The sequence below is a fragment of the Rhodospirillaceae bacterium genome (genome assembly GCA_002746255.1).
Taxonomy (GTDB): Bacteria; Pseudomonadota; Alphaproteobacteria.
In genome coordinates, this window is sequence record NVWO01000004.1 from 1 (window position 1) to 55,265 (window position 55,265).

At 56.2% G+C, this 55,265-nt stretch carries 61 protein-coding genes, 4 tRNA genes and 1 pseudogene (1 of these 66 running past the window's edge); 44 read left to right on the forward strand and 22 right to left on the reverse strand.

Features of this window, described 5'->3' with window-relative positions; genetic code table 11:
• Positions 1-19: 19 nt before the first annotated feature.
• Positions 20-133 (reverse strand): annotated as a pseudogene (locus COA65_03675) (transcriptional regulator).
• Between the two features lie 199 nt (positions 134-332).
• Here COA65_03675 and COA65_03680 point away from each other — a divergent pair.
• The 5 genes from COA65_03680 to COA65_03700 all read left to right on the forward strand — a co-directional run bounded on the left by COA65_03680 (position 333) and on the right by COA65_03700 (position 2,129).
• Entirely contained in the window at positions 333-674 is a 342-nt protein-coding gene (locus COA65_03680; protein ID PCJ60339.1) for a hypothetical protein, read from the forward strand.
• Between the two features lie 9 nt (positions 675-683).
• Positions 684-977 carry a hypothetical protein gene (locus tag COA65_03685; GenBank protein PCJ60340.1) on the forward strand — a complete coding sequence of 98 codons (294 nt, stop codon included), beginning with the start codon at positions 684-686 and terminating at the stop codon, positions 975-977.
• Positions 978-1,090: 113 nt separating this feature from the next.
• Positions 1,091-1,642 carry a hypothetical protein gene (locus COA65_03690; protein ID PCJ60341.1) on the forward strand — a complete coding sequence of 184 codons (552 nt, stop codon included), beginning with the start codon at positions 1,091-1,093 and terminating at the stop codon, positions 1,640-1,642.
• Positions 1,639-1,905: a hypothetical protein gene (locus COA65_03695; protein ID PCJ60342.1), complete on the forward strand. Its 267-nt coding sequence runs from the start codon at positions 1,639-1,641 to the stop codon at positions 1,903-1,905. The genes COA65_03690 and COA65_03695 overlap by 4 nt, the downstream gene beginning before the upstream one ends.
• Complete coding sequence (locus tag COA65_03700; protein ID PCJ60343.1) at positions 1,902-2,129, forward strand: hypothetical protein; 228 nt, start codon at positions 1,902-1,904, stop codon at positions 2,127-2,129. The genes COA65_03695 and COA65_03700 overlap by 4 nt, the downstream gene beginning before the upstream one ends.
• Positions 2,130-2,641: 512 nt before the next feature.
• Here the strand turns inward: COA65_03700 and COA65_03705 are convergent.
• From COA65_03705 to COA65_03720, 4 genes are read right to left on the reverse strand one after another with little or no spacing between them, the layout of a single operon-like run.
• A complete protein-coding gene (locus COA65_03705; protein PCJ60344.1) occupies positions 2,642-2,890 on the reverse strand; it encodes a hypothetical protein in 249 nt (82 codons plus the stop codon).
• A gap of 13 nt (positions 2,891-2,903) precedes the next feature.
• A complete protein-coding gene (locus COA65_03710) occupies positions 2,904-3,506 on the reverse strand; it encodes a hypothetical protein (GenBank protein PCJ60345.1) in 603 nt (200 codons plus the stop codon).
• A gap of 3 nt (positions 3,507-3,509) precedes the next feature.
• Positions 3,510-3,716, reverse strand: a complete 207-nt coding sequence (locus tag COA65_03715) for a hypothetical protein (protein PCJ60346.1) — start codon at positions 3,714-3,716, stop codon at positions 3,510-3,512.
• A 49-nt stretch (positions 3,717-3,765) separates the two neighbouring features.
• Positions 3,766-4,242: a hypothetical protein gene (locus COA65_03720; protein PCJ60347.1), complete on the reverse strand. Its 477-nt coding sequence runs from the start codon at positions 4,240-4,242 to the stop codon at positions 3,766-3,768.
• Between the two features lie 74 nt (positions 4,243-4,316).
• On the opposite strand from COA65_03720, the gene COA65_03725 reads away from it, so the two are divergent.
• Positions 4,317-5,051, forward strand: coding sequence for a hypothetical protein (locus COA65_03725; GenBank protein ID PCJ60348.1), 735 nt, complete (start codon positions 4,317-4,319; stop codon positions 5,049-5,051).
• On the forward strand, positions 5,024-5,716 hold the full coding sequence (locus COA65_03730; GenBank protein ID PCJ60349.1) for a TetR family transcriptional regulator: 693 nt from the start codon (positions 5,024-5,026) through the stop codon (positions 5,714-5,716). The genes COA65_03725 and COA65_03730 overlap by 28 nt, the downstream gene beginning before the upstream one ends.
• Here COA65_03730 and COA65_03735 read toward each other — a convergent pair.
• Complete coding sequence (locus tag COA65_03735) at positions 5,713-7,056, reverse strand: ABC transporter ATP-binding protein (GenBank protein ID PCJ60462.1); 1,344 nt, start codon at positions 7,054-7,056, stop codon at positions 5,713-5,715. The genes COA65_03730 and COA65_03735 overlap by 4 nt on opposite strands.
• Positions 7,057-7,171: 115 nt before the next feature.
• On the opposite strand from COA65_03735, the gene COA65_03740 reads away from it, so the two are divergent.
• Together COA65_03740 and COA65_03745 are read left to right on the forward strand one after the other, a co-directional pair.
• Entirely contained in the window at positions 7,172-8,359 is a 1,188-nt protein-coding gene (locus tag COA65_03740; protein ID PCJ60350.1) for a glycosyl transferase family 2, read from the forward strand.
• 28 nt (positions 8,360-8,387) lie between these two features.
• On the forward strand, positions 8,388-8,822 hold the full coding sequence (locus tag COA65_03745) for a VOC family virulence protein (GenBank protein PCJ60463.1): 435 nt from the start codon (positions 8,388-8,390) through the stop codon (positions 8,820-8,822).
• Here the strand turns inward: COA65_03745 and COA65_03750 are convergent.
• Together COA65_03750 and COA65_03755 are read right to left on the reverse strand one after the other, a co-directional pair.
• Positions 8,807-9,406 carry a hypothetical protein gene (locus COA65_03750; GenBank protein ID PCJ60351.1) on the reverse strand — a complete coding sequence of 200 codons (600 nt, stop codon included), beginning with the start codon at positions 9,404-9,406 and terminating at the stop codon, positions 8,807-8,809. The genes COA65_03745 and COA65_03750 overlap by 16 nt on opposite strands.
• Positions 9,407-9,640: 234 nt before the next feature.
• Entirely contained in the window at positions 9,641-10,114 is a 474-nt protein-coding gene (locus COA65_03755; protein PCJ60464.1) for a hypothetical protein, read from the reverse strand.
• A gap of 277 nt (positions 10,115-10,391) precedes the next feature.
• Here COA65_03755 and COA65_03760 point away from each other — a divergent pair, with 277 nt between their 5' ends.
• Positions 10,392-10,802 carry a hypothetical protein gene (locus COA65_03760; GenBank protein PCJ60352.1) on the forward strand — a complete coding sequence of 137 codons (411 nt, stop codon included), beginning with the start codon at positions 10,392-10,394 and terminating at the stop codon, positions 10,800-10,802.
• A 14-nt stretch (positions 10,803-10,816) separates the two neighbouring features.
• Here the strand turns inward: COA65_03760 and fumC are convergent, their stop codons facing one another.
• Together fumC and COA65_03770 are read right to left on the reverse strand one after the other, a co-directional pair.
• A complete protein-coding gene (gene fumC, locus COA65_03765; GenBank protein PCJ60353.1) occupies positions 10,817-12,220 on the reverse strand; it encodes a fumarate hydratase, class II in 1,404 nt (467 codons plus the stop codon).
• A gap of 100 nt (positions 12,221-12,320) precedes the next feature.
• Positions 12,321-12,701: a hypothetical protein gene (locus COA65_03770; GenBank protein ID PCJ60354.1), complete on the reverse strand. Its 381-nt coding sequence runs from the start codon at positions 12,699-12,701 to the stop codon at positions 12,321-12,323.
• Between the two features lie 134 nt (positions 12,702-12,835).
• Between COA65_03770 and COA65_03775 the strand changes: the two genes are divergently transcribed.
• Both COA65_03775 and COA65_03780 read left to right on the forward strand, forming a co-directional pair.
• Positions 12,836-13,411 carry an NADPH-dependent FMN reductase gene (locus tag COA65_03775; GenBank protein PCJ60465.1) on the forward strand — a complete coding sequence of 192 codons (576 nt, stop codon included), beginning with the start codon at positions 12,836-12,838 and terminating at the stop codon, positions 13,409-13,411.
• Positions 13,412-13,420: 9 nt separating this feature from the next.
• Positions 13,421-15,226 carry a metal ABC transporter permease gene (locus COA65_03780; protein ID PCJ60355.1) on the forward strand — a complete coding sequence of 602 codons (1,806 nt, stop codon included), beginning with the start codon at positions 13,421-13,423 and terminating at the stop codon, positions 15,224-15,226.
• A gap of 21 nt (positions 15,227-15,247) precedes the next feature.
• On the opposite strand, the gene COA65_03785 is transcribed toward COA65_03780, so the two are convergent.
• Complete coding sequence (locus COA65_03785; GenBank protein PCJ60356.1) at positions 15,248-16,690, reverse strand: DNA helicase; 1,443 nt, start codon at positions 16,688-16,690, stop codon at positions 15,248-15,250.
• Positions 16,691-16,898: 208 nt separating this feature from the next.
• Here COA65_03785 and COA65_03790 point away from each other — a divergent pair, with 208 nt between their 5' ends.
• Together COA65_03790 and COA65_03795 are read left to right on the forward strand one after the other, a co-directional pair.
• Positions 16,899-17,459: a hydrolase gene (locus COA65_03790; protein PCJ60357.1), complete on the forward strand. Its 561-nt coding sequence runs from the start codon at positions 16,899-16,901 to the stop codon at positions 17,457-17,459.
• A gap of 28 nt (positions 17,460-17,487) precedes the next feature.
• Positions 17,488-18,192 (forward strand): alpha/beta hydrolase, encoded by a 705-nt coding sequence (locus COA65_03795; protein PCJ60358.1) that lies wholly within the window; start codon positions 17,488-17,490, stop codon positions 18,190-18,192.
• Positions 18,193-18,524: 332 nt separating this feature from the next.
• On the opposite strand, the gene parE is transcribed toward COA65_03795, so the two are convergent.
• Positions 18,525-20,516, reverse strand: coding sequence for a DNA topoisomerase IV subunit B (gene parE, locus COA65_03800; GenBank protein PCJ60359.1), 1,992 nt, complete (start codon positions 20,514-20,516; stop codon positions 18,525-18,527).
• Positions 20,517-20,663: 147 nt separating this feature from the next.
• Here parE and COA65_03805 point away from each other — a divergent pair, with 147 nt between their 5' ends.
• The gene (locus tag COA65_03805) at positions 20,664-20,999 is read left to right on the forward strand and encodes an acyl-CoA thioesterase (protein PCJ60360.1); all 336 of its coding nucleotides are present in this window, start codon (positions 20,664-20,666) and stop codon (positions 20,997-20,999) included.
• Between the two features lie 66 nt (positions 21,000-21,065).
• Here COA65_03805 and glnA read toward each other — a convergent pair whose 3' ends face one another.
• Entirely contained in the window at positions 21,066-22,475 is a 1,410-nt protein-coding gene (gene glnA / locus COA65_03810; GenBank protein PCJ60361.1) for a type I glutamate--ammonia ligase, read from the reverse strand.
• A gap of 44 nt (positions 22,476-22,519) precedes the next feature.
• Positions 22,520-22,858 (reverse strand): transcriptional regulator, encoded by a 339-nt coding sequence (locus tag COA65_03815; protein PCJ60362.1) that lies wholly within the window; start codon positions 22,856-22,858, stop codon positions 22,520-22,522.
• Positions 22,859-23,260: 402 nt separating this feature from the next.
• Between COA65_03815 and COA65_03820 the strand changes: the two genes are divergently transcribed.
• Positions 23,261-23,337 (forward strand) — tRNA-His (locus tag COA65_03820).
• On the opposite strand, the gene COA65_03825 is transcribed toward COA65_03820, so the two are convergent.
• From COA65_03825 to COA65_03855, 7 genes are read right to left on the reverse strand one after another with little or no spacing between them, the layout of a single operon-like run.
• Positions 23,326-24,318, reverse strand: a complete 993-nt coding sequence (locus tag COA65_03825) for a 6-bladed beta-propeller (GenBank protein PCJ60363.1) — start codon at positions 24,316-24,318, stop codon at positions 23,326-23,328. The genes COA65_03820 and COA65_03825 overlap by 12 nt on opposite strands.
• Positions 24,319-24,328: 10 nt before the next feature.
• Entirely contained in the window at positions 24,329-25,228 is a 900-nt protein-coding gene (locus tag COA65_03830; GenBank protein ID PCJ60364.1) for a hypothetical protein, read from the reverse strand.
• Complete coding sequence (locus COA65_03835) at positions 25,225-25,533, reverse strand: hypothetical protein (protein PCJ60466.1); 309 nt, start codon at positions 25,531-25,533, stop codon at positions 25,225-25,227. Before COA65_03835 ends, COA65_03830 begins: the two co-directional genes overlap by 4 nt.
• 34 nt (positions 25,534-25,567) lie before the next feature.
• The gene (locus tag COA65_03840) at positions 25,568-25,975 is read right to left on the reverse strand and encodes a hypothetical protein (GenBank protein PCJ60365.1); all 408 of its coding nucleotides are present in this window, start codon (positions 25,973-25,975) and stop codon (positions 25,568-25,570) included.
• Position 25,976: 1 nt separating this feature from the next.
• Positions 25,977-27,398, reverse strand: coding sequence for a mercury(II) reductase (gene merA / locus COA65_03845; GenBank protein ID PCJ60366.1), 1,422 nt, complete (start codon positions 27,396-27,398; stop codon positions 25,977-25,979).
• A complete protein-coding gene (locus COA65_03850) occupies positions 27,395-27,616 on the reverse strand; it encodes a hypothetical protein (GenBank protein ID PCJ60467.1) in 222 nt (73 codons plus the stop codon). The genes merA and COA65_03850 overlap by 4 nt, the downstream gene beginning before the upstream one ends.
• Before the next feature lie 47 nt (positions 27,617-27,663).
• Entirely contained in the window at positions 27,664-28,023 is a 360-nt protein-coding gene (locus COA65_03855; protein PCJ60367.1) for a mercury transporter MerT, read from the reverse strand.
• A gap of 98 nt (positions 28,024-28,121) precedes the next feature.
• Between COA65_03855 and COA65_03860 the strand changes: the two genes are divergently transcribed.
• Positions 28,122-28,538: a transcriptional regulator gene (locus tag COA65_03860; GenBank protein PCJ60368.1), complete on the forward strand. Its 417-nt coding sequence runs from the start codon at positions 28,122-28,124 to the stop codon at positions 28,536-28,538.
• Here COA65_03860 and COA65_03865 read toward each other — a convergent pair.
• The gene (locus COA65_03865) at positions 28,535-29,791 is read right to left on the reverse strand and encodes an amino acid dehydrogenase (GenBank protein PCJ60369.1); all 1,257 of its coding nucleotides are present in this window, start codon (positions 29,789-29,791) and stop codon (positions 28,535-28,537) included. The two genes, COA65_03860 and COA65_03865, sit on opposite strands and share 4 nt — an antisense overlap.
• A gap of 132 nt (positions 29,792-29,923) precedes the next feature.
• On the opposite strand from COA65_03865, the gene COA65_03870 reads away from it, so the two are divergent.
• The 27 genes from COA65_03870 to COA65_04000 all read left to right on the forward strand — a co-directional run.
• Positions 29,924-31,414, forward strand: coding sequence for a bifunctional ADP-dependent NAD(P)H-hydrate dehydratase/NAD(P)H-hydrate epimerase (locus COA65_03870; GenBank protein ID PCJ60468.1), 1,491 nt, complete (start codon positions 29,924-29,926; stop codon positions 31,412-31,414).
• Positions 31,415-31,563: 149 nt separating this feature from the next.
• A complete protein-coding gene (locus tag COA65_03875) occupies positions 31,564-31,818 on the forward strand; it encodes a hypothetical protein (protein PCJ60370.1) in 255 nt (84 codons plus the stop codon).
• A 194-nt stretch (positions 31,819-32,012) separates the two neighbouring features.
• Positions 32,013-32,097 (forward strand) — tRNA-Leu (locus COA65_03880).
• 63 nt (positions 32,098-32,160) lie between these two features.
• Entirely contained in the window at positions 32,161-33,708 is a 1,548-nt protein-coding gene (locus COA65_03885) for a trigger factor (GenBank protein PCJ60371.1), read from the forward strand.
• 18 nt (positions 33,709-33,726) lie between these two features.
• Entirely contained in the window at positions 33,727-34,353 is a 627-nt protein-coding gene (clpP, locus tag COA65_03890) for an ATP-dependent Clp protease proteolytic subunit (protein PCJ60372.1), read from the forward strand.
• 189 nt (positions 34,354-34,542) lie between these two features.
• Positions 34,543-35,808 carry an ATP-dependent Clp protease ATP-binding subunit ClpX gene (locus COA65_03895; protein ID PCJ60373.1) on the forward strand — a complete coding sequence of 422 codons (1,266 nt, stop codon included), beginning with the start codon at positions 34,543-34,545 and terminating at the stop codon, positions 35,806-35,808.
• Positions 35,809-35,906: 98 nt separating this feature from the next.
• Complete coding sequence (locus COA65_03900; GenBank protein ID PCJ60374.1) at positions 35,907-38,315, forward strand: endopeptidase La; 2,409 nt, start codon at positions 35,907-35,909, stop codon at positions 38,313-38,315.
• Between the two features lie 149 nt (positions 38,316-38,464).
• Positions 38,465-38,740, forward strand: coding sequence for a DNA-binding protein HU (locus COA65_03905; protein PCJ60375.1), 276 nt, complete (start codon positions 38,465-38,467; stop codon positions 38,738-38,740).
• 159 nt (positions 38,741-38,899) lie between these two features.
• Positions 38,900-38,975 (forward strand) — tRNA-Val (locus tag COA65_03910).
• A gap of 104 nt (positions 38,976-39,079) precedes the next feature.
• A tRNA-Asp gene (locus COA65_03915) sits at positions 39,080-39,157 on the forward strand.
• Positions 39,158-39,384: 227 nt separating this feature from the next.
• Positions 39,385-39,750 (forward strand): NADH-quinone oxidoreductase subunit A, encoded by a 366-nt coding sequence (locus COA65_03920; protein PCJ60376.1) that lies wholly within the window; start codon positions 39,385-39,387, stop codon positions 39,748-39,750.
• Entirely contained in the window at positions 39,741-40,298 is a 558-nt protein-coding gene (locus COA65_03925) for an NADH-quinone oxidoreductase subunit B (GenBank protein PCJ60377.1), read from the forward strand. The genes COA65_03920 and COA65_03925 overlap by 10 nt, the downstream gene beginning before the upstream one ends.
• A gap of 20 nt (positions 40,299-40,318) precedes the next feature.
• On the forward strand, positions 40,319-40,942 hold the full coding sequence (locus COA65_03930) for an NADH-quinone oxidoreductase subunit C (protein ID PCJ60378.1): 624 nt from the start codon (positions 40,319-40,321) through the stop codon (positions 40,940-40,942).
• Positions 40,942-42,120 carry an NADH-quinone oxidoreductase subunit D gene (locus COA65_03935; GenBank protein ID PCJ60379.1) on the forward strand — a complete coding sequence of 393 codons (1,179 nt, stop codon included), beginning with the start codon at positions 40,942-40,944 and terminating at the stop codon, positions 42,118-42,120. The genes COA65_03930 and COA65_03935 overlap by 1 nt, the downstream gene beginning before the upstream one ends.
• Complete coding sequence (locus tag COA65_03940; protein ID PCJ60380.1) at positions 42,117-42,755, forward strand: NADH-quinone oxidoreductase subunit NuoE; 639 nt, start codon at positions 42,117-42,119, stop codon at positions 42,753-42,755. Before COA65_03935 ends, COA65_03940 begins: the two co-directional genes overlap by 4 nt.
• Positions 42,755-44,044 (forward strand): NADH-quinone oxidoreductase subunit F, encoded by a 1,290-nt coding sequence (locus tag COA65_03945; GenBank protein PCJ60381.1) that lies wholly within the window; start codon positions 42,755-42,757, stop codon positions 44,042-44,044. The genes COA65_03940 and COA65_03945 overlap by 1 nt, the downstream gene beginning before the upstream one ends.
• 9 nt (positions 44,045-44,053) lie before the next feature.
• Complete coding sequence (locus COA65_03950) at positions 44,054-46,117, forward strand: NADH-quinone oxidoreductase subunit G (protein PCJ60382.1); 2,064 nt, start codon at positions 44,054-44,056, stop codon at positions 46,115-46,117.
• The gene (locus COA65_03955) at positions 46,110-47,120 is read left to right on the forward strand and encodes an NADH-quinone oxidoreductase subunit NuoH (GenBank protein ID PCJ60383.1); all 1,011 of its coding nucleotides are present in this window, start codon (positions 46,110-46,112) and stop codon (positions 47,118-47,120) included. The genes COA65_03950 and COA65_03955 overlap by 8 nt, the downstream gene beginning before the upstream one ends.
• A 14-nt stretch (positions 47,121-47,134) precedes the next feature.
• Entirely contained in the window at positions 47,135-47,623 is a 489-nt protein-coding gene (locus tag COA65_03960; protein ID PCJ60469.1) for an NADH-quinone oxidoreductase subunit NuoI, read from the forward strand.
• Between the two features lie 21 nt (positions 47,624-47,644).
• Positions 47,645-48,250, forward strand: a complete 606-nt coding sequence (locus COA65_03965) for an NADH:ubiquinone oxidoreductase subunit J (GenBank protein ID PCJ60384.1) — start codon at positions 47,645-47,647, stop codon at positions 48,248-48,250.
• 2 nt (positions 48,251-48,252) lie between these two features.
• Entirely contained in the window at positions 48,253-48,561 is a 309-nt protein-coding gene (locus COA65_03970) for an NADH-quinone oxidoreductase subunit NuoK (protein PCJ60470.1), read from the forward strand.
• Positions 48,562-48,568: 7 nt separating this feature from the next.
• Entirely contained in the window at positions 48,569-50,500 is a 1,932-nt protein-coding gene (locus COA65_03975; GenBank protein PCJ60385.1) for an NADH-quinone oxidoreductase subunit L, read from the forward strand.
• Positions 50,501-50,503: 3 nt separating this feature from the next.
• On the forward strand, positions 50,504-52,018 hold the full coding sequence (locus COA65_03980; protein PCJ60386.1) for an NADH-quinone oxidoreductase subunit M: 1,515 nt from the start codon (positions 50,504-50,506) through the stop codon (positions 52,016-52,018).
• 19 nt (positions 52,019-52,037) lie between these two features.
• Positions 52,038-53,495 (forward strand): NADH-quinone oxidoreductase subunit NuoN, encoded by a 1,458-nt coding sequence (locus tag COA65_03985; protein PCJ60387.1) that lies wholly within the window; start codon positions 52,038-52,040, stop codon positions 53,493-53,495.
• Positions 53,492-54,268, forward strand: coding sequence for a biotin--[acetyl-CoA-carboxylase] ligase (locus tag COA65_03990; protein ID PCJ60388.1), 777 nt, complete (start codon positions 53,492-53,494; stop codon positions 54,266-54,268). Before COA65_03985 ends, COA65_03990 begins: the two co-directional genes overlap by 4 nt.
• Positions 54,269-55,039, forward strand: a complete 771-nt coding sequence (locus tag COA65_03995) for a pantothenate kinase (GenBank protein PCJ60389.1) — start codon at positions 54,269-54,271, stop codon at positions 55,037-55,039.
• A 12-nt stretch (positions 55,040-55,051) separates the two neighbouring features.
• On the forward strand, positions 55,052-55,265 hold the beginning of the coding sequence (locus COA65_04000; GenBank protein PCJ60390.1) for an MBL fold hydrolase. The gene runs 1,466 nt beyond the window's last position; only the first 214 of its 1,680 coding nucleotides appear in the window; its start codon is at positions 55,052-55,054; the stop codon falls past the right edge of the window.

The following is a 55,265-nucleotide window of genomic DNA, read 5'->3' on the forward strand; positions in this document are numbered from 1 at the left end:
CCCTGCAGGCACTTTCGCAATAGCTGGCGGCGAGCGCGAGTTGCCGAAGATTTGTGCCGCTTTTGTGCACAACCGCGATGATGTCGGCCTTGTGCCAGTCCTGCTGGGGCTTTTTAATCGGTTTCATTTTCATGCGGCCTCTGGCCGTTTTTTAGGGCTGTAATTTTTCACTAAGGTTATAGGACCAAGATATTACCAAATAGTGCGAGGAATTCAACTCAAAAAAGGCGAAGGCACAAAACTGTGTTAAGTGATTGATGTTAAAAGATTTTAATAGCCGCCTGCGGGCTTCAATACCAGGAAGCGTCAATGCATTCGCAAAAAAATGCGGGATGGGCGAGAGCCTGATTCGGAAATATCTTGACGGCCCTACGCTGCCTGGGGTCGAAAATGCGGCCAAAATGGCCGCAGAGGCAGAGATTTCCCTAGAGTGGTTGATCACCGGCGTTGGGGAAAAACAACCATCGGGCGGCGCTGTTGCGACCAGCGGCCCAATTGACGAGGCCCTTTTGCAGGACGTTATCACCGCAATTGAAGAACTGCTTTTTGAACGCGGGSTYGAGCTGACGCCGGCGAAAAAGGCGCGCGCCATAGCCCTCGCTTTCGAACTGTTTCAGGAAGAMGGCGCGGTCGACCGGGAAACGGTYATCCAGCTCATTCRKCTGGCCGCATAGGTGCCGAGGATGAGCMGAAAGAACTTTATCAAAAGCGAATTATCGGGCGTTTTTGCGTCTGCGACGCCGGCGCATTTTTCTCAGACCACCTGGAAAGACCAGTACCGTCTACATCGTGCGCGCGCCGTCAAGACTATCGAAAAAATCGCACATAAAGCGGGCTTGATCGATACGGGAGATTTCACTGCTTATCTTCTTAATACCTACGGGACCGACCATCTGAATCATCTCAGCGACGGTGACCTAAAACGCACGACGAATTATCTGAATCGCTGCGCAGCCATCCTCCACGCGGCATCGTAATCAGCCAACGCCTCGCGCCACTTCTTGGGAATATGTACCTATATACAGATAGGCCTAATGGGCCTAATATCAAATCACTGGCCGATTGTGGCCGCCTGTAAAGGAGATCGAAAATGAACGACTTCGTTTTTTCAAAAAACACCGTCAAGGCACGCGCCGCCGAAATCGTGACCGCGCTCGAAAAAGAATTCCCGGAATTCCACATCGAAAAAGACGTGAGCAAAAGCGGTTTCGGCGAGAGCCTGTACGTCGTAATCAGCTATAGCGTTGAACATGCGCGGCGATGCATACCTCATGTTGAAATCAGAATTTCAGATCACGAGGTGGGCGACCGCCGTCATCAGCACTACAATTTGATGATTAACCCGAATGATGTCAGCTATTTGGCCACGTTTTTTAAAAAGCTCGCGACGATAAAAAAACGCGTAGATGCGTCTGTTGTTCTACCTGCCTACGAATCAGCCGACATAGCTGCCTGCCTTTTCGACATCAAAGATCGTAAAAACGGCGCGGCGAACCCGTGGCGCGCAAGCGCCTACATCTGGAATGGCGTCCGTAAAATTTTAATCCATTTCACGGCTGCGAATGAATCGGGGCTCGTTGACGCGGGCAGAGCCGCATTTTTAAAGCAGCCGCAGCACCCCACCCCAGGCGCTTCAGCATGACTGCTTTTAAAGCCGCAACCCGCGCGGAGATTGACGCCGCGCTCGCCGATCCGGACCCGGCGAACCCTATTGCCGTTGAGGTCGCCCGGCTGATCGAAACCTATACCGCCAATTTCGAGGCGCACTGCAACCGGCTGGGCCACGTACCAACCGAAATCCTGCTCGCCAAACCCCCATCGGAAATTGAACTCGTGGCGATGAAACTCACCAATCAGGCTATTTCAGATAGTCTGGGCTGGCCGCTTAAAGTTATTTGGACATGACGCCTGCTGAATTCAAATCCATTCGCCACGCGCTCGGGCTGTCAGCCAACAGGATGGCTCGGGTGCTCGGCGTTTCCGGCGGGCGAACCATCCGGAAATGGGAGGCCGGAGAAAACGATATTCCCGGCCCAGCAAAACTCGCTCTCGCCTATTTCGCGAGAGATATTCTTGGCCCGATGGCGGATGCTTTTCCCGCCATCAAACGGACTATCAAACGCCCTTAATGCAGCGCTTTTCAGTTCCGAGTTCGGCCCCAGTTCGCGTGGCCGTTTTTTTTACATAATTTCTTATATAACAGTATGTTAGAGCTAACTCGGAACTGAAAATTGAAACTCGGAAGCCAGTTCCGAGTTCGGGGCTTTATCTCGGAACAAAATTCGCGCCAGCAGCCGTTCCAGGCGTTGCCTTAATCAGCCTGTAAACGGCGCATTGAACGGGTTTTAAGGGGTATTGAAGCGTGGTGGTGGCAGCGACCGTACATTCCAGTTTCAAGTGTCACAACACCTCAAATCGCGCTTATTCCAGATTCTAATCGCCGGCGAAATTTTTCGACGACCCTCTCCAAAAAGTCCCATTACCTGCGGGCGTCCCGGTATATCCCCCCTCATCCCCCCTCATCCCGCCTCACTCCAGATTCAAGTGTCCCGTTACAATAGCTACCGAATAGCAACCACCGAAAGCGATTTCGAGGGTGTTTGAGGCCCTTTCTATGGTGCTGGAAATTTTACGCCTAGACTTAGGGAATCACATGCGGAGATTGTGGCGGTAAATCGACCGCAATGAGTAGCAGTAGGCCGGTTATCAGCGCGCAGGCTTCCCGCTTCCAATGATTGGACTCGTGTCCCTCCGGCGCAACGATCATCTCAGCGATCAGGCGCGCATCGTCCACGTCGTTGACCGTGTCCGTCCTCTCGTAAAGGCGGACTCTAGTTCTAAATGGCGGGAAAATCCGGGTGCAGGTCAGGAGTTGTGAATAACGAAACAAGGAAATGCTTATATCAAAAATCAAGTTCCTTAACAAAAATTGACGGGATGAACTCACACGCAGCAATCCATTTTTCTATATCGAAATTACCGAACATCCCCGCCGATGGCATGCCTGTCATCTCTTCTGTTACTTTTTCGACCTGCCGTAATCCCAAAATAGCTTGTTCTAGATGGCTCCTTGATGCAGACAGATATTTCCAAATGTCTCTGATATCATCCCGCCTGTCGACAGCGATTCCTGCTCCAAGGGTACACATCCAGACTTCTAGTCCTCTACTAGTGTTTTTTACGTGTTGAACACTTGCCTCTGGCAATTCTATTCCGAGCCTTCTCATATTCTTTTTAGTCTGCTCGAGTTGAATTGCATTTTTGTTGCGGATGTTCTCCAACATTTCGTAGAAGTGAACTAAGTCATCGCGGCTGTAATCAAGGGGCCGATCTAGAGCTTCGCCAAGGAGCTCGATGTCAGTAAACACTTCTTGCCTAAGAAACTGTCCAAGAGCCAAGATGGTTGCATGGTGACCTTTGTCCGTCGTTTCCAATTCCCACTTCACTTCTTTGATGCACATATAAACTTTTGAGTTTTGCATCTTCTTAGCGAACCAACCAACCATCACTCAGCCACCCTTGTTTATTACTGTGCGTGCCCGTCGCCATTTCCACGGCAACTCAAAATCCCCAGCCCATATTCCCAGCTTAGCTTCTTGGGCTTCAATCTCCTCCACTACATAATCCTTTGAGTAGCGACGATACGCCAGCGCCCAGCCCCGCCGGACCATCTCAGCGTTGAGATTAATGCTACCAGCAAAGCAGGTAGCTATCAGCCTCTTGTACCTGGCCTGCCCCCCATTAAGTGGTCCACTTGTTGGGCCACTATTGCCATCCGTGGCGGCGGCTGGAGCGTAGCGCTATCCGCCACCACGGATGGAACAGGCGCCAAGGGCAAGGCGGACGCCCAGCGCCGCGACGGTGGGCGCTTAACTCGCCCGGGTCCGATGGGTGGTTGGGGTCAAGAAGGCGGCGGACCGCCGCCTCGTCCTTTCCCAGTTTTTCCGCCAGATCGGCCACCGTCCTGCCCGTTTCCAGAAGGATTTTATGCAGCAGTGCCTTGGACGCAATCGCCGTTCCCGGCGTTGCCTTGCAGCCCAGAATGCGGGAAGGGGTGGGGATGGGTTCGGCTCTGGCGATGCGTTCGGCCAGCGCCGATTCCAGACAGGCGGTGGCGGCATCAAAGGCATCGCTGAAACGGGTGGCCGTGGCGCGGGCCTCTGGCAAATCCGGAATTGTGACGACAAACTGGCCGTCAATCTGCTCAATCGTGACGCCATAGGAAAGCTGCATCGATTCCATGGCTTCTGCGTCCCAAAATTTGAATTGTCAATTCTACAATATTCTAAGACGATAGGTCCTCCGGGCGATGCAAAATGCGGATTTCCCCCCGTCACGACGGCAGAAGGGTTTTTTCCATGACGCGACAGCACAAGATTCTCCGCGCTTTGATCGGCCTTCTGGCCCTTGCCGCCTTTGGCCTTGTCGCCCTGATCTGGTTCGACGGGCGCGGGATTGAGGGTCTGACCGAAAAGGCGAAGCAAGGGGACGCCGAGGCGCAATATGCGCTGGCCGTTGCCTTTGATACAGGCGACGGGGTGGTTGAAGACGATAGCCAAGCCGTCGAATGGTATCGCCATGCGGCCAAGCAGGGGCATATGCATGCCCAGCACAATCTGGGCGTTTCTTACGCAAATGGCGAAGGGGTTGTCCGCGACCTGACCGAAACGGTGACGTGGTATCGCCGCGCCGCCGCCCAGGGCAATTCGATTTCGCAATACAATCTTGGCCTTCTTTATGCGATCGGCCAGGGGCCGATCCGCCGCGACGACGGCGAAGCGCTGCAATGGTTTCGTCTGGCGGCCGAACAGGGCCACGCAAAGGCGCAAAGCAATCTGGGTGCCATGTACGCCCTGGGGCTGGGTGGGGAAAAGAACCTCGTTTTTGCCTATAAATGGTTTACGTTGGCGGCAAAGGCCTACCCGGAAGGCGAAGACCACGTACAGGCGTTGAAGAACCTGAAAAGCGCCGTGCAGGAAATGGCACCGGCCCAGATTGAACTGGCGGAAAAGCTGGCGAAAGAATGGAAGCCGAAGCCCTGGGAGAAGTGAGCGCGGGGATGACAGACAAAAAAGCCAAGAAAACCAAAAAAGCTAAGACAGCTAAGAAAACCGGGACGCGCGACGGACGCAAAAATCAGGACCGGGTTGTGGCCGAGGCGGCTCTGGACCTTGCGGCCGAGAGGGGCTGGCGCAATGTTTCGCTGCACGACATTGCGTTGCGAACGAACGTTTCCCTTTCCGAACTTTACAAAAACTATCTTTCCAAAGAGTCCATTCTGGATCGTTTTATGCGCGCCATCGACGAAGAGGTGTTGCGCGGTCTTGACGAAGAGGACGCGGAGGAAACGCCGCGCGACCGGCTTTTCGACATTCTTATGCGGCGCTTTGATGCGCTGGCACCCTATAAGAAAGGCATTGCGGCGGTCCTGAAGGATGTGATTTGCGACCCAACGGCTCTTGGTCTGGGCGCGTGCCGTTATTTTCTCTCGATGACGTGGATGCTGGAGGGGGCCGGTATTTCAACCGCCGGTCTGCACGGCATGCTTCGCGTGAAGGGCCTCTCCATCCTCTATTTTGCGGTGTTGCAGGTTTGGCTTGACGATAGTGCGGAAGACCAGGGGAAAACGATGGCGGCACTGGACCGCTGGTTAAAGCGGGCGGAAAAGATTGAGACACAATTTCCCTGGCCGGAAAGGGCGGCGTCCGAGTCCTAGGATTTAAGCATGCCGGCCAGGCCAAGGGCCGCGTTCTGCTGACTCGCGATTGTGTCGAGGTCCAGACCCTCGGTCAGTTCATGGAACAATTGGTACCAGTTGATCTCTGCCCGTAAATGCAAAAAGACGGAGCCAAGGCCGATGGTCGCGCGATCCATGAGGAGAAATTCGCGCGGCGGTGTCACACCGCCAAGGCGCTTTAACTCGCTGTGCACCTTCGCCGCCGTTTCCGCCCCATAGGCCATGGCGTTTGTTTCCTCGATTGGGCGCACGCAGTCTTCCATAAGGGGTGCGTAGACGAACCGGGCCCAGATGTTGAGCACCTCGATCAATTCCTTCGATAAATTCGAAAATCCCCATGTTTCATAAGCGGCAACGGCAAGGGCCTCGTCGCCATCGCGAAGGGCGTGGTAAAGGTCGATGACGCTTTTAACGAAGGCTGGCGGAAAGACCCGGATGCAGCCGAAATCCAGCAAATTGATCGAAAAATCCTCGCGCACGGAATAATTTCCGAGATGCGGATCGCCGTGGATAATTCCGCAGGTGTAAAAAGGGAGGTACCAGGCGCGGAACATGTTTTTCGCGACGCGATTGCGATGTTCAAGGTCGTGTTTCTTGAAGCGAAGCAGCGACTGTCCGTGCAGCCAGTCCATGGTGAGCAGGCGCGTTGTTGAAAGTTCCGGCACCGGTTCTGGCACATGAACGCCCGGCTCCTCTTTCAGCATATGGCCGTAAAGCGTCATATGGCGCGCCTCGCGCCGGTAGTCGAGTTCCTCGCGAAGCCGTTCGGAGATTTCCTCATAAATTTCGCCGACATCCACGGCGTTATCGAAACGGCGGTAAATCTGGAAAATTAGTTTCAGTTGCTGCAAATCCGCCTCGACGGTCGATTTCATGTCCGGGTATTGCAGCTTGCAGGCAAGCTCACGACCGTTTGTGTCGGTCGCGTAATGGACCTGGCCGAGAGAGGCTGCGGCGGCGGCTTCGCGTTCGAAATTTGAGAATTTATTACGCCAGCTTGGGCCAAGCTCGCTTGTCATACGGCGCTTTACAAATGGCCAGCCCATGGAGGGCGCGTTGGCCTGAAGTTCCGTCAATTCGCGCGCATATTCCTCGGGCAAGAGGCCGGGGACGGTGGAAAGAAGTTGGGCGACCTTCATCAGCGGCCCCTTCAGGCCGCCCAGCGCGCCACGCAATTCCGACGCATGGCGGTCAGGGTCGAGAGATTTTCCGAAAAGCTTCTTGGCACCCAGATTCGCGGCCAGGCCACCGACCGCCACGCTCACCTTGGCGTAGCGTTTCAGGCGTTTGGAAAGGCGATCCGCTTCCTGATCGTCCATGTTCTGATCGTCCATGTTCTGATCGTCCATCTCTTTTCTTGCACCCGTCATGATTTCGCCCGCACTATATAGGGAATGATGGATTTTCGCTGCAAACGATCCTGGTGAAAGCGTGATGGGGTTGCTTCCCGGCCTTGGTGCCTTGTCCTTTGCGGTCTGGCTCGTCCTGGTTTTCTTCCGGGGAGATTTCTGGCGGGCTGACCAAAGGCTGCGTCGATCCGTCCGGGATCTGGAAACCTGGCCGGAGGTCGCCGTGATTGTCCCGGCGCGGGACGAGGCGGCGGTCATTGAAGAGGCCGTGCAATCGCTGTTGGCCCAGGATTACCCAGGAAATTTTTCCATCTTCCTTGTCGATGATGGCAGCAGGGACGACACGGCAGGTCGCGCGCGGGCCGTCGCCGATGCCGGTGCCGGCGATGCCGGTGCCATGGGCGAACGGCTTGTTGTTCTAAAAGGCGAACCGCTTGTCGAAGGCTGGACGGGGAAGCTGTGGGCGATGGAGCAGGGCGTGCGTTCCGCCGCCAGCCTTGCGCCAGACGCGACCTATCTTCTTTTTACAGATGCCGACATCGCCCATGAGCCGGCCAGTCTGAAGATGCTTGTGGCAAAGGCGGAAAACGAGGGGTTGAACCTTGTCTCCCTGATGGTGCGCCTTCGTGGAACCGGGTTTTGGGAACGTCTGCTGCTACCGGCATTCGTCTTCTTTTTCCAGATGCTTTACCCCTTTCCATGGGTGAATGATCCGGCCAAAAAAATGGCGGCAGCGGCGGGGGGCTGCATGCTTGCCCGGCGGACGGCTCTTGAGAAAAGCGGTGGTCTTGCCGGCATTCGAGGCGAACTCATTGACGATTGCGCGCTTGCGCGCCAGATCAAGGCCAATGGACCGATCTGGCTTGGACTGACGGAAACGACGGCAAGCATTCGCCCCTATGAGGGGCTTGAGGGGCTTTGGCGCATGGTGACGCGCACCGCCTATACCGAACTTCGCCATTCGCCTTTTCTGCTTGCTGTGGCCCTGGCCGGCATGTTTGTCACCTATCTGCTGCCGCCTTTTTTGACCCTCGGCTATGGCCTTCACGGCAGCGGCACCGGGCTGGGTTTTGGCATCGCGGCCTGGGCGTTGATGGCGGCGAGTTACCGGCCCAGCCTGCGGCTGTATGGCGAACCGCCGTGGATCGGCATCCTGCTGCCCCTTGTCGCCCTGCTTTATTGCGTCATGACGTTTGATTCCGCGCGGCGCCATTGGCGCAACGCAGGCGGCGAATGGAAGGGACGTACGCATTCCATGAACCGGGGAAAATGAGGCAGAAAAAATGGGGCCGGAGGAACCAATGCGTTTCGATATTCTGCAGATCGACCACGTTGTTTTTCGCGTTGCAAACGCCGATCGTGCCAGCCGCTTTTATTGCGAGGTTCTTGGCTGCACCCTTGAACGGACGGTCGAGGCTTTCGGGCTTGTTCAGCTTCGGGCTGGTGCGGCGCTGATCGACCTTGTGACAATTGACGGCGCCATCGGTTGCAAAGGTGGCGCGGCACCGGGCAGGACGGGCCGGAATGTGGATCACATCGCCCTTCGGATTGCGCCCTTTGATGCCGCTGCCATTTTTGCGCATCTGGAATGTCACGGCGTGTCCCATGGCGAGGTCACAACGCGTTATGGGGCGGAGGGCTTTGGCCCGTCCATTTATATCGAGGACCCGGACGGCAACGTCATCGAACTGAAAGGTCCTGCGGAAGAAGACCTAGAAGATCAGCCGGGCGCTTGAAGGGCCTTTTCAATCTGGGCCCGTGCCGTGGGGAAAAGGTCCAGTTGCAGCGCTGCCTTTTGCGCGTCTGGTGACATTTTTTTCCAGGTCTTGCGCAGGATGCCAAGGATTTTTTCCTCCGCGTGTTTTTTTGAAAAATCCGCGAAGTCATGTTCCAGAAAAACAAGACAGATCACGTCTTCGAGGGCCTGGGCTTCGGTATCCTGCTTGAGTTTTTCCTTGCGGAGAAGGGATTGCACATGGGCAATTGTCGCCGCGTCATAGCCGGCGGCTTCAAGCAGGGTTTTGGCAATCCCGGCATGAAAATGCTTGAGCGCCGTTCGCCATTTCAAATAGCCAACCCGATCCATCGGGTAATCGCTGCGCGGAATTTCCCAGCGCCGGATGTGCTGGCTGCGGGCGGCGAGGCGGAGCGATTCCGATGCCTCCGGGCGAAAAAAACCAAGCCGTTCCGTCATGCGAATGCCGTAAAGAAGCGTCTTTGGAACGTCCCGTCCTTCGTGGCAGCACATGTTCGGGTCTTCGGCATTTGCTGCGTCAATGGCGGCAATGGCTGCTTTGAAGCGGGAAGCGTTTTTTATCATCGGCGAATTTTCACAATTGATAATTGGACGGAATTATCATCAAGCTTTGTTACGCAATGCTAGACCAATTGAAGCGGGCAAGGCATCAGGAAAAAAAGCGGCCCGGCACGAAGGTCGGGCCTAGGGGGGGAGGCATTGGTTGAATGCGTTCGGTTTAATCTAATTTCAGGACGTCACAGAGCAGCCAGTCCCTAAAAGTACGACGGCCGGCCTGTTCCGGGATTTTCCCTGGCCTTAGCTGATTTTCCAGCTGCCGTCTTCCTGGCGGCAGGCGGTGCCATAGGCATCTTGCGTGTTGCCGCCGACCGTCACGGTCTGCTGAAATTCGCGGCAATATTGGCCACCTTGTGTTTGATAGGTGCGGGTTGGCGTCACGGTGCCGGAATGGCCGCTGTCGGGGTTGACCCAGGAAGATGTCTGGCCGGTGGGGACTTGCTCGAAGGCATTTTCAGACGTGCGTGCCATGTAAAGCTGATCGGCACGGTCGAGGGATTGGCCGACCGAGTTGCCGATGCCGGCGCCGACCAGCGTGCCGAGGGCAACGGCGATAAGCTTGCCGCGGCCCTTGCCGATCTGCGAGCCGGCAAGGGCACCTATCCCGGCGCCAAGAAAGGTGCCACCCATTTGCTTGGGGCCGCTGTTTGTGCCGACGCAGGCGGAAAGGCCGATGGTCAATGCGAGGGGGATGGCAATCAGGGCCTTTTTCATGATTTTTGCCTCCAAATTGCGAGCGGGATGCTCTGTTACCGTTCGTGTAAGATTAAATATAGATGTAAAAATAATGTCAATAAAAATATTAAATTAAGAATTTAAAAATACATCTAATTGTATAATCCATTGTTATAAATGAAATATATTTTTCATGAGGCCACGCTGCCAACGGCATTTTTGAATTGTACCAAGCATATAGATGTATTATTGATTGCATTATTTGGACAAAAGGCTATTGTGCGACCTGTCTATCTGACAGGAGCGTTTAAGAAAGATGTCGATGAAATACAGCAGCGTACAGCGTCGGGAATACCTGACGATGCTGGATCGGGTGGGGGAGAGCTGGATCGGCGTTTTTGCCGATGATCGGGAATTTTACTCGACGGCCTATTGGGATTTGCTGACCGGCATGTGGCGCAGCGAGAAACCGGTTCGCAAGACGGACGCCCTTAAATTTATGCGCGCCATTCGCAGCGCCCATACGGCTGGCAAATATCTGGACGCGGCGATCACCAAGGGGATTGTTGAAGAAACGGCGAATCCGAGGGACGCGCGATCAAAGCTGGTGCAGCTGACGCCTGAGATGCGGGCCCGTCTCGATGTGTTTTTTGACACGGCAGTCGGCGAAATGCAGGAAGCCTATCAGCGCATCGGTGAAAACGCCTCTACAACCGAAGAATCCTGAATTCCGGGCAGACCTTATTTTCCCGGGCTGGTCATTTTTTCCGGCCGCACATATCGGTCGAATTCCTTTTCCGTCAACAAGCCCAGGGCAAGGGTCGCCTGTTTCAGCGTCGTCCCTTCGGCATGGGCCTTTTTGGCCACCTTCGCCGCATTGTCATACCCGATATGGGGATTGAGCGCCGTTACCAGCATGAGGGATTCGTGAAGCAATTGCGCGATGCGAGCCTCGTTCGCCTCAATGCCGATGACACAATTTTTTGTAAAGCTTGCTGAGGAATCCGCCAGAAGCCGGATCGACTGTAACAAATTATAGATCATCACCGGCTTGAAGACGTTCAGCTCAAAATGTCCGCTTGCGCCGGCAATGGATATGGCTGTGTGATTGCCCATGACCTGGACGGCAACCATCGTCAGCGCTTCGGCCTGGGTCGGGTTCACCTTGCCGGGCATGATGGACGAGCCGGGTTCGTTCGCGGGCAGGGCCAATTCGCCGATGCCGCAGCGTGGGCCAGAGCCAAGCAGCCGCACGTCGTTTGCGATCTTCATTAACGAAACGGCCAGTGTGTTCAGGGCACCAGAGGTTTCGACGATGGCGTCATGGGCGGCTAGCGCTTCGAATTTGTTGGGTGCCGTGACAAAGCGGATGCCGGTGATCTTTGCCACATTGCGTGCGAAGGCCTTGGCAAATCCCCGTTTCGTATTGAGTCCGGTGCCAACGGCTGTACCGCCTTGGGCAAGTTGCAGCAAGTGCGGCAGGGTGGCCTTCACCCGCGTTATCCCGTACGCGACCTGGGTGACGTAGCCGGAAAATTCCTGGCCGAGGGTAAGCGGGGTTGCGTCCTGAAGATGGGTGCGGCCGATTTTCGTCAGCTTTGCGAAACGTCGCGCCTTTTCATCCAATGCGTGCCGTAAGTTTTCGAGAGCCGGGAGAAGCGCCGAGTGAATTTCCTCAACAGCGGCAATGTGCATGACCGTCGGGAAGGTGTCGTTCGATGATTGGCCCATGTTCACGTGATCGTTCGGGTGGACCGGATCTTTCGATCCCATCTTGCCGCCTAATTTTTCGATGGCCCGGTTGGCGATGACCTCATTTGCGTTCATGTTCGTCTGGGTGCCGGAGCCGGTTTGCCAGACGACGAGGGGAAAATGCGCGTTCAGCTTGCCGCGCTGAACCTCATCGGCGGCGGCAACCACCGCCTTTCCGATGCGCTTCTTCAACAGCCCTAGATCCATATTGGTCTGGGCGGCCGCTTTTTTCTGGATGCCGAGGGCGCGGATAAGCGGCGTTGGCATCTTTTCACCACCGATCCGAAAATTCTGGAGCGAGCGCTGTGTCTGGGCTCCCCAATATTTATCGGCGGCAACCTTGATGCTGCCCATTGAGTCGCTTTCGGTACGGAAAGATGGCTTTTTCGCCATGGGGGATGCCTCCTTCTTCTCGATTATGGTTTTTTACCACAAGCCCGGCTTGCCGTGAAAGGAATGCTCTTTTTATGGGCTGGCGTTCTGGCTAAAAAAATCAGTCAAAACGAATGGTTGCGCCGCAAAGGGTGGTGAATTCCTCCCCCAAAAGTTCGTATAGGTCGGAATTGTCCCGGATGGAAAGCCAGCTGTTTTTTTCCTTGTCGTAATAAAAAGTCCGCCGGCCTGAAAGTGGTGAGGACAGGCCGATCGATTCGCGAATAACCATGGTGCTTAAATAATAGTGCTGGCCGTCTTCAAGTTCGATGGAAAGCGTGTCTTCCGTACGGTCGATCTCGACGGTGTCACCCAGTTCTTCTTCGAGCCTTTCCTGGATAAAACGAAACGTTTCTTCTAGGAAGTTGTCAAAAGGCGGTTTTTCGGGTGCGGTTGACATAGCCAGACTTATAACGCCTTGGACGCCTTTCTTAAATCCCATAATTTTTGTGCGGAAACGAGGGTTGAACGGTCTTGCCAAATTCTGACGGGCACCTTTTTCAGGCAGGGTTTGTTGAAAGCGTCCGGTGCCGTTATCTTGTGGGCGAATTTTCTATTAGGAAAGGTGCAACGGTGATGACACCGAAGATACTTGCCTTCTCAGGAAGCAGCCGCGACGGGTCTTACAACGCTATGTTGCTGGATGTTGCGGTGGCTGGCGCTGTTGCTGCCGGCGCCGAGGTGGACGTCCTGAATTTACGTAGTCTTGAACTGCCACTTTTTGATGCGGACCTTGAACAGGCCGAAGGGCTTCCCGAGGGCGTGCGGCAACTGAAAGCGCGGATGATGGCACATCAGGGCTTTCTCATTGCCTCGCCAGAATACAATGGCTCTATCTCGCCGGCTTTGAAGAACGCCATCGACTGGGCGTCGCGTCCCAATGGTAGCGAACCGCCGCTCGCCTGTTTTGCGGACAAGGTCGCCGCTATTTGCAGTGCCTCTCCCGGTGCCCTCGGGGGCTTGCGAGGGCTGGTGCATGTGCGCGCCATCCTAAGCAACCTCAAGGTGCTGGTCCTTCCCGACCAGGTGGCCGTCGGCGAGGCGCACCATGCCTTTCACAGGGAAGGCGGCCTGAAGGACGAAAAGCTGCGCCAGAGTGTCGAGGCCCTGGGCGCAAAAGTAGCCCATGTGATCGCAAAGCTTGCGGTCTGAGGCTGATCCATGCGTTCGTTCTCACCGACACCTGACGGCAAGGCACCTTTGAAATTTGAATGGCGGGCCTTGCGCACCCTGCTTCCCTATTTATGGCCGAAGGACAGCCGCGAGATGCGTGGGCGCGTCGCGCTGGCAATCGTTTTCCTGATCGCCGCAAAGGGCGCAAACGTCGTCGTCCCGCTTTTTTACAAGGCTGCCGTCGATGTCCTTTCCGGCGAGGTTAGCGTTGTCATCGTTCTGCCCCTGGGCCTTCTTTTTGGGTACGGGCTGCTTCGTATGCTTTCCCTTGTCTTTGGCGAGATTCGCAATGCCATCTTTGCGAAAGTAGCCCAGCGCGCCATTCGGGCTGTGGCGCTCAAGACGTTTAGCCACATCCATAGACTTTCTTTACGTTTTCATCTTGAGCGCCAGACAGGGGGCGTGAACCGTGCGATTGAGCGTGGCACGAAGGGCATCGAATTTCTCCTGACCTTCGTGATTTTTAATGTGGTGCCGACGTTTATCGAAATATTCCTCGTTTGCGGAATCCTGTGGGTGCTGTTCGACATTCGCTTTGCGGCGGTTACCTTCGTGACGATTAGCGGCTATGTGGCCTTTACCCTTTTCGTGACGGAATGGCGGACAAAATACCGTCGAATTATGAACGAGGCGGACAGCGAGGCAAACACGAAGGCGATTGATAGTCTGCTCAACTACGAGACCGTCAAATATTTTGGAAACGAAGAACACGAAGCGAAGCGGTTCGATCGCTCGCTTCAAAGCTATGAACGGGCGGCGGTTAAAAGCAAAACGTCTCTTTCCCTGCTGAACGTTGGCCAGGCGGCAATCGTTTCCATAGGTGTGACACTGGTCATGATCCTGGCCGGTCTTGGCATCGTTGATGGCAGCTTGACGATCGGGGATTTTGTCCTGGTGAATACGTATCTAATCCAGCTTTACATGCCGTTGAATTTTCTTGGTTCCGTCTATCGCGAGATCAAGCAATCTCTGACGGATATGGAATCGATGTTTGCGCTTCTTCGGGTGGCTCCCGAAGTACAGGACAAGCCGGACGCGGCGTCGCTCTGCGTGACGAAAGGCGAAATTCGTTTTGAAAACGTTGAATTCGATTACGATTCGCGGCGGAAAATTTTAAAAAACATTTCCTTTACAGTGCCGGAAGGAAAGACGGTCGCCATCGTCGGGCCAAGCGGTGCCGGGAAATCAACGCTGTCACGCCTTCTTTTTCGTTTCTACGACGTGGATCGCGGGCGTATCACAATCGACGGTCAGGACATCCGGAAGGTCAGCCAAAAAAGTTTGCGTGCGGCCATCGGCATCGTGCCTCAGGACACGGTTCTCTTTAACGATACGATTTTTTACAACATCGCTTATGGGCGGCCGGGGGCCGACCTGGCTGAGGTGGAAGAGGCGGCCTGTACAGCGCAAATTGACGGCTTTATCCGCTCGCTTCCAGACGGTTTTGAGACGCGCGTCGGCGAACGGGGGTTAAAACTTTCCGGGGGCGAGCGTCAGCGGATTGCGATTGCGCGGACGATCCTGAAAGGGCCGAAAATTCTTCTTTTTGACGAGGCGACTTCGGCGCTTGATTCCCATACGGAAAAGGAAATTCAGAAAAGCCTCCGGGCGGTTTCAAAGAATCGCACGACGCTGGTCATTACCCATCGCCTGACAACGGTCATTGATGCGGATGAGATTCTTGTTCTTGATGACGGAAAGATTGTTGAGCGTGGCCGGCATAAAGAACTTCTTGCGGCGCAGGGTCCCTATGCATCGATGTGGGCGCGGCAGATGCAATCACTGCCCGGCTAGTTTTCAGACCCGCTTTTCGGTCTAATCTTTTCGGCGAGGCCGCCGGCTGCGTGTAGCGGGGGGGGGTGTCGGCACAGGTTGGGCCAGAAAGGCAGGCACTTGCCAGTCGGGGCCGTCAGCCGTTGTTTTTTTCACCTTTTCGGGTGCGGGCGTTGGTTGCTTGGGCGCGGGCGTTGCTGCCTGGGGCGCAGGCGTTGCCGTCTGGGGTTTTGCCTGGGGCGCGGGTGTTGTTTGCGCGCGCACTTGCTGCTGTGGCTTTGCAGAGGTCGCGGGGCTTTTACCCCCTCTTCTTTGCCGGCCAAAACGGCGTTTTGGCTTTGCGGTCAGGTCAATCTCGGGCGGGTGCCGACCCTCAAGAGTCTTCCACGGAATTTCCTTACCTGTCATGCGCAGGATTGCGCCAAGCTGTTCGCCTTCTTCCGGTATGACCATCATAAACGCCCGGCCGGATCTGCCAGCCCGGCCCGTGCGGCCAATGCGATGAATGTAATCTTCCGGTGTGACGGGCACGCCATAATTAAAGACGTGGGAAACCTCGGGAATATCAAGGCCGCGCGCCGCAACGTCGCTTGCGACCAAAAAGTCAAGCTCCCCTTTGCGTAGGCTTTCCAGGGTTTCCATCCGCCTTGATTGTGGCAAATCGCCATGAATGGGGGCGGCATTTAACCCCTTCTTTTTCAACAGGTAGGCAAGGGCATCCACCTGTTTTTTTCGATTGCAGAAGATGATTGCACTTTTAACATTTTCGCTTGCGATGAGTTCCAGAAGGGCTGCGTCTTTTTCTCTTTCCCCGACGGCAATCAGGAATTGTTCAACCGTTTCCGCCGCCGCCGTTGGCGACGAGACGGAAATTTCCTTTGGGTCGTTCAGAAAAGAATCTGCAAGTCGGCGAATTTCCGGCAGGATTGTCGCCGAGAAAAGAAGCGTTTGCCGGTTCTTGGGAATGGCGCGTACGATTCGTTCCACATCGGGGATAAACCCCATGTCCAGCATGCGGTCGGCCTCGTCGATAACGAGGATCTTGACATCATGAAGCAGCAGCAGCCCGCGCTCGTAGCAATCCAGGAAACGGCCCGGGGTGGCGATCAGCACGTCGGCGCCGCGTTCGATCTGTTTTTCCTGGGGGGCCAGTGAAATACCGCCAATCAGAAGCGCCTTTGCAAGCCGGTGGTATTTTCCATAGCGGTCAAAGTTTTCGGCAACCTGGGCCGCGAGTTCCCGGGTTGGCTCCAGAATGATGGCTCTTGGCATGCGCGCCTTGGCGCGGCTTTGCGCCAGAATGTCGATCATGGGAAGCGTGAAGGAAGCGGTCTTACCGGTGCCGGTCTGGGCGCAGCCAAGGATGTCGCGCCCCATCAGCACGGAAGGAATGGCCTTCTTCTGAATGGGGGTCGGCTCAACGTAACCGGATTCCTCGACGGCGCGCAAAAGCTCGTCACTTAGCCCAAGATTGGCAAAGCTCATTTGCTGTGACCGGTCGAGATGAGACTCTTTTGAAGGGGGGTTCCGTGCATGTCGGGCGGAGTGTAGGCCTTCTTGCGCGTCTGTCAATTCCAGCGATTGGTCATGGACATTGGCGGGGGTGCGGACTTTCGTTACGCTAGGCATTGCCAGGGGTTGAAAAAGACCAACGCCGGGGTCCGGTGGCCGGTTTCAAGGGAAGGTGTCTTTCATGTTGATTGATCGGCAAAGGTCGCTTCTCCTGATTGTGGATGTTCAGGAAAAACTTGTTCCCGCCATTCATGGTTTTGCGTCTTTTCTCAAAAACGCCATTCTTCTGATGGGGGCCGCCGGCCGGCTTGGCGTTCCGATGCGGATGTCCGAACAATATCCCCAGGGGCTGGGGCGCACGATTCCAGAGCTTCGCGGACTCTATCGTGGCGGCGGCGACCGTCCGGATGGCCAAGTGTTCGAAAAAACCTGTTTTTCCTGTTCGGAGGAACCAGGTTTCTTGCCGGAGCTTGCCGTTACCGGGCGCGATCAGATTGTGCTGATCGGGATTGAGGCGCATATCTGCATTTTGCAGACGGCAATCGGCCTGCAATCGGCGGGCTATTATCCTTTTGTCGTAGCCGACGCCGTTTCCTCGCGCACGCCTGAGAATTGTGCCCTTGGCCTGGCGCGTGTGCGTGCGAACGGCGTTGCCGTGGTTTCTGCGGAAATGGTCCTGTTCGAATGGCTAAAGCATTCGGGAACGGACGAATTTCGCGAACTTTCAAAGCTCCTGCGTTAAGGCGCCAATAAACGCGAAAGGGCATCCTTTGGCCGTGAATCGCATGCCCCTTGTTCTGCTGCCGGGCCTTCTTTGCGACGCCGAACTCTGGCGGCATCAAATTGATCATTTGCAAGATATTGCTGATCCGATCGTCGCCGATTTAACCAAGGCCTCCTCGATGGAGGCAATGGCGCGTTCCGTTCTCGACGCCATGCCGGAAACATTCGCCCTGGCCGGCCTTTCGATGGGTGGCTATGTGGCTCAGGCCGTGCTTCGTCTGGCGCCGGAGCGGGTTTCGCGTCTTGCCCTTTTGGATACGAATTTTCGTGCAGACACGGACGTGCAACGGGCCCGCCGGGGCGACATGATGGCGCTTGCCGAAAAAGGGGTGTTTAAGGGCGTTACGCCGAGGCTTTTGCCGAGCCTCATTCATGAAAACCGTCTGCAAGACGAGTCCCTGGTCGCGGCGGTCATGGCCATGGCCGAGCGGGTTGGCAAGGAAGCCTTCCTGCGCCAGGAGCGGGCGATCCTGGGACGAAGTGACGGCGGCACAACCTTAAAAGCGGTGACGTGCCCAACCCTTGTGCTTTGTGGGAAGGACGATGCGTTAACCCCGTGCGCGCTTCATGAAGAAATGGCGGAACTAATTCCCGATGCCCGCCTCGTCGTTATTCTCGATTGCGGGCACCTTTCCACGATGGAACGGCCCGAGGCGGTGTCGGCAGCCATGGAGGAATGGCTGGCGGCCTGAGTTTTCTGTTTTTGTTCGAGGCTAGCCCTAAAAGAAAAGCCCCGGGTCAAAGGGCCGCCAGCCACCGCAATGAGGCATCGCAATAGCTGGTTTTGGTCCTCTGACCCGGGGGTCATCTTGTCGTACCGGCTCCGGTGGACTCGTCATCGCGTACAGATTTTAAGTCGAAAAATACGTACACACACCGTCCCGGCTCGGGCGACGAAAGGGCAGACGTCACCATGCCATGACGGTAGTTAAACTTCGTTTGCGTGGATAGGGGAGTTCACCGGAATGTGATGAGGTTTTACTGTTTTTCGGGTCGTCGGTTCCGGTCTTTTTTGACGTTTCGGTCAGACGTCCAGATTTTTGATGAACTGCGCGTTTTTCTGGATAAAGACAAAGCGTCGCTCCGGTCGTTTTCCCATCAGGTCTTCAACAAAACGCGCGACCTCTTTTGTTTCTTTTTGGTCTTCTTTTTCCGGCAGGGTCACGCGATAGAGGATGCGTTTTTCCGGGTCCATCGTCGTTTCCTTCAATTGCGCCGCTGGCATTTCGCCCAGCCCCTTGAAGCGGCTGATTTCAACCTTTGCCTTCCCCTTGAATTCGGTCTTCAGCAAGTGGTCTTTATGGGCGTCGTCGCGAGCGTAAACCGTTCGGCCACCCTGGCTTAGCCGGTACAAGGGGGGGGCGGCGAGGTACAGCCTGCCACTCTCAACCAGGGCCGACATCTTGCGGAAGAAGAACGTCATCAATAGCGCCGCGATATGGGCCCCATCGACATCTGCGTCGGTCATGATAATGACGCGTTCATAGCGAAGCTTTTCCGGATCGCATTGCTGGTCGATGCCACAGCCAAGGGCCTGGGTAAGGTCGGCAATTTCCTGATTGGCGCGAAGCTTTTCATCCGTCGCGCTGGCGACGTTCAGGATTTTGCCGCGTAGGGGCAGGATGGCCTGGGTCTTGCGGTTGCGGCCCTGCTTTGCGGAGCCACCGGCGGAATCGCCCTCGACCAGGAAAATTTCCGTGTCCCTGGCGCTCTCGCGCGTGCAATCGGTCAGCTTTCCCGGAAGCCGGAGTCGGCGGGTGGGGGTCTTGCGGGAAAGCTCTTTTGCCTCGCGGCGGCGCAACCGCTCTTCTGTCCGTGCAAGGATGGATTCCAACAGCAAATTCGCTGTTTCCGGGTCGCCGCTCAGCCAGTGGTCGAAATGGTCCTTGAGGGTGGTCTCCGTCAGCCGCTGTGCTTCCGGCGAGGAAAGGCGTTCTTTCGTTTGGCCCTGAAACGCGGGGTCTTTGAGGAAGATGGAAAGCAGGATGGTGGCACCGACGGCGGCATCTTCGGCGGTGATTTGCGACGCCTGGCGGTTTCCGACAAGCTCGCCATAGGCCTTTAACGCGCGTGCAAGCGCGGTGCGCAGGCCCGTCTCGTGGCCGCCGCCTTTCGGGGTCGGGATCGTGTTGCAATAGGAATGGATAAAGCCTTCGCCGTCTTCCGGCCAGCTGATTGCCCATTCCATGCGCCCGGCCTTGTTTGGGAAATCGGCTTCGCCGGCAAATGGCGGCGTGATGGTGCCGCGACTGTCCAGGGCCGCTTTCAGGAAGCCCTTCAGGCCGTCCTCAAAATGAAAGCGCTCTTTTGCAGGAATAGCGGCGTTGCCAAGCAGTTTCTCGTCGCAGGTCCAGCGAATCTCGACGCCGCGAAAGAGATAGGCCTTCGAACGCGCCATTCGGTACAGCCGTTCGGGCCGAAAGGTTGCCGTGCTGCCAAAAATTTTCGGATCCGGGTGAAAATGGATCACCGTGCCACGTCGATTTTTTGCCGTCCCGGTCGCTTCCAGCTTCGTTTTCGGCTCGCCGCGGGCATATTCCTGCTGCCAGAGTTTGCCGTCGCGGGCAACTTCGRTGGCAAGATAATCCGAAAGCGCGTTGACGACGGAAATGCCGACGCCATGGAGGCCACCGGCCGTCTCATAGACATCGCCGCCGAACTTGCCGCCGGCATGGAGGGTCGTSAGAATGACCTCCAGGGCTGATTTTTTCTTGAATTTCGGGTGTGGGTCGACGGGTATGCCGCGCCCATTGTCGCGGATGGTCAGCACGCCGTCGGCGGCAAGCCCGACTTCGATGCGATCGGCAAAGTTCGCAACCGCTTCGTCCATGGCATTGTCCAGGACCTCGGCCGCCAGGTGATGCAGGCCCGCCTCATCGGTGCTGCCGATGTACATGCCGGGGCGCCGCCGCACAGGCTCAAGGCCCTCTAGAACTTCAATGTCCTTTGCCGAATAGCTGCTACGGCGTGTGGTTTTCGGCTTGGCGGCGTGTTTGAGCAGTGGCATGGGCGGCATTATGGGGCGCTGCTATTCCGCAAGCAAGCAGGATGCAGTAGGCTGTCCTGGTTTCGATACGATATATGGGGTGGTTCCCAAGGAGGCGATCATGACGNARYKKSCYGNNGSAAGGAWGSGSGRKKKSCNGAARCCSGGANSAKGGCTATGCCTGCGGACGCGAATCCGAACGGTGACATTTTCGGCGGCTGGGTCCTCTCGCAGATGGACATTGCCGCCGGCATGGCCTGCGGCCGTCGGGCGCGGGGGCGGGTGGCGACGGTAGGCATTGAGGCGATGACGTTCCATCTGCCGGTTTTCGTGGGGGACAGCGTTTCCTGTTTCACCAAAATTCTTGGCGTTGGCAGGACGTCGATCACCGTTCATGTCGAAACCTGGGCCGAACGTGCGCTTTCCGAGGAAAGCGTCAAGGTAACGGAAGGCAATTTCGTGATGGTGGCTCTCGATGAAAACCGTCAATCGCGACCGGTGCCGCCCGCCTGAAAAAGTGCCTAAAAAAAGGGCCGCTCAAGGCGACCCTTTTTAAAGTTATAGCTTAGCAATTATTCATTACGTGCTGTAATACATGCTAAATTCAATTGGATGCGGCGCCATTTCAAGGCGCGTCACTTCCTCATGTTTCAGTTCGATATAGCCATCGATCTGGCTGTCGGTGAAGACGTCGCCTTTAGTCAGGAAGGCCCGGTCTTCTGAGAGGGCGTCCAGGGCCTCACGCAGCGAGCCGCAGACAGTCGGCACGCCCTTTAGTTCCTCCGGCGGCAGGTCGTAGAGGTTCTTGTCGATCGGATCGCCCGGATGGATCCGGTTCTCGATGCCGTCGAGGCCGGCCATCAGCATTGCCGAGAAGGCGAGATAGGGGTTGGATGCCGCGTCCGGATAACGGACTTCGACGCGTTTGCCATTGGGGTTTGTCGCATAGGGGATGCGGCAGGCGGCCGAGCGGTTGCGCGCGGAATAGGCCAGCAGGACCGGGGCCTCGAAGCCATTCACCAGGCGCTTGTAACTGTTCGTCGCCGAATTCGTGAACGCATTGATGGCGCGGCTGTGCTTGATAATCCCGCCGATGTAATAGAGGGCGTTCTCCGAGAGGTCGGCATAGCCATTGCCCGCGAAGGTCGGTTTCCCATCCTTGAAGATGGATTGATGGACGTGCATGCCCGACCCGTTGTCGTCGATAACCGGTTTTGGCATGAAGGTCGCGCTTTTGCCGTAGGCATGGGCGACCTGGTGGACGACGTATTTGCAGATCTGTACGGCGTCCCCGCATTTGAGCAGCGGGCCAAAGCGAAAGCCAAGCTCGTTCTGTCCGGGGGCGACTTCGTGGTGGTGCTTTTCGATTTCGACCCCCATCTCGCCCAGGAAAGTCAGCATTTCTGCGCGCAAATCGGACATCGAATCGACCGGCGGGACCGGGAAATAGCCGCCCTTGACGGGAGGCCTGTGGCCGAGATTCCCCTCTTCAAACTCGGCACCCGAAGCATGGGGGGCCTCGCCATAGTTGAGAGAATAAAAGGTGTGGTTCATCGAGACATCGAAACGGACGTCGTCGAAAACGAAAAATTCCAGTTCTGGGCCAAAAAAGGCCTGATCGCCAATTCCGGTGCTTGCCAGGTAGGTTTCTGCCCGACGTGCGGTGGATCTTGGGTCACGCTCATAGCCCTGACCGGTGCCGGGGTCGATGACGTCGCAAAACATGATCAACGATGTCTGTGCCGCAAAAGGATCGAGAACTGCCGTCGCGGGGTCGGGCATCAGGATCATGTCCGATTCCTGGATCGCCTTCCAGCCGGCGATTGAGGAGCCGTCGAACATGAAGCCATCAACAAAGACATCTTCGTCAATGGTGGTGATGGCTTGCGCCGTGTGCTGCCATTTGCCACGCGGGTCGGTGAAACGGAGATCGACGTATTTCACGTCGTTCTCTTTGATCATTTGAAGGACTTCTTTTGCGTTGGACATAGGGTTTCCCTGAATGTGCTACTTGAAAACTCGTTGAAAAAAAGTCAGATGGCCTCGTTGCCGGATTCACCTGTGCGGATCCGGATGGCATCGCTGATATCGGAGATAAAGATTTTGCCGTCGCCTATTCGGCCCGTGCGCGCAGCCTGGACGATGGCTTCGACAGCTTTCTCCAGAAGGTTGTCGTCAAGCACGATCTCGATCTTCACTTTCGGAAGGAAATCGACGACATATTCGGCGCCTCGGTAAAGCTCGGTATGCCCCTTCTGGCGTCCGAAGCCCTTTACTTCCGTTACGGTGATGCCTTTCAGGCCGATCTCGTGAAGCGCTTCTTTCACTTCGTCGAGCTTGAAAGGTTTAATAATCGCTTCGATTTTTTTCATGAGCGGTTCTAGCCGGTTGAGAAAAGAAATTTTTACGAACGTCGTATTTTTGCGTAAGGCGAGGGGTGCGACAGGTCCAATCTTTCAGATGGCACTATGTAGAAAAGCACGGAACGTGCCAAATCAAAAAGGCCGGAGAAAAGGCCGAAAAAGTCACGAAAAAACCTGGAAACGAACGCCTGCCTTCCCCCAAATTGATTGTTTTTTAGGCAGACGCGCCTATATTATCAGCGAGATTCGCGCCTGCTTTGGGAAGGTAGCGTAAGGAAAATGCTGGACGAATCAAGTAGGATTCGCAGGTGAACGCGCCGTTGTTTCACCGCAACGCCATCGGGTCCCGGCTCTGGTCCTAGGCGTGCTTGACGCCTTCCTTCGGGAACGTCTACACAGGGCCGTCATGTGGCGGGTGTAGCTCAGTCGGTTAGAGCGCCAGATTGTGGATCTGGAGGCCGTGGGTTCGATCCCCATCACTCGCCCCAATTTTCTTTCTTCGGTCGCCATTTCTCGATACGGTTGTTTAGGAAATCGGCCACGAAAACACTGCCGTCCTCGGCGACATCTATGGCGATGGCATGGTGAAATTGGCCGGGACCGTCTCCGGCTTCGCCGAAGGCCGTGAGGAAAGTGCCGTTGGGCGCGAAAATCTGGACCCGATTGTTATAAAAGTCGGCGACAGTGATATCGCCATCGGGACCAAGGGCAATACTTGCAGCGACGGCGAACCATCCATTGAACGGCCCGGAAATATTCGTTGCGAACGGTCCGCCCCATTTGTGCGAGAAGGAACCGTCCGGGGTGAAGGCCTGAACCCTGTCACCGTAGCCATCGGCCACATAGAGCACCCCGTCACGGCCTAAGGCTACATCCGTGGGATAGTTAAACTCGCCTGCGCCAATGCCGGTTTTTCCGGTTTTGCCCCATTGGCGGATGAAAGTCCCATCGGCGCGTAAATGCTGAACCCGTTGATTATAGAAATCGGCAATGAAGAGATCGCCGTTTGTAGCGACAGCAACACCACCCGGTGCGTTGAACTGGCCCGGGCCTTTGCCGGCCTCGCCGATGATCCGCTTCGGCGTGCCGTCCAGTGCGAAGACCTGAATGCGGTCGTTGAAATATTCCGGCACATAGAGCTCGTCGCCGCGGATCGTCAGGTTCATGGGCCGTCCAAGTTTGCCCTTTTTCTTGCCAGGTTTGCCGAATTCGCGCCGGAAATTTCCATCGAAATCAAAAACCTGGATGCGGCCATTGCGGGAATCGGCAACAAAGACTTCGCCATTCGTGACGGCAATCCCTGTGGGGTCGTTAAACTGGCCCGGCCCCGAACCCTTCTCGCCCCACATCGTGACGAAGACGTAGCCCGGCTCTTTGGCGGAGGGGATGAAAGCGAGCCACGCCCCCATAAGCAGCGCGGCTGTTACAAGAACGATGCCGCTTATGCGTTTGAGCAGTCTTCTGCGCATCCGGGCGCCTCTAAAAATTCAGCCGGAACCCGGCGCGCAGGACGTAATCCTTCTCAAGCGCCGTGCCACCAAGGTCCTGGACGACCGGGATTTGTACTCCGACTTCGACGATCCATCTTTTGGTGACATATTGCAGACCCGGCAGGATAAAGAGGCTCAGCCCGCCGGAGTCGGGATTGTCAGACCCGCCAACCTGGTTTTTGTCCTGATAGATCAGATTGGTTTCGAACACGCCGTACAGGAAGCCGGGGACGCCTGTGCCTAACTCGCGCGGCCACAGGCGGTATTGCAGCGCGCCGTCAAGTCGCGCTACATCCCCGAACGCGAAATCATTGGCTTCCATATTCGCTTTGTAGCTGACCTGAGCGTCGATCTCGAAATCGAGGGTCTGGTAAGAGAGCACAATCCCGCCAAACGGGTCCCACGAGCCGGAGCCCAATTGTACGCTTGGCGGTAGCCTGCCGAGGTTGTCGCTTTCATGATCCTCGCCGGTTGGAAGCTCTATCCCTGCGAAGGGAGCAATCCGCAGGGTCCGGCCCAGCCAGTCCTGGCGAAACACCGTGTAACGACCGAACAGGCTGATATCGCCCAAACCACTCGTACTTCGCGCACGCCTTGCGCCATTCTCGATCAGCTCCAGATTCTTCTCGACGTCGGGGATGACTCCGAATAGGGCTAGGTCCGGCGTCGCTCCATAGCCGAGCACGGAGATAAGCGCCCAGGCTGTGCGGTCCCGGTCAGCACCGCTAGGGTCGGCGCCGGATTGTTCCAGAACGAATTGTTCCCGAAACACAAACTCGCCTTTTGCGACCGGCAGCGCCGTGTTGAAAGACTGCGGTGCCGCCTGCGCCGTCGCGGCCCAGACCATGGCAAGCGTAAAAGTTAAAAAAAAGCCGGGACGATTCTTCATTCGTCCGTTCCCGTGGGCTTGAACCCGCTCAGCGTGAATCCGGCGGCCTTGACGGCTCTTCTGGCGGTCTTCTCATCGAGGGTCGAGCCGTCCCGCATGGTCACGGTTACGATGCCTGAGCGTATATCGGTTGCGACTCCTTCAACCCCTTCGATAGTGTCCAGTTGCTTCTCGATACCGTAGGCGCAGAACGGGCAGGCGAGGCCGGCAACCTCAATTTCGTAACTTGGCCCGGCGGCCCATGTATTCGCCGAACTTAAAGAGAATACGAGGGTAAAGAGAAGCACCCGCAATGCGCTACACATGATCCCGATCCCTGAAACTTTGGATAACGAAAATCTATCTGCCATGCGCGTGTTTGCCGAAAAATTTGATGAATTTTCCCAATATCCACTCCGGCAACAGCCAAAGAACGGCAAAACCCGCCACGATGCTGCCCCACAACCAGATCCAGCCATTGGGACCCAGCGAGAAAATCCCAAAACCGTGCAGGACCATGGGGGCTGCCAGGACAAGAAAGAAGGGGCCGGTAAAGTAGCAGTGCGTCCGGCCGCAGCGCGCCGCATTCACAAGGCAGGCTACGCCCATCCATAGCAGGGCGGCGGTTCCGATCAGAGTCCGCGCGAGAGGGGGCAAAAAGACGGTGACGACCAATGCTGCCATTGGCAATCCCCATGCGACGGCATAGCTGCGGGCGTTGCCAACCCAGTCTTTTTTCCCATCCCCAGCTTTGTCCATGGTTCCCATTTTACACCGCGCAGCAGGACAGTTTCGTCACATCCCTGTCGAAGGCGAGCGCGGCAAGTTTCAGGCCCTCGACCGTCGTCAGGTAGGGGAAGATCATGTCCGTGAGGTCGGCAATGGTGAGATTGTGGCGAATGGCCAGCGCCGCCGTCTGGATGCTGTCGGCGCCTTCCGGGGCAAGAATATGCGCCCCCAGCAGACGGTTGGTTGGCGCGTCGGCTACCAGCTTGATCAGGCCGCGGGTATCGCGCGCCGCCAACGCGCGGGGGACGCGATCAAGTGGCAGCACAGAAATTCGCGTCTCATGGCCGCGCGCGCGTGCCTCGGCTTCCGTCCACCCAACGCCGGCCACCTGCGGGTCCGTAAACACCACCCATGGCATCGCGTGATTGTTGTAGCTCCGTGTGTCACCAAGCGCATTTTTTGCAGCAATTCCAGCGCCATATGCGGCCATGTAAACAAATAAGTTTAAGCCCGTCACGTCGCCGGCGGCGTAGATATTCGGTTGGCTGGTTTGCATGTGATTGTCCACACGGATTGTTCCATCTCTGTTTAACGCGATGCCCGCTTCCTTCAGCCCAAGCCCGCCGGTGTTGGGCGTGCGCCCGGTGGCAACCAGCAGCCGTTCGGTCGTGATGGTTTGTGTTTTTTCATCCTCCAGGACGGTGAAGGCGATCCCGTCACCTGTGCGCGCAAGGCTTCGATAGGTCAGCCCACACCGCACCGCAATGCCTTCTTCGACGAGGCAATGGGTTAGCGCTTCCGAGATTTCCGGCTCGGCGCTGGGCAATAGACGGCTCCGGCAGGTCAGGGTCACTTCGACGCCGAGGCGGGCGAACATCTGCGCTTGTTCGCACCCGATGTAACCGCCGCCGATCACAAGCAGGGATTTCGGCAGAAATTCCAATTCCATCGCGGTGGTGCTGGTGAGGGCGGGTACGTCTTCGATGCCAGCTATCGCAGGCAGCGCCGGTCGCGCGCCGGTTGCAATCACCAGCTTTGCGGCCTGTATAAGATCTCCGTTCACGACCACACCGTTATCGGCGAGGCGGGCCGGGCCTTCAAGATAGTTCAGCGTCTCGTAGCGAGGCAGCAGGTCTTTGTATTTTTCCTGGCGAAGAGAGGCGACCAGCGCATCTTTCTGCCGGACGAGCGCGCGCCAGTCCACCAGCCGTCCCTCGGCCCGAAGGCCTTCGAAGCGGCTGGCAGTATGTGCCTGATGTACGGCTTCGGCAGCGCGAATCAGGGTTTTCGAGGGCACGCAGCCAACGTTTACGCAAGTGCCGCCGATGGTTCCGTGCCCGATCAGCGCCACCTGGGCACCTTGTTCCGCCGCCGTGATCGCCGCCGAAAAACCGGCTGCGCCTGCTCCGATAACGGCGAGGTCATAACCGCCTTTGGGGGAGGTATGGGGCCTGTGCGTCATGGCGCTTTTTTTGCGTTAGAGCAATCCTTTCCGCGCCGCTGGCGCAGGTAAACGCCATAGGCGATCAGCCCCAGAAAACCGAGCAGCGCCGGCAACAGCACATGGTCGAGCCATCCCACCCATGCCGACAGCCCCAGCACGCCCAGCAGCAACACCAGCGCAGGCGTGAAGCAGCAGATGGCAACGAGAACAGAGCCAATGATGCCGGTCTGCAAAATTGCGCGATCCTTCATGTCCAGGGGTTCCTTTCTTAAGTAATTTTCCTTCAAAAGCTTCGTAGCAACGGTGCGAGGGCGGGGAAGGCGACGACCGCTAGGATCAGTGCGGTTGCTGTCCAGAGAGCGAGCGGCACCAGCCGTTGCCGCAGCGGATATGTGCAGGCTGTATCCTCTGCGCACGTGGTTTTCGGGTTACGGTAGGTGAGATAGAATCCGTAGCCCAACAACGGTAACGTTCCGGCGATGAAATAGGACTGGTAAGGGGCGAACACCGCCAAATTTCCGACCCATGCGCCGCCGATACCAAGACTAAACAAGGCCAGCGGCAGGACGCAGCAAGTTGAGGCGCCCAACGCACCGGCGACACTGCCGACGGCAACCCAGGTTCGGTGCTTCTCTTGGGCCATGTCTAATCATTCCTCATTGTGCGATTCCCTTGGCCATCTTCCACGGTCTTGTGTTAAAGATAGGATCTGTAGTTACTACAGGTACAAGGGGCTTTTTTATGGCCATCTTCATTGGGGAATTGTCGCGGAAAACCGGCGTGAACATCGAAACGATCCGCTACTATGAGCGGATCGGCGTGCTATCAAAACCGCCGCGTAGCGAGGGTGGGCATCGCATCTATGCGGAGGAACATCTAAAGCGGCTGACGTTCGTTCACCGGGCTCGTGAACTTGGGTTCGCGTTGGCTGAGATACGGGCGTTGCTGTCCCTTGCCGATGGTGGCGATTATGCCTGCGATGAGGTTCGCGATATGACGCGGCATCACCTCCGCGCGGTCCGGCGACGCATAACCGACCTGCGGCGGATGGCGCGTGTGCTTCGCGACGTCGTTGCCGAATGCGAGGGCGGAAACGTACCCGACTGTCCCATTCTTGATGCCCTGTTCGAAGGCCGGGGTTCGGCGGATCGCGCTTAGAACCGGTCCATGGCGAAGGGTCCGGTTTCAATCTGTGGCTTTTGGCCTGCAATCAGATCGGCCAGGATTTGTCCGGAACCTGCCGCCATCGTCCAGCCATAGGTCCCATGGCCGGTGTTCAGGAAGAGGTTCGAAAACGGCGTCGGGCCTATGATGGGCAGGGTGTCGGGGGTAAGCGGGCGCAACCCGGCCCAATAGGTTGGTTTGCTTTGATCGACGGTGCCGGGGAAAATGGCCTCCAGCTCTTTGGCCATGGCGGCGCAAGGCTCCGGCTCGATTGTGGGGTCGTAGCCCGTGAAGATAGCCGTGCCTGCCACCCGCAGGCGATCGCCAAAGCGGCTGAAGACAAGCTTTTTGCTTTCGTCGGTGATGCTTCGGGAAGGGGCGCGGTTGCCAGCACCGTTGCGAATGGGAAGCGTGATGGAATGCCCCTTGGTCGGACAGATGGGAAGGTTGATGCCAAGCGGGCGAAGAAGAAGGGGGCTGTAGCTTCCTAGGGAAACCACGACAACGTCCGTTGTCAGGCTTTCACGGTCGGTGATCACCCGTTCGATGCGGTCGCCTTGGGAGACCAGTTTTTCAACGCTGTGGCCGAATTTAAAGACGGCACCAAGACGGCGCGCCGCCTCGGTCAGCTTGACGGTGAATTGATGGGCATCGCCGCTTTCGTCATCGGGAGAATAGATGGCACCGGCCAGTTCCTCGGCGATGGGTGTCAGGGACGGCTCCAGGGCCAGGCAGGCGTCAATGTCGAGGGCGCGCAGATTGGCCCCAAGCGCGTTCATCGTTTCCAGGCGCTGGCGCGTGCGGTTGAAGGCGCGCCCATGGCGATAGATTTTCAGAATGCCGTCGGTCTGCATGTCATAGCTGATGCCGGTTGTCGCACGGATGTTGCGAAGCTGCTCGCGGCTGTAGAGGGCGATCTGAAGGGCGCGCTCCAAATTCCTGGCCGAGGGCCGGGTTGCGCAATTTTCTAGAAAACGCAACGCCCATCCCCAGAAATCGGCACCGGCGCGCAGGCGCAGGGCAAGCGGCGGGTTTTTTCGGCCAAGCCATCGAAGCAACTGCCGGGGGACTTCCGGGTTGGCCCAGGGTTCGGCGAGGCCGGCCGATATTTGGCCGCCATTGGCGAAGCTCGTTTCCTCGCCAGGTCCGGACTGGCGATCGACAAGCGTCACCTCATGCCCGGCACGCGAGAGGCAATAGGCGGATGTGACACCGACGACGCCTCCTCCCAGCACCAGCACCTTCACGATTTTCTCCCAAGCGATGTTCCAAGCCCTTCCGCTATATAGCGGTTCCGCATTCGGCGTGCAGACTTTTCCGGAGGTTGGATTCCAGACGACAGCCGCCCCGTCGCTACGTTATCCTTGGCGTCGATGGAGATGGATAAAGATCGGTTGGAAAACGCGCTGTTTCGCGTGACTGAAGCCACCGCAGTGGATCGGGCTTCTGTGGCGGCAGGGGTTTCCGGCGCCCAATTGATGGCTGCGGCTGGTGCCGCCGCCGCCCTGGAAATCGTTCGCCGCTGGTCGCCATGCCCAACGATTGTCTTGTGTGGCCATGGCAACAATGGCGGAGATGGCTTTGTTATCGCTGAGGAATTGCGCAAGAAAGGCTGGCCGGTTCGGGTGGCATTGCTTGGCCCCCTTGCCCGTTTGCGTGGGGACGCTGAGGCCAATGCCCTTCGCTGGCAGGGCGGTGCTGAGGCAGGGGAAATTCTGCCGCTGACGCCAGAGGTTCTCGACGGGGCTGAGCTTGTCGTCGATGCGCTTTTCGGGGCCGGGCTGGACCGGCCCATCGAAGGCATTGCCCGGGCCGTGGTTGAAGCAATCAACGCCTTGGGCCTTCCCTGCGTGGCCATCGATATACCAAGCGGTGTCCATGGCGATACGGGCGAAGTCCTTGGCGCAGCGCCGCAATCACTTCTGACCGTCACCTCCATCGGCAAAAAACCAGGCCATTTTCTGCTGCCCGGGCGCGAAATGGCGGGAGACGTCGTGCTTGTGGACATCGGCGCGCCCGAAACGGCTTTTTCCGGCATCGATCCAAGCGTGTTCGCGAACGATCCGGCGCTTTGGCGTCGCCGTTATCCCTGGCCGGGGGTAACGGACCACAAACACAGCCGCGGCCATGTCGTTGTCGTCGGCGGTGGCGTCATGACCGGCGCGGCCCGGCTGGCGGCGCGGGCGGCGCTGCGCATCGGTGCCGGCCTGGTCACCGTGGCCAGCCCGCCGGAGGCGGTGCCGATCTATGCTGCGGAAAGCCCAAGTCTGCTCATCCATCCGGTGCTGAGCGACGAAGATTTTCAGGATCTCGTCGCCGATCTGGGCAAGCGGGCCTTCCTGGTGGGGCCCGGCAACGGGGTGACGAAAGGAACGCGGGCGAACGTGCTGGCCGTCCTCGCCACGGGGAGGCCCTGTGTGCTGGATGCCGACGCGCTCACCGTCTTTGGCCCTTCGCCCGAGGCGCTTTTCGAAGCAATCCGGGGGCCGGTTGTGCTGACCCCTCATGAAGGGGAATTCGCCCGCCTTTTCGGGGTGAGAGGGGACAAGCTGACCCAGGCCCGCGAGGCGGCCCGGCAAAGTGGTGCCGTCGTGCTGCTGAAGGGGGCCGATAGCGTCATCGCCGCACCGACGGGCCAGGCGATCATCAACGCGAATGCGCCGCCAAGTCTGGCCACGGCAGGTTCCGGGGACGTTCTGGCGGGCATGATTCTGGGATTGCTGGCCCAGGGAATGGCACCCTTTGATGCCGCCGCCGCCGCTGCCTGGCTTCATGGCGAGACGGCGGCCCTTGTCGGTGCGGGCCTTATTTCGGAGGATTTGCCGGAAAATTTGCCAAGGGTCTTGTCAAACTTGCAAAAACCCCGTTAACCTTACCGGGTTATTAATTCACCGTTCTAAAATTTTGCTGCAATTTCCTACAGTTTGTAGGCATTGCTTTACCTTTTCTTAAAACAGAATGCCTAAGTTTCTGCGTAAGAGTTTAGGACGTAGGTATGTATTGTTGCAGGTAGCGCAAAATGAATTTTAACTTACGATCAAAGGAAGAGTACGGCGAAGCACCGGACGTTGAGGCCGGGTACGTTTTTCGTTGCCCTCGCACAGGGACCGTCGTTGAGACGGCGAAAGTCCTTTCCGTTCGTGTGGATTCATACGGCATTCCCCACGTGAGCTATCAGGTCCGTATCCGCCGCGCCAATCACGACATGCGAGACGGTCCCCGCATGTTGGCTCTGAAATCTTTCACCAGACGCTATACGGAACGCGTTCACTAAGCTTCGCGTGTGTGGCCCTTGCGACCTTCATTCCCAATCTTTTCCCCGGTCYTTCGCGTTGTCTTTGGTTTCCAATTTCTGGCCACGACCACCGGGCCGGTCGCCAATCAGGCCAAACGCTTACACCGCCATGCCGGTCATGCTATAAGCCGCCGGGGTTCGGTTGACGCCATGGTGGAAGCCGGAGTASCCATGCGGGCGTGGTGGAACTGGTAGACACGTCAGATTTAGGATCTGGTGACGCAAGTCGTGGGGGTTCAAATCCCTCCGCCCGCACCAGGGGTTTTGTATTTTTGTCGGCTGTATGGCCGATTTTGATTCCAACGAGCGAATGAGAGACGAATGGAAGTGCTGGAAATACAGGCGAAAGGCCTGAAACGTGAATTCAAAATTACGGTTCCTGTGGCGGATATCACGGGAAAGGTCGATGCGAAGCTGAAAGAAATTTCTGCGACCGCGAATCTGCCCGGCTTTCGCAAGGGCCATGTGCCCCTGTCGCTGCTGCGTGGAAAATATGGGAAACAGCTGCTTTCGGAAGTCGTTCAGAGAGCAACGGCAGAGGCGGTGCAGGGTTTGCTGAAAGATCGCAATCTGCGGCCAGCCGCCCAGCCCCATGTGGCCATCTCCGCTTTTCCGGACGGAAAAGATCTGGAATTTACGCTCACGCTTGAACTCATTCCCGAGATCGATTTTATGGATTTTACAAAAATCGAGATCGAGCGGCTCGAACCCGTCATCAATGAGAAAGCCGTCGAAGAGGCGATGGCGAACGCCGCCGCCGGACAGCGGCGTCATGGGCCTCTTTCCAAGGCACGCCCTGCGGCGATGGGCGATCTTGTGACCATTGACTTTCTCGGTCGTCTTGGGGATGTGCCGTTCGATGGCGGGACCGCCGAAAATCAGCAATTAGAACTTGGCGGTGGTCAATTCATTCCAGGCTTTGAAGAGCAACTCGTCGGCGCGAAAGCGGGCGATAGCCTCACCGTCACCCTGAATTTTCCGGACACCTATCCCGCCGAAAACCTGGCTGGAAAGGAAGCAACTTTTGATGTGACCGTAAAAGAAATTCAGGAACGCATCCCCTTTGCTGTTGACGATGATCTGGCGAAGGCGTTCGGACTTGAAAATCTTGATCAGCTGCGGACGCAGATGAAGGAAAACCTCGAACAGGAATACAAGAATGTCTCTGCCGTGCGCGAGAAGCGGGAATATCTCGGCATTCTGGCGGAGGGACATGATTTCGACCTGCCGCAAGGGGTTGTCGAGGCAGAATTCGAGGCGGTCTGGGAACAGGTGCAGGGACGTCGCGAGCAGCAAAAGCTGGCCAAGGAGCAAGGGGCTACAGACGAAGACGAATTCGAAGGCAAGGACGATGCGACGCTGAAAGAAGAATACCGCGACGTTGCTGAACGCCGGGTGCGGCTGGGCCTGTTGCTGTCCGAAATCGGCACCAAATACGATGTGTCCCTTACCCAGGAAGAGATTAACGAGGGCGTGCAGGCGGAAGCGCGCCACCACCCGGGTCAGGAACAGCAGGTATTTGAGTACTTCCAGAAGAACCCCGATGCCCTACAGCGGTTAATCGCGCCTGTTTTCGAAAAGAAGATGGTTGGCTTTCTGGTGGAGATGGCAAAGATTACGACGCGGAAGGTTGCGCCCGATGAGCTGATGAATGCCGTTCAGGCAACCATGGAACAGGCCATCGGCAAGACCGAGAAGAAGACGGCAACGCCTAAGAAGAAGGCGGCGAAAGCAGTAAAAAGCAAAAAGGACGCAGACAAGCCGGCAAAGTCTGCCAAGCCCGCCAAGGCCGCCAAGGCCGCCAAGGCCAAAAAGAAGGAAACGGCGGAAAAACCCAAGAAAAAAGCCGCAGCAAAAGCGAAGAAATAAAAAAACGGGGTGCAATCAATGGGCGACTTGAACGAACCAAATATGAATTTGTTAATCCCCATGGTTGTCGAGCAGACGAACCGTGGCGAGCGCGCGTATGACATTTTCTCCCGACTGCTGAAGGAGCGAATTGTCTTCCTTACGGGTGGGATTGACGATGCCTGTGCAAGTTTGATCTGTGCGCAATTGCTGTTTCTCGAATCCGAGAACCCAGGCAAGGATATTTTCATTTACATCAACTCGCCGGGCGGCCTCGTTACGGCAGGATTGGCGATCTACGACACGATGCAGTACATCCGACCGGATATTGCGACGGTTTGTATCGGGCAGGCGTCGTCGATGGGTTCGCTTCTCCTTACCGCCGGCGCGAAAAAGAAGCGCTATGCGTTGCCGAACGCCCGGATCATGCTTCACCAGCCGTCCGGTGGCACCCAGGGGCAGGCGACGGACATTGCGATTCACGCCAAAGAAATCCTTGCCCTGCGTGAGCGTCTTAACAAGATTTACATGGAGCATACCGGCCAGTCCCTGGACGTGATTGAAGACGCCGTCGAGCGGGATAAATTTTATTCGCCGGAAGAGGCGTTAGCGTTTGGATTGATCGATGAGGTGGTCAAAAATCGCCCAATTGTTGAAAAAGACTAGCCTATTCAATGGGAAACGTAAGTTTGTTGTGTGATTACTCAGGTTAGGGCTTTGCTGATTTCATCAAGACACGTGCCTATAAAAGGTACTTTTGTTATCATTTTCCTTACCGGTCTTGTCTAGGTTTTGACATTGTAGGGTAAGGTGGACTAGGGCTAGCATGTTGGTTGAACTAGGAATGGCGGCGTTATGAGCAAAACGGTCAGCGGCGATTCAAAAAACACGCTTTACTGCTCGTTCTGTGGGAAAAGCCAGCACGAGGTCCGCAAACTCATTGCCGGACCGACCGTCTTTATTTGTGACGAGTGCGTTGAGCTCTGCATGGACATTATCCGTGAAGAGAGCAAGAGCACGCTTATAAAATCCCAGGATGGGGTTCCGACGCCAAAAGAGATCTACACGGTGCTCAACGACTACGTTATCGGACAGGAGCACGCGAAGCGGGTTCTTTCCGTTGCCGTTCATAATCACTACAAGCGGCTTGGTCATGGGATTGGGTCCGATGAGGTCGAGCTTGCGAAGTCGAATATTCTGCTCGTAGGGCCGACGGGTTGTGGAAAAACGCTGCTTGCCCAAACCCTGGCGCGCATCCTTGACGTGCCCTTTACGATGGCGGACGCCACAACCCTGACAGAGGCGGGGTATGTCGGCGAGGATGTCGAAAACATTATTCTCAAGCTGCTTCAGGCGGCCGACTACAATGTCGAGCGGGCTCAGCGGGGCATTGTCTATATCGACGAGGTCGACAAGATTTCCCGCAAGTCGGACAACCCATCCATCACCCGGGATGTTTCCGGCGAGGGCGTCCAGCAGGCGCTGCTGAAAATCATGGAGGGCACGGTTGCTTCCGTACCGCCCCAGGGCGGTCGCAAGCATCCGCAGCAGGAATTCCTGCAGGTGGATACGACGAACATTCTATTCATCTGCGGCGGTGCCTTTTCGGGCCTGGAACGGATCATTTCGGCGCGCGGGCGAGGATCGGCCGTCGGCTTCGGCGCGGATGTGCGAGGCCCGGATGATCGCCAGATGGGCGAAATCCTGCACGATGTCGAACCAGAGGATTTGCTGAAATTTGGCCTGATCCCGGAATTTATCGGGCGGCTTCCGGTGATTGCGACATTAGAGGATTTAGACGAAGAGGCGCTGGTGGAAATCCTGACGAAGCCGAAGAATGCTCTCATCAAGCAATATGAACGGTTGTTCAATATGGAGGACGTCCAGCTTACCTTCACCGAGGATGCCCTGCAGGAAATTTCCAAACGGGCGATCCGGCGCAAGACCGGCGCACGTGGACTGCGCTCGATTCTGGAAGCGAATTTGCTGGATACGATGTTTGAACTTCCTGGCCTGGATGGGGTTGAAGAAGTTGTCATCAACCGGGAAATTGTCGAAGGTCGTTCCAAGCCTCTCTATATCTATGCGGATCGGCGGACCGATGTCGAGACGAGCGCTTAAGGTCTGGGCGTGACTCCGGGCAAACTTTTAAAAAAAGCTCGAAAATGGGGTGCGGCGAAGCCATATAAGCGTCGCCCTGAAACGCCATAGGTAAAAGCATGAACGATCCGAGCACAGGCGTCCTTTATCCGATCCTTCCGTTACGCGACATTGTCGTGTTCCCGCACATGATCGTGCCGCTTTTTGTGGGGCGGGAACGGTCCGTGCGGGCGTTGGAAGAGGTCATGAAGGGGGACAAGAAGATCCTGCTTGTGACTCAGAAAGACGCCGGAAAGGATGACCCGGAGGCGGGAGACATCTATACGGTCGGCACGATCGGGACAGCGCTGCAATTGCTGAAATTACCGGATGGGACCGTCAAGGTTTTGGTGGAAGGGTCGCGCCGCGCGCGAATTCTTCACCATACCCAGACCGATCCATTCTTCCAGGCCTATGTGGAAGAGATTGAGGATAAGGTCGAAAAGACGGAAGAAGTGGAGGCGCTGACCCGCACGGTGATTTCTCAATTTGAGCAATATGTGAAGCTCAACAAGAAAATTCCACCGGAGGTTCTTGTCTCCGTCAACCAGATTGATAACCCGTCAAAGCTGGCCGATACGATTTCCTCGCATCTGGCGCTGAAAATTCCGGAAAAGCAGGTGCTGGTCGAACTCGTTTCCGTTACGGAGCGGCTGGAACGGATTTGTTCGATGATGGAGGCCGAGATCGGCGTCCTGCGGGTTGAAAAGCGGATCCGCAGCCGCGTGAAGCGGCAAATGGAGAAGACGCAGCGCGAGTATTATCTGAACGAGCAGATGAAGGCGATTCAGAAGGAGCTTGGTGAATCCGAAGACGGTCGGGACGAGATCGGAGAGCTTGAGGACCGGGTTCGTAAAACAAAATTCAGCAAGGAAGCCCGAGAAAAGGCGACGTCTGAGCTGAAAAAGCTACGCACGATGAGTCCGATGTCGGCCGAGGCGACGGTGGTTCGCAATTATTTGGACTGGTTGCTCAGCATCCCATGGGGAAAGCGTTCGAAAGTTAATCGGGATATTCGCGCTGCAGCGCGAATTCTCGATGAGGATCACTATGGGCTTGAAAAGGTCAAAGAGCGGATTCTTGAATATTTGGCCATTCAGCAGCGCTCCAAGAAAATTCGCGGCCCCATTCTGTGCCTGGTTGGGCCTCCTGGCGTCGGCAAGACGTCGCTTGGCAAATCGATCGCCCGGGCAACGGGACGCAATTTCGTGCGTGTCTCCCTTGGCGGTGTGCGTGACGAGGCGGAAATCCGAGGCCATCGTCGGACCTATATCGGTTCGATGCCGGGGAAGATTATCCAGTCGATGAAGAAGATGAAGTCGGTCAACCCGCTGTTCCTGCTTGACGAGGTGGATAAGCTTGGATCCGATTTCCGTGGCGACCCATCTTCGGCGCTTCTCGAAGTGCTGGACCCCGAGCAGAATTCGACCTTTCAGGATCACTACCTGGAAGTTGATTACGACCTCTCCAACATCATGTTTGTGACGACGGCAAACACGCTACGTATGTCCAAGCCGTTGATGGACCGGATGGAGATTATCCGCCTTTCCGGCTACACTGAGGATGAAAAGCTCGAAATTGCAAAGCGCCATCTGATCCCCAAGCAGATAAAAGCGAATGCCATGAAGAAAGGCGAATGGTCAATTTCGAGCGATGCGCTGCTGAACCTCATTCGCTATTACACGCGTGAGGCGGGCGTTCGCAATCTTGAGCGTGAGATCGCCAACCTTATGCGGAAGGCGGTAAAAGAAATCCTGATGAAGAACAAGAAGCGGGTGTCCATCACGCGCACAAATCTTGAAAAATATGCCGGAATTCGTCGCTATCGTTTTGGCGAGACGGAACTTAATGATCTTGTCGGTGTTGTGACGGGCCTTGCCTGGACGGAAGTTGGTGGCGAGCTGCTTACCATTGAAGCTGTCACGATGCGGGGCAAGGGAAACGTCAAGCACACAGGCCAGTTGGGCAGTGTGATGCAGGAATCGGTAGAGGCCGCTCGCAGCTATGTTCGCTCGCGGATGCTGGATTTTGGCATTCGACCGGATATCTTTAGCAAAAGGGATATCCACGTTCATGTGCCGGAGGGGGCGACGCCAAAGGATGGGCCCTCTGCCGGGGTGGCCATGTGCGTAGCAATTATCTCGGCGCTTACCGGTATTGCCGTGCGAAAAGATGTTGCCATGACCGGCGAAATTACGTTGCGCGGACGCGTTCTACCTATCGGCGGGCTTAAGGAAAAGCTTCTGGCGGCGCTGCGTGGGGGCGTAAAAACGGTATTGATTCCAAGGGAAAACGAGAAAGACCTCGCGGATGTTCCTAAGAATATCAAGCGTGATCTTAAGATCATCCTGACCGGCACCGTGGATGAGGTTCTGGAAAATGCGCTTGTTCAGCCATTGACCCCGATCGAGTGGCAGGAGAAGGACGATATCGAAGCCGTGGTGCAGAAAAAGGAACCGGGTGTTGTCGGCGACGTCGTCAAGCACTGACTTGACCTTGTCTGGCCGTGTCGCCGACCTTAGAAAAACCTCATAAAAAGACGTTTCCTTGATTGACGTGCCTTTCGGCGCACCATAAACTTTCAACGCTTACTACACCATTGGGATGCCCATCTCATCCTGACAAAGGGGGCGATGACGTGAATAAAAACGATCTTATTGATTCTGTTGCTAGCAGGTCTGGTTTTTCAAAGGCGGATAGCGCTCGTGCGGTTGACAGCGTTTTCGGTGTTATTTCCGACAGTTTGAAAGAGGGGACAGAAGTTCGTCTCGTCGGATTTGGTACTTTCAGCGTTGCGAACCGTGCAGCCTCGAAGGGTAGAAACCCGCGCACCGGTGAAGTCATTGATATTCCGGCGTCGAAACAGCCAAAATTTAAGGCCGGCAAGGGGTTAAAAGAAGTTGTAAACAACTGATTTTAAATAGACTCTCATGTTTTTACATTGGAGTTTAACAATGTCGACCGCCTTAAAAGGCGGTCGACATTGTTTTTAGTCTTTGGTTCTTAGCGCTTGGTTTTTGGTGTTAGAAAAGGAAAAATCAAACGCCAACGCATTAACCGCCAATGCATTTATGGGCGATTAGCTCAGCTGGGAGAGCATCTCGTTTACACCGAGAGGGTCGGCGGTTCGATCCCGTCATCGCCCACCATTGTCCTTTTTTTCGAAGTTTTTTTCGCAATAAGATGATGAACAGACGCCATTGCCTTGACCCCAGGACGGCGAAGGGGTACTGAGGCTGGCTTCCAAGGCAATGGGGGTGTAGCTCAGTTGGTTTAGAGCGCCGGCCTGTCACGCCGGAGGTCGCGGGTTCGAGTCCCGTCACTCCCGCCATTGCTTTTCACCGATGCTTTTCTAGCCTCCTGTTCAGGGCGCGTATCGGTGCTGCCTTTTCATTGAGGCATTTCTATCAGGGCATGTCGAAAAAATAGTGGTTTTGGCGTCAAACGCCCTTTTTTCCTAATTTGCTCGCCGCTATACTCGGCGCGTGCTCGCCAAGGGTAGGCGTACCAAGGCCTTTTGTGGGTATCTGTTGTTGGGGTGAGTAGGAGACGGTTTTAATGGAAGCGTTGCTTCAGGAATATCTTCCAATCCTGTTGTTTCTTGGCATCGCCGGCGGAGTTGCCGCCGCGGCGCTGATCGCGTCCTATGTTCTTGCGCCCCAGCGTCCGGATGCTGAGAAACTTTCGGCGTATGAATGTGGATTCGAGCCGTTTGAAGATGCGCGTGACAAATTCGATGTTCGTTTCTGCCTTGTCGCCATTCTTTTTATTATCTTCGATCTTGAGGTGGTGTTTCTTTTTCCATGGGCCGTCAGCCTGGGAGAAATTGGTCTCTTCGGTTTCTGGTCGATGATGGTTTTTCTCGCAATTTTGACCATTGGTTTCATCTACGAATGGCGGAAGGGGGGGCTTGAATGGGAATAGGCACCCGTGACCACAGTTCGTCCTTTGCGGGTGCCTTGCCGCAGGGGCCGGATCAGGACGCAATTCTAAAACAGGTAACTCGCGAACTCGACGATCGTGGTTTCGTTATGGCCCAGGCGGACAAACTTGCGAATTGGGCGCGCACGGGATCGCTTTGGCCGATGACCTTTGGGCTTGCCTGTTGCGCGGTCGAGATGATTCACAGCGCCTGTAGTCGCTATGACCTTGATCGTTTTGGCATCGTCTTTCGGCCCTCACCGCGTCAGGCGGACGTCATGATTGTGGCGGGCACGCTGGTCAACAAGATGGCGCCGGCGTTACGGAAAGTTTACGACCAGATGGCCGAGCCGCGATGGGTTATTTCCATGGGGTCCTGTGCAAATGGTGGTGGTTATTATCACTATTCGTACGCCGTCGTTCGCGGTTGCGATCGCATCGTGCCGGTGGATATTTACGTTCCCGGCTGTCCGCCGACGGCGGAGGCGCTGCTTTATGGCATTCTGCAACTTCAGAAGAAAATACGTCGTACCGGAACTCTTGCCCGTTAATCAGGCCTGATTTGTAGAACATGGACGAAGCACTCAAGGAACTCAGCGATATGATCCAGGCCGCGTTGCCGGATCAGGTGATCGAAACCCAGATCGCGCATGGCGAACTGATGATCGTGGTGCCGGCCCAGTCCATTGTAAAGATCTTGGGCTTTCTTCGAGACAATGCGAATTGCCAATTCAGTATTTTAGTAGATGTTTGCGGCGTTGATTATCCGGAACGTGAAAAGCGTTTTGAGGTCGTCTACAACCTTTTGAGCCTGGAACAGAATCAGCGAATTCGCGTGAAAGCTTCTGTGGGCGAGGACGAAACCATTCCGTCGGTCGTCGGTGTGTACAGCGCGGCGAATTGGTGGGAGCGTGAGGCTTGGGATCTTTACGGTATCTTTTTCTCCGAACATCCGGACCTTCGCCGAATTCTTACGGATTATGGCTTCGAAGGCCATCCGCTGCGCAAGGATTTTCCGCTCACCGGATTCGTCGAACTGCGTTACGACGAGGCGCAGAAGCGCGTTGTCTATGAGCCAGTCAAGCTGACACAGGAATTTCGGTCTTTCGATTTCATGAGTCCGTGGGAAGGAACAGAAATTTTGCTTCCGGGCGATGAAAAAGCGGACGGTCAAGAGGGCGGGAAACGCAGCTGATGGCGGAAGCGCGGATTCAAAACTATACGATTAATTTTGGGCCTCAGCATCCGGCAGCGCATGGGGTGCTTCGCCTTGTGCTTGAACTGGATGGCGAAATTGTGGATCGCGCGGACCCGCATATCGGGTTGTTGCACCGTGGCACCGAAAAACTGATCGAACATAAATCCTATTTACAGGCCGTTCCTTATTTTGACCGTCTCGATTACGTATCGCCGATGTGTCAGGAGCATGCCTTCGCGCTTGCTGTGGAAAAGCTTCTAGATCTTGACGTGCCGCTACGTGGTCAGTACATCCGTGTCCTGTTCAGCGAAATCACGCGCATCCTTAATCACCTGCTCAACATCACCACGATGGCGCTCGACGTGGGCGCAATGACGCCGGTCTTGTGGGGATTCGAAGAGCGTGAAATTTTGATGGAATTCTACGAGCGCGTCTCCGGCGCCAGGCTGCACGCGGCCTATTTCCGTCCGGGCGGCGTTGGCCGTGATATGCCTGCGGGCCTGGCGGAAGATATCCATGAATTCATAGAGCGTTTTCCGAAAGTAATCGACGACATCGAATCGCTGTTGACCGAGAACCGTATTTTCAAACAGCGGACGGTTGACATTGGCGTGGTGACAGCAGCGGAGGCAATGGACTGGGGCTTTACCGGTCCGATGCTGCGCGGGTCGAACATTGCCTGGGATCTGCGCAAGGCACAGCCTTACGACGTTTACGCCGAGATGGATTTCGATGTGCCGGTTGGCCTGAAGGGAGACTGCTACAGCCGCTATCTTCTGCGGGTCGAGGAAATGCGCCAAAGCCTTCGTATTATGACGCAATGTCTTGAAAAAATGCCGGCAGGTGCCGTTCGCGATACCAGCGCGAAGGTTAGTCCGCCATCGCGCGGCGAGATGAAACGCTCGATGGAAGCGCTCATCCACCACTTCAAGCTTTATACCGAGGGCTATCACGTGCCAGCAGGCGAAACCTATACCGCCGTTGAGGCACCGAAAGGCGAATTTGGCGTTTATCTCGTATCGGATGGGACAAACAAGCCCTATCGCTGCAAGATACGTGCGCCGGGTTTTGCTCATATGCAGGGACTCGACATGATGAGCCGGGGGCACATGCTGGCCGATGTCAGCGCGATTATCGGCAGTCTGGATATTGTTTTCGGTGAGGTGGATCGATGAGCGGCCCTTCGAAAAAAACGCCCGTCGATCCGGGCGCGTTTGTTTTCTCGGGGCCCAATCAGACGAAGGTTGAGAGGATCCTCGCAAAATATCCGGAAGAACGTCAGGCAAGTGCTGTGCTTCCCTTGCTGGACCTTGCCCAACGCCAATCCGGCGGCTGGCTTCCCCGCGCTGCGATGGATCACGTCGCCGAATTTCTTTCCATGCCGCCGATCCGGGTCTATGAAGTTGCCACCTTCTACACGATGTTCAATCTGAAACCGGTTGGCGAACATTTTATCCAGATCTGCACGACAACGCCCTGCTGGTTGCGCGGATCCGGCGACATTGTTCGCGCGTGCAAGGAAACCCTTGGAATCGGCCCAGGTGAGACGACGGAAGATGGAAAATTCACCGTTGCCGAGGCCGAATGTCTTGGCGCATGTGTGAACGCGCCGATGATCCAGATTGGTGATGATTATTACGAAGATTTGGACCCTGAAGGCATGAAGAAGATTTTGGAGCTGTTGCAGCGTGGCGAAAAGCCAACACCTGGTTCGCAAACCGGGCGTCGTTGCGGTGCGCCGCAATCGGGGCCAAAGACGCTTCTTACGACCGCTTCCGGCACGACCGTTTCTGAAAAGGAAAACGTCTGATGCTGCGTGACGAAGACCGTATTTTTACAAACCTCTATGGGATTGAGGCTTTTGGTCTGAACGGCGCGCGTCAGCGCGGCGATTGGCAGAACACGAAGGCGATTCTGGAAAAAGGCCGCGAAACGATCATTGAGGAAATGAAGAATTCCGGCTTGCGCGGTCGCGGTGGCGCGGGGTTCAGTGCCGGGTTGAAATGGTCTTTCATGCCGAAGGAGGTGGGGGATCGACCCCATTACCTCGTCGTCAATGCCGATGAAGGCGAGCCGGGCACGTGCAAGGATCGCGACATCATGCGCAACGACCCTCATAAGCTGCTGGAGGGGTGTCTGATCGCCGGCTTCGCGATGGGGTCGCATTGTTGCTACATCTACATTCGTGGCGAGTTTTTCCGCGAGGCGGAAAACCTGCAAACGGCGATCGACGAAGCCTATGAGGCGGGCCTCATCGGCAGGAATGCCTGCAAGTCCGGCTGGGATTTTGATATTTTTATTCACCGTGGGGCCGGCGCCTATATCTGCGGCGAAGAAACCGCCCTGCTGGAAAGCCTTGAAGGGCGCAAGGGCCAGCCGCGCCTGAAGCCACCCTTTCCGGCGAATGTGGGCCTTTATGGTTGTCCGACAACGGTAAACAATGTCGAGACGATCGCCGTTGTTCCTGAAATTCTGCGCCGCGGGCCGGAATGGTTCGCGGGCCTTGGCCGCCCGAACAACGCCGGCACGAAACTTTTCTGCATTTCGGGCCATGTCAACGAAGCCTGCCTCGTTGAGGAAGAGATGGGGATACCGCTTCGGGAGCTGATTGAAAAACATGCTGGCGGCGTCCGTGGCGGCTGGAACAATCTGCTGGCTATTATTCCGGGTGGATCTTCCGTGCCATTGTTGCCAAAGCCGATTTGCGACACCGTGCGGATGGATTTTGACAGTCTGAAAGAAGTGCAGTCGGGTCTGGGCACCGCCGCGATCATCGTTATGGACAAATCGACGGACATTGTGAGAGCGATTGCCAGGCTTGCACAATTCTACAAACATGAAAGCTGCGGCCAGTGCACGCCATGCCGCGAGGGTACCGGTTGGATGTGGCGCGTGATGGAACGCCTCGTCACGGGTGAGGCCCATGTTGATGAAATCGGCCTGCTGGACGAGGTAAGCCGTGAAATAGAAGGCCACACAATCTGTGCGCTTGGCGATGCGGCGGCCTGGCCCATTCAAGGTTTGATCCGCCATTTTCGCCCCGAACTTGAACGTCGTATTCTTGAACGCCAGGTTGGCGGCGATACAGAGGCCGCGTAGGAACGAAATATGCCGAAGCTGACAATTAACGGCCAGGAAATCGAAGTCGCACCCGGGTTAACGGTCCTTCAGGCATGTGAGCAGGCGGGCATTGAAATTCCCCGCTTCTGCTATCACGAACGGCTTTCGATCGCTGGCAATTGCCGCATGTGCCTTGTCGAGATGGAGCGCGCGCCAAAACCGGTCGCTTCCTGTGCGATGCCGGTTGCCGATGGCATGGTGGTTCATACGAACACGCCTTTGGTCGAGAAGGCGCGCAAAGGCGTGATGGAATTTCTTCTTATCAACCATCCGCTGGATTGTCCGATCTGCGATCAGGGTGGCGAATGCGACCTCCAGGATCAGGCAATGGCCTATGGGTTTGATCGCACCCGCTTTCAAGAAAACAAGCGGGCGGTTGCGGACAAGGAATTCGGCCCTCTTGTCAAGACGATCATGACGCGTTGCATCCATTGCACGCGCTGCATTCGCTTTGCCGAGGAAGTTGCAGGCGTTCCCGTGTTGGGCGCTACCGGGCGCGGCGAAAACATGGAAGTCGGCACCTATGTCGAGCAGGCGATCAATACGGAAATGTCCGGCAATCTTATTGATCTGTGTCCCGTCGGCGCGCTGACGTCAAAGCCATATGCGTTTACGGCGCGGTCCTGGGAACTTCGCAAGACCGAATCAATCGACGTTCTCGATGCGGTGGGCAGCGCCATTCGTATCGATGCCAGGGGCGGGGAAGTGATGCGCATCCTGCCCAGGCTGAACGAAGATGTGAACGAGGAATGGATCAACGACAAGACGCGCTTTGCCTGCGATGGGCTGAAACGTCAACGGCTGGATCGCCCTTATGTGCGCAAGAACGGCAAGCTGTGCCCGGCTTCGTGGGAGGAAGCCTTCGCGGCAATTGCTGCAAAGCTGGATGGGATTCCCGCAAACAAGGTGGCGGCCATTGCCGGCGATCTTGCCGATTGCGAATCAATGCTGGCGCTAAAGGATCTGATGCAGGCGTTGGGCAGCCCCCATCTCGATTGTCGCCAGAACGGCGCCCGGATCGCGGGGGGTGCCCCTGCAAGCTATCGTTTCAATACGACGATTGTCGGCATCGAAGACGCCGACGCCTGCCTTCTTATCGGCACGAACCCACGATGGGAAGCGGCCCTGGTGAACACACGGCTTCGCAAGCGCCACCTCATGGGGGGCTTTTCCGTTGCTGCCGTTGGGCCGGTGCTGGATCTGACCTATCCGGTCGCGCAATTGGGCGATAGCCCCGACGTGCTTGCCGCGATTGCCGATGGCACCCATGATTTTTCGAAGACCCTGGCGGCGGCGGAACGGCCAATGCTTATTCTTGGCGAGGGGGCGCTAATGCGTGCCGATGGCGAGGCCATTTTGGCGCTGGCGCATCAAATTGCCGAGACGACCGGCATGGTGGGCGAGGGATGGAACGGATTTAATTTTCTGCCTCTTGCCGCCTCGCGAGTTGGCGGCCTCGACCTTGGCTTTGTTCCAGGTGAAGGCGGGTGCGATGTTGCCGGCATTTGCAAAGGCGCTGGCAAAGGGGACATTCAGGCGGTCTATCTTCTTGGTGCCGATGAGATCGACATGGCGAGCCTGGGGGATGCCTTTGTCATCTATCAGGGCCATCATGGCGATGCCGGTGCCCACCGGGCCGACGTTCTGCTTCCCGGAGCCGCCTATACGGAAAAAAATGCCACCTATGTCAATCTGGAAGGCAGGGTCCAGCGGACACATCTTGCCATTTTCCCGCCGGGCGAGGCACGCGAAGACTGGGCCATCCTTCGCGCCCTTTCTGCCGTTCTTGGAAAAACCCTTCCCTATGACAGTCTGGCCAAAATTCGCGAACGCCTGGTTGCGGCCAACCCCATCTTTGAGGGAGAGGACAGCGTAACGCCTGCCCCCTGGAGCAAATTCGGCACGCCGGGCGCGTTGGCCAAGGCGGCCTTTGTCTATCCGCTCGACAATTTTTATATGACGGACCCCATTGGTCGCGTTTCACCGACCATGGCGGCCTGTACGGAAGCGTTTGTTTACCCCTTGAAAGCAAAGACCGGCACCGATGGTTGAACTTTGGGACGTTTATCTGTGGCCGGGGGCTATTATCGTCGCAAAGATTCTTGCGATCATTCTTCCCCTGTTGGGGGCGGTTGCCTATCTGACTTATGCGGAGCGGAAGGTCATCGCAGCCATGCAGCTTCGCAAAGGCCCGAACGTGGTTGGACCTTTCGGGCTTTTGCAGCCGATTGCAGACGGGCTGAAGCTGCTGTTCAAGGAAATGATTCTGCCGACGCGGGCGAACAAGGTCGTCTTCCTGATGGCGCCGATGCTGACCTTCCTTTTGAGCCTCGTCGCCTGGGCCGTCATTCCCTTCGGCGAAGGCATCGTGCTTTCCAATATAAATGTCGGGATTCTGTACCTTTTCGCGATTTCGTCTCTCGGCGTGTATGGCATCATCATGTCCGGCTGGGCGAGCAATTCGAAATACGCATTCCTGGGGGCGCTGCGGTCTGCGGCGCAGATGGTGTCCTACGAAGTCTCCATCGGCTTTGTCCTGATTACGGTGCTGCTTTGCGTAGGCTCGCTGAACCTTTCGGACATCGTGCTGGCCCAGAAGAAAATCTGGTTTGTCATTCCGCTGTTGCCGATGTTTGTCATCTTTTTTGTTTCGGCTCTGGCCGAGACGAACCGGTTGCCTTTTGACCTTCCGGAAGCGGAATCCGAATTGGTGTCGGGCTACAATGTTGAATATTCGTCGATGGCTTTCGCGCTCTTCTTTCTTGGCGAATATGCCAACATGATTTTGATGAGCGCCATCACAACGGTGCTGTTCCTGGGCGGGTGGTTGCCGCCGGTCGATGTTGCGCCGTTCAACTGGATTCCGGGACCGATCTGGTTTGGGCTCAAAGTTTCTTTGGTGCTTTTCTGTTTCTTGTGGGTTCGTGCAACTTTTCCGCGTTATCGTTATGACCAGTTGATGCGCCTTGGCTGGAAAGTTTTCCTTCCCTTTTCACTTGCCTGGGTTGTCGTGACGGCGAGCGCGTTGCAGATATTTGGATGGGTGCCGAAGTGAAGCAGGGTGGGACCATGGCCAGGCTTGATAAAGCGGCGCGCGCGTTGTTCCTTGGTGAACTGATCGCGGGGCTTGCCCTTACGCTGCGTTACATGTTCCGGCGGAATGTGACGATCAACTACCCTTATGAGAGAGGCCCGCTTTCCCCCCGCTTTCGAGGCGAGCACGCGTTGCGGCGTTACCCGAACGGCGAGGAACGGTGCATTGCCTGCAAGCTTTGTGAGGCGATCTGTCCCGCCCAGGCAATCACGATTGAGGCGGAGCCCCGCGACGACGGAAGCCGACGGACAACGCGTTACGATATTGACATGACAAAGTGCATCTATTGCGGGTTTTGCGAAGAGGCCTGCCCGGTGGATGCGATTGTCGAGGGGCCGAATTACGAATTTGCGACGGAAACCCACGCTGAACTTCTTTATGACAAGGCGAAGCTGCTTGCGAACGGGGACCGCTGGGAAGATGAACTTGCCGAACGGCTGACGGCGGACGCGCCTTACCGCTAGGAAACGGACAAAGAGAAAACGATGCTTCAAGCGCTTATCTTCTATGTCTTTGCCGCCACCGCCGTTGGTGCTGGCGTTATGGTGATTTCAGCCCGCAACCCGGTGCATTCCGTGTTGTTCCTGATTCTCGCCTTTTTCAACGCGGCCGGGCTGTTTGTGCTTCTGGGTGCGGAATTTCTGGCGATGGTCCTGGTTGTCGTCTATGTCGGCGCGATCGCGGTCTTGTTCCTGTTCGTTGTCATGATGCTCGACATCAATTTCGTCGAGCTTCGTCAGGGGTTTTTGCAATATCTACCGATTGGCGGTTTGATCGGTCTCGTGCTGTTGGCGGAACTCGTGCTTGTTGGCGGAAGCTGGGTTCTCGGCCCGGAAATGAGCGGCGCCATGCCGACGCCACAACTTGCCGAGCGAACGAACACGGAAGCCATCGGCGAGCTTCTTTATACGCATTACCTCTATCTTTTTCAGGTGGCCGGCATCGTCCTTCTGGTGGCGATGATTGGTGCAATCGTACTGGTGCTTCGCACCCGGACGGGCGTTCGCAAGCAGCGTCCCAGCGATCAGGTTGCGCGCACGCGGGAAGAGGCGGTCGCCATTCGCAAGGTTTCCCCCGGAGGTGGCGTCTGATGCTGACGATTGGTCTTGGGCATTATCTGACGGTTGCCGCGATCCTGTTTACCCTTGGGATTGTCGGCATCTTTCTGAACCGTAAGAACGTCATTGTCATCCTGATGTCGATCGAGCTGATGCTGCTTGCGGTTAACATTAATTTGGTTTCGTTCTCCGCCTACCTTCAGGACATGGTAGGCCAGATTTTCACGATGTTCGTGTTGACGGTGGCGGCGGCGGAAGCCGCAGTGGGACTGGCCATCATTATCGTTTATTTCCGCAACCGCGGATCGATCGCGGTTGAAGACATTGATTTGATGAAGGGCTAGACGAAGCATGCATTCGGCCGCCATCTTTCTTCCGCTTTTAAGTGCCATCATTGTCGGCTTCTTTGGCCGCTGGCTTGGCGACCGTGGCAGTCAGCTTGTTTCCTGCGGGATGATGGTGACGGCGGCGGTGCTTGCGGTCCCGATCTTCAATGACGTTGCCTTGCAGGGACATAGCCAGGTTATCCATGTCCTTTCCTGGATTGAGTCGGGTGCGCTTGAAATTTCCTGGTCCCTGAAATTCGACACGCTGACCGCCGTAATGGTGTTGGTTGTGACGATCGTTTCGGCAATCGTGCATATCTATTCCATTGGCTACATGCATGGCGATTCCTCCGTGCCCCGCTTTATGGCGTATTTAAGCCTGTTCACCTTTTTCATGTTGATGCTGGTGACGGCGAACGACCTTGTTCAGCTTTATTTTGGCTGGGAAGGCGTTGGGTTGGCTTCTTACCTTCTGATTGGTTTCTGGTACGACAGGCCGGCGGCGAACGCGGCCGCGATCAAGGCCTTTCTGGTAAACCGGGTGGGGGATTTTGGTTTCGGGCTTGGAATTTTCGGAATCTTCTTTCTGTTCGATTCGGTGCTGTTCGATGTCATCTTTGCCGCGGCGCCCGCAGTGGCTGGGACGACGCTTCACTTCCTTGGCCTTGATCTTGACGCGCTGACGGTGCTTTGCCTGTTGCTGTTCGTCGGTGCCATGGGCAAATCCGCCCAATTGGGGCTTCATACGTGGCTGCCGGACGCGATGGAGGGGCCAACGCCCGTCTCAGCGCTTATTCATGCGGCGACCATGGTAACAGCAGGCGTCTTCATGGTGGTGCGGCTCTCGCCGGTCTTCGAATATGCGCCCGTGGCCCTGAATGTTGTGGCCATTGTCGGCGCGTCCACGGCGATCTTCGCGGCGACCGTCGGCCTCGTTCAAAACGATATCAAGCGCGTGATTGCCTATTCGACCTGCAGTCAGCTCGGCTACATGTTTTTTGCCGCTGGCGTTTCGGCTTACGCGGCCTCGATCTTCCATCTGATGACCCACGCTTTTTTCAAAGCGCTTCTGTTCCTTGCTGCCGGTTCCGTCATTCACGCGTTTTCCGGCGAACAGGACATGCGCAAGATGGGGGGGGTCTGGAAGAAAATACCCCTGACCTATGCGTTGATGTGGATTGGAAGTCTTGCGCTTGCCGGGGTGCCCTTTTTCGCGGGCTATTATTCGAAGGATATGATCCTTGAATCCGCTTACGCCGCCAATACGCCCTTTGGGAATTATGCCTTCTGGATGGGGGCGGCGGCGGCGCTGATGACGGCGTTCTATTCCTGGCGGCTGATTTTGATGACGTTCCACGGCAAATCACGGGCGGACGCCGATGTGCTGGCTCATGTCCATGAATCGCCGAAAAGCATGACCATGCCGCTGCTTGTGCTGGCGCTGGGTGCGATTTTTTCCGGCTATGTCGGGTATGAATATTTTGTCGGCCATGGCATGGAGGCCTTCTGGCGTGGTGCCATTCTCGTGTTGCCGGAGCATTCGGCAATTACAGATGCCCATCACGTGCCGGGCTGGGTGAAGCAACTGCCGATTTATCTGGGGATTATCGGCATTGCGTTGGCCTATCTCTTCTACATGCTGGTGCCGAAACTTCCGGGTCTTTTGGCGGGGCGTGCCCAAGGGCTTTATCGCTTCCTGCTGAACAAATGGTATTTCGACGAGCTTTATGACTGGTTGCTCGTGAAGCCTGCAAAACGCCTTGGCCGCAGCCTCTGGAAACAGGGGGACGGCGCATTAATCGATGGCGTGGGTCCGGACGGGGTGGTGGCAGTGACGCTCCATCTGGCACGCCGCGCCGGGCGGCTTCAGACCGGCTATGTCTACCATTATGCCTTTGCCATGCTGATCGGCGTGGCTGGGGTGATCACGTGGCTCTTTATCGGGAAGGCAGGCTGACCCATGCTGGATTGGCCGCTTCTAAGTCTCGTCATCTTCCTGCCGCTTGTCGGCGTCGGATTCATTCTGATGATCCGTGGAGAGGGCGAGACGCAAAATCGCAACATCCGCAATGTCGCGCTGTGGACATCGCTGGCGACTTTCGCGCTTTCCATCCTGCTATGGACAAATTTTGACACCACAACTGCCGACTTCCAGTTTGAAGAGAAGCTTTCCTGGATTCCGGCCTTTGAGATTAATTACCATTTGGGGGTGGACGGAATTTCCGTCCTGTTCGTGCTGCTGTCCACGCTGTTAACGCCGATTTGCGTGCTGGCYAGTTGGGAAACGATCCAGAAGCACGTCAAGGAATACATGATCGCCTTTCTGGTGCTTGAGACCTTCATGGTCGGCATGTTCAGCGCGCTTGATTTTGTTCTTTTCTACCTTTTYTTCGAGGGCGTGCTCATTCCGATGTTTTTCATCATCGGCGTGTGGGGTGGAAAAAGACGAATTTATGCGGCGTTCAAATTTTTCCTGTACACGCTTGCCGGCTCCGTCCTGATGCTGCTGGCCATTCTTACGATCTACTTTTACGCAGGCACGTTCGATATCCCGACCTTGATGACCACGCGCATTCCAGTGGAGCTGCAATATTGGCTGTGGCTGGCATTTTTTGCGTCCTTTGCCGTCAAGGTCCCGATGTGGCCGGTGCACACATGGCTTCCAGACGCTCATGTCGAAGCGCCGACCGCCGGTTCGGTTATTCTTGCTGGCGTTCTCCTGAAGATGGGGGCTTATGGCTTCTTGCGGTTTTCGCTTCCGTTGTTGCCCGAAGCGTCGGTTTATTTCACGCCGCTGATTTACAGCCTGAGCATCATTGCAATCATCTACACGTCTCTGGTTGCCCTGGCCCAGGAGGATATGAAGAAACTGATCGCCTATTCCTCCGTCGCGCATATGGGCTTTGTCACCATCGGCATCTTTGCTGGAAATCTGCAAAGCGTTGAAGGGGCGATCCTTGTCATGCTCAGCCACGGCTTTGTTTCAGCAGCCCTTTTCCTTTGCGTCGGCGTTGTCTATGACCGGATGCACAGCCGCGAAATTGCGACCTATGGCGGGCTTGTTCATCGCATGCCGGTCTACGCCTTTGTTTTCATGGTGTTCATGATGGCGTCGGTGGGACTGCCGGGGACCAGCGGTTTCGTTGGCGAATTCCTGGTGTTGCTTGGCGTCTTTCAGGTGAACACCTGGGTGGCGTTCTTGGCGGCAATTGGGGTTATTCTGGGTGCGGCCTATATGCTCTGGCTTTACCGCCGGGTTATTTTTGGCACCCTTACGAAGGCCGCGCTGAAGAACATTCTGGATTTAAGCCCACGCGAAATTCTCATCTTTGCGCCTTTGATTGTGCTGGTCTTCTGGATGGGCATTTATCCGGGGCCGTTCCTTGACGTGTTGCATGAATCGGTCGGCCAGCTGGTCGAGCGCTATGAGCTTGCACGCATCGCGGCGGAAAACATGAACATGGCCGCCCAGTGATCAGGAAAGCGAAAAAAGAATGCTAGCCAATCTCTACCCGGATCTTTTCCTGGCGCTGCCTGAAATTTTTCTCGCCTGCGCGGCGATGACGCTTTTGATGGTCGGCGTTTTTCAGAAACAGGCCTCGACGGGCGGCATTCTGATTGCAGCCGTGCTGGCGCTTGTGGTGGCGCTGGTGCTGGTGCCTTACACGATGGGGGACCGGGCAACGGCCTTCGGCGGTCTTTATATTTCGGATAGCTTTTCGGCCTTTATGAAAACCATGGTGCTTCTCGGGACTGCACTCACCCTTGTCATGGCGCATAACTACAACGAGCGGGAAGGCTTCGCCCGTTTCGAATATCCGGTTCTGGTCCTGTTTGCCGCCGTCGGCATGCTGATGATGCTGTCGGCGAACGATCTGCTTTCCCTTTACATGGGGCTTGAGCTGCAAAGCCTCTCTCTTTACGTCCTTGCTGCCATCCGCCGGGATTCGCTTCGTTCCACGGAGGCGGGGCTGAAATATTTCATCCTTGGCGCGCTTGCTTCCGGCATGCTGCTTTACGGTGCCTCCATGATCTATGGCTTCACCGGCACGACGAATTTCGATGTTCTTGCCGCGCAGCTGATTGATACAAACGGCGCCGCGCCGTCGCTTGGCGTCATCGTTGGCATTGTTTTTCTGCTGGCGGGACTGGCATTCAAGATTTCCGCCGTGCCCTTCCATATGTGGACGCCGGACGTTTATGAAGGCGCGCCCACGCCAGTTACGGCCTTCTTCTCGGTGGCACCGAAAATTGCCGCCATTGGTCTTCTCCTGCGCGTGCTGACCGGGCCTTTCGAGTCGCTGATTTTGCAATGGCAGCAGATTATTATTGTCGTTTCCATCGCGTCGATGGTGCTGGGTGCTTTTTCAGCAATCAACCAGACGAACATCAAACGCCTGATGGCCTACAGTTCGATCGGGCATGTGGGTTTTGCGCTTCTTGGTCTTGCCGCAGGTACGGAGGCTGGCATTCGTGGCGTTCTGGTCTATATGGCCATCTATCTCTTTATGAGCGTTGGCACCTTCTGTTGCATTCTCTGCATGCGCAAGAAGGGGCGTATAACGGAAGAAATTTCGGATTTGGCAGGCCTTGCAAAGACGAATCCAGGCTTGGCGCTGGCGATGGCAATTTTCATGTTTTCGATGGCGGGGATTCCACCTCTGGCAGGCTTCTTCGGCAAGCTTTATGTCTTTCTTGCCGCGATTGAGGCCGAGCTTTACACGCTCGCCGTTATCGGCGTGCTCGCAAGCGTGGTTGGCGCTTATTATTACTTGCGGATCGTTCGCGTCATGTATTTCGAGGAACCGTTGGAGGGTCTGGACCGCTCCATTGGTCGTGAAATGCTATTGATTCTGAGTGGAACGGCAGTGATAACGCTGTTTTTCTTCGCGTATCCAGGCCCAATTCTGGACGTTGCCGCCGTGGCCGCTGCTGCGCTCTTTGCTGGATGACGCAGAAATTACCGAACTTCGAAGACATCCCCGTCATTGCGCTTGGTTGCACCGATAGTACGAATCGCGAAGGCTGCCGGCGCGCCGAAGCGGGGGCCGCGCACGGAACGTTGCTTTGGGCGACGGAGCAGACGGCGGGACGTGGCCGGCGCGGACGAAAATGGATATCGGAGCCGGGAAATTTATATGCCTCGCTCATTTTGCGACCGGAGTGCGAGGCAAAAAAGGCAACCCAGATCGCATTTGTAGCGGCTCTTGCGGTGAGCGGGTTCCTTGGCGAATATTTTTCCGAAGAAAAGCGGCTTCAACACAAATGGCCGAACGATGTGCTGGTTGATGGCCGGAAACTTGCCGGTATCCTGGCTGAATCGAAGATGGGCAAGGGCGCGGCGCTTGAATGGCTGGTTCTTGGGGTTGGCCTTAACGTCGATTCATACCCGGAAGATGTCGAATGGCCGGCGATTTCGCTTCGTGAAATTGGCGGAAAACCGGCGGAAATTGCGGAATTGGCGGAAGCTTTCGGTCGGGCCTTCATCTTTTGGTACAACACATGGCAGAAGGACGGATTCGGGCCCATTCGCGAAGCGTGGCTTGACCGTGCGGTCGGCCTTGGCGCGCCGATACGCGTGCGCCTGCAACGGGAAACCATCGAAGGCGTTTTTACGGGCCTGGATGAAGACGGGACGCTTCTTGTTTTAAAGGCGGGGGAGACGGCCCCATTTCAGGTGACGGCGGGGGATGTGTTCCCGACGGTCGTTTTGAGGAACCACTAAATGCTGCTGGCAATCGATTCCGGCAATACAAATATCGTTTTTGCGATTCTCGACGGCGAAAAAATCGTCGGCGAATGGCGCAGCTCGACAAATTCGATGCGAACGTCCGACGAATATGCCGTGTGGTTAACGCAATTGATGGCGACGGTGCAATTGCAGCCAGATAATGTGGACGCGGCAATCATCGCTTCGGTGGTGCCGGAGGCGCTTTTTCACCTGAAGAAACTTTGCCAGGATTATTTTGCCTGCCAGCCGATGGTCGTGGGCGAAGAGAACACCGATCCTGGGTTAGGGGTGCAGGTGGACCGGCCGGAGGAAGTCGGCGCCGACCGTCTTGTCAACGCCGTGGCCGCGCATCGGCTTTTTGAAGGGGCCTTGATCGTCATCGATTTTGGCACGGCAACCACCTTTGATATTGTGGATGCGGACGGTACCTATTGTGGCGGTGCCATCGCGCCGGGCATCAACCTTTCCCTTGACGCGTTACATCTAACGGCGGCAAAACTTCCGCGCATCGCCATTTGCAATCCTKGGAATGTCATCGGCAAGACGACGGTGCACGCGATGCAATCGGGGGTCTATTGGGGATATGTCGCGTTAATCGAAGGCATGATCGCCCGCATGGCGAAAGAATTCGGCAAACCGATGACGGTGGTGGCGACCGGTGGTCTGGCCGCGCTGTTTTCCGGCGCGACGGATTGCATTGCACATCATGTACCAGACCTTACCCTGCGGGGATTAGCGTTGRTCTATCAACAAAACCGCCATTGATCGAGTTTTCCTATGCCCTTTAAAAATAAAAAAACAGACGCGCTTTTCTATTTGCCCCTTGGCGGTGCCGGTGAGATCGGCATGAACTGCTATCTCTATGGCTATGGCGGCAAATGGCTGATGGTCGATCTTGGCGTAACCTTCGGCGAGGACGGTACGCCGGGGATCGATGTTGTGATGCCGGATTTATCCTTTATCGAAGAACATGTGGACGACCTGGTTGGAC

Bases quoted from the DNA above. Each gene is read 5' to 3' on its own strand.
- clpP (PCJ60372.1), top strand. From the start codon at position 33,727: ATGGGCGACTTGAACGAACCAAATATGAATTTGTTAATCCCCATGGTT.
- COA65_03815 (PCJ60362.1), bottom strand. From the start codon at position 22,858: ATGAAAAAAATCGAAGCGATTATTAAACCTTTCAAGCTCGACGAAGTG.
- COA65_03985 (PCJ60387.1), top strand. From the start codon at position 52,038: ATGCTAGCCAATCTCTACCCGGATCTTTTCCTGGCGCTGCCTGAAATT.
- COA65_03925 (PCJ60377.1), top strand. From the start codon at position 39,741: ATGGGAATAGGCACCCGTGACCACAGTTCGTCCTTTGCGGGTGCCTTG.
- COA65_03740 (PCJ60350.1), top strand. From the start codon at position 7,172: ATGGGGTTGCTTCCCGGCCTTGGTGCCTTGTCCTTTGCGGTCTGGCTC.
- COA65_03745 (PCJ60463.1), top strand. From the start codon at position 8,388: ATGCGTTTCGATATTCTGCAGATCGACCACGTTGTTTTTCGCGTTGCA.
- COA65_03700 (PCJ60343.1), top strand. From the start codon at position 1,902: ATGACGCCTGCTGAATTCAAATCCATTCGCCACGCGCTCGGGCTGTCA.
- COA65_03950 (PCJ60382.1), top strand. From the start codon at position 44,054: ATGCCGAAGCTGACAATTAACGGCCAGGAAATCGAAGTCGCACCCGGG.
- COA65_03780 (PCJ60355.1), top strand. From the start codon at position 13,421: ATGCGTTCGTTCTCACCGACACCTGACGGCAAGGCACCTTTGAAATTT.
- COA65_03825 (PCJ60363.1), bottom strand. From the start codon at position 24,318: ATGCGCAGAAGACTGCTCAAACGCATAAGCGGCATCGTTCTTGTAACA.
- COA65_03775 (PCJ60465.1), top strand. From the start codon at position 12,836: ATGACACCGAAGATACTTGCCTTCTCAGGAAGCAGCCGCGACGGGTCT.
- merA (PCJ60366.1), bottom strand. From the start codon at position 27,398: ATGACGCACAGGCCCCATACCTCCCCCAAAGGCGGTTATGACCTCGCC.
- COA65_03830 (PCJ60364.1), bottom strand. From the start codon at position 25,228: ATGAAGAATCGTCCCGGCTTTTTTTTAACTTTTACGCTTGCCATGGTC.
- COA65_03730 (PCJ60349.1), top strand. From the start codon at position 5,024: ATGGAAGCCGAAGCCCTGGGAGAAGTGAGCGCGGGGATGACAGACAAA.
- COA65_03760 (PCJ60352.1), top strand. From the start codon at position 10,392: ATGTCGATGAAATACAGCAGCGTACAGCGTCGGGAATACCTGACGATG.
- COA65_03960 (PCJ60469.1), top strand. From the start codon at position 47,135: ATGGCCAGGCTTGATAAAGCGGCGCGCGCGTTGTTCCTTGGTGAACTG.
- COA65_03790 (PCJ60357.1), top strand. From the start codon at position 16,899: ATGTTGATTGATCGGCAAAGGTCGCTTCTCCTGATTGTGGATGTTCAG.
- COA65_03875 (PCJ60370.1), top strand. From the start codon at position 31,564: ATGAATTTTAACTTACGATCAAAGGAAGAGTACGGCGAAGCACCGGAC.
- glnA (PCJ60361.1), bottom strand. From the start codon at position 22,475: ATGTCCAACGCAAAAGAAGTCCTTCAAATGATCAAAGAGAACGACGTG.
- COA65_03955 (PCJ60383.1), top strand. From the start codon at position 46,110: ATGGTTGAACTTTGGGACGTTTATCTGTGGCCGGGGGCTATTATCGTC.
- COA65_03990 (PCJ60388.1), top strand. From the start codon at position 53,492: ATGACGCAGAAATTACCGAACTTCGAAGACATCCCCGTCATTGCGCTT.
- COA65_03710 (PCJ60345.1), bottom strand. From the start codon at position 3,506: ATGGTTGGTTGGTTCGCTAAGAAGATGCAAAACTCAAAAGTTTATATG.
- COA65_03940 (PCJ60380.1), top strand. From the start codon at position 42,117: ATGAGCGGCCCTTCGAAAAAAACGCCCGTCGATCCGGGCGCGTTTGTT.
- COA65_03870 (PCJ60468.1), top strand. From the start codon at position 29,924: ATGGATAAAGATCGGTTGGAAAACGCGCTGTTTCGCGTGACTGAAGCC.
- COA65_03720 (PCJ60347.1), bottom strand. From the start codon at position 4,242: ATGGAATCGATGCAGCTTTCCTATGGCGTCACGATTGAGCAGATTGAC.
- COA65_03975 (PCJ60385.1), top strand. From the start codon at position 48,569: ATGCATTCGGCCGCCATCTTTCTTCCGCTTTTAAGTGCCATCATTGTC.
- COA65_03690 (PCJ60341.1), top strand. From the start codon at position 1,091: ATGAACGACTTCGTTTTTTCAAAAAACACCGTCAAGGCACGCGCCGCC.
- COA65_03735 (PCJ60462.1), bottom strand. From the start codon at position 7,056: ATGGACGATCAGGAAGCGGATCGCCTTTCCAAACGCCTGAAACGCTAC.
- COA65_03945 (PCJ60381.1), top strand. From the start codon at position 42,755: ATGCTGCGTGACGAAGACCGTATTTTTACAAACCTCTATGGGATTGAG.
- COA65_03855 (PCJ60367.1), bottom strand. From the start codon at position 28,023: ATGGCCCAAGAGAAGCACCGAACCTGGGTTGCCGTCGGCAGTGTCGCC.
- COA65_03695 (PCJ60342.1), top strand. From the start codon at position 1,639: ATGACTGCTTTTAAAGCCGCAACCCGCGCGGAGATTGACGCCGCGCTC.
- COA65_03835 (PCJ60466.1), bottom strand. From the start codon at position 25,533: ATGTGTAGCGCATTGCGGGTGCTTCTCTTTACCCTCGTATTCTCTTTA.
- COA65_03805 (PCJ60360.1), top strand. From the start codon at position 20,664: ATGCCTGCGGACGCGAATCCGAACGGTGACATTTTCGGCGGCTGGGTC.
- COA65_03860 (PCJ60368.1), top strand. From the start codon at position 28,122: ATGGCCATCTTCATTGGGGAATTGTCGCGGAAAACCGGCGTGAACATC.
- COA65_03755 (PCJ60464.1), bottom strand. From the start codon at position 10,114: ATGAAAAAGGCCCTGATTGCCATCCCCCTCGCATTGACCATCGGCCTT.
- COA65_03885 (PCJ60371.1), top strand. From the start codon at position 32,161: ATGGAAGTGCTGGAAATACAGGCGAAAGGCCTGAAACGTGAATTCAAA.
- COA65_03770 (PCJ60354.1), bottom strand. From the start codon at position 12,701: ATGGGATTTAAGAAAGGCGTCCAAGGCGTTATAAGTCTGGCTATGTCA.
- COA65_03935 (PCJ60379.1), top strand. From the start codon at position 40,942: ATGGCGGAAGCGCGGATTCAAAACTATACGATTAATTTTGGGCCTCAG.
- COA65_03785 (PCJ60356.1), bottom strand. From the start codon at position 16,690: ATGAGCTTTGCCAATCTTGGGCTAAGTGACGAGCTTTTGCGCGCCGTC.
- COA65_03930 (PCJ60378.1), top strand. From the start codon at position 40,319: ATGGACGAAGCACTCAAGGAACTCAGCGATATGATCCAGGCCGCGTTG.
- COA65_03840 (PCJ60365.1), bottom strand. From the start codon at position 25,975: ATGGGAACCATGGACAAAGCTGGGGATGGGAAAAAAGACTGGGTTGGC.
- COA65_03895 (PCJ60373.1), top strand. From the start codon at position 34,543: ATGAGCAAAACGGTCAGCGGCGATTCAAAAAACACGCTTTACTGCTCG.
- fumC (PCJ60353.1), bottom strand. From the start codon at position 12,220: ATGGCGAAAAAGCCATCTTTCCGTACCGAAAGCGACTCAATGGGCAGC.
- COA65_03750 (PCJ60351.1), bottom strand. From the start codon at position 9,406: ATGATAAAAAACGCTTCCCGCTTCAAAGCAGCCATTGCCGCCATTGAC.
- COA65_03900 (PCJ60374.1), top strand. From the start codon at position 35,907: ATGAACGATCCGAGCACAGGCGTCCTTTATCCGATCCTTCCGTTACGC.
- COA65_03920 (PCJ60376.1), top strand. From the start codon at position 39,385: ATGGAAGCGTTGCTTCAGGAATATCTTCCAATCCTGTTGTTTCTTGGC.
- COA65_03965 (PCJ60384.1), top strand. From the start codon at position 47,645: ATGCTTCAAGCGCTTATCTTCTATGTCTTTGCCGCCACCGCCGTTGGT.
- COA65_03725 (PCJ60348.1), top strand. From the start codon at position 4,317: ATGCGGATTTCCCCCCGTCACGACGGCAGAAGGGTTTTTTCCATGACG.